Source organism: Alterinioella sp., assembly GCF_058343375.1.
On record NZ_JBTUJH010000074.1, the window covers coordinates 1 to 45,835 of the forward strand.

The window sequence follows — 45,835 nt, forward strand, 5'->3', positions numbered from 1 at the left end:
TTCGCGGGCTATGTGCTGGCGCTGGTATTGCTGGTGCCGCGTTTCGAAAATCACGGGCTATGGGCGGCCATGATGGTGTTTCTGGTGCTGCGCGGGGTCACGCTTGGGGCGCGGTATCCGGCGCTGGAACGGGCTGCCGCCCTATAGCACTTCTCGAAAAACCTGAATCCCTTAACGCTGCCTGAAATCAAAGATTTCAACGCGTCAAGCGATGCATCACATCTTGGCACTTCCGAGAAGTGCATTAAAGCCAGTCGGCCCGGCCTGTGCCCGTGGCATCAGCAACATTGGCAAACCCGTCGCGGTCCAGCAGCGCATCCAGATCGCGCGCGATGGTGGCGGCCAGCGACAGGCCGCCATAGACCAGCCCGGTATAAAGCTGCACGGCAGAGGCCCCGGCCCGGATCTTGGCATAGGCCTGTTCGCCGGTGGCCACGCCGCCAACACCGATCAGCGGCAGGCGGCCCTCGGTCAGGGCCGAGATCTGTGCCAGAACGCGGGTCGATCTGTCGAAAAGCGGCGCGCCCGACAGGCCGCCGGTCTGGTCGCGGTGCGCATTGCGCAACCCGTCGCGGGCATTGGTGGTGTTGGTGGCGATGATGCCCGAAACCCGTGTGTCCAGCGCAACGGCGGTGATATCCTCGATCTCGGCCGCACTCAGATCGGGGGCGATTTTCAGAAAGACCGGAATCGGCCGGCTCAGCGCGTCGCGCGCCGCGATGACGCCCTGCAGCAGCGCGCTCAGCGCTTCCTTGCCCTGCAATTCACGCAGTTTTTCGGTATTGGGCGAGGAGACATTGACGGTGGCAAAATCGACATGATCGCCGGCATGGGCCAGAACGGTGGCAAAATCGGCGGCGCGGTCGGCGCTGTCCTTGTTGGCCCCCAGATTGAGCCCCACCGGGATGATATGCGCCGTCGCCGCCAGCCGCGCCGTGATTGCCGCCATGCCGTCATTGTTGAAGCCGAACCGGTTGATGGCGGCGCGATCCTCGGGCAGGCGAAACAGGCGTGGTTTGGCGTTGCCGGGCTGCGGGCGTGGCGTGGCGGCCCCGGTTTCAATAAAACCGAAACCGGCACGCATCAGCGGCCCGAAGGCGGTGGCGTTCTTGTCGAACCCCGCCGCCAGGCCGATCGGGTTGGGCAGCTCCAGACCGGCCAGATTGCAGGCCAGCCGGGGTGAGGTGACAGGGCCGGGCAGGGGGGCAAGCCCCATCGCCAGCGCCCGCAGGGCCAGGCCATGCGCGCGTTCGGGATCCATCCGGCGCATCAGCGCCATACCCATCTTTTCCAGTGTCATACGATGCCCCGATCGATCTGGCCCGCGATATGTTCGGGAAAGTCATGCCCGGCGGCGGTCAGTGGCAAGGGCCGGTGCCAGACCACATCGGCCAGGCGCAAAGGCGCGTAGAGATGCGGAAAAAGCGCGCCGCCGCGCGAGGCCTCCCATTTCAGGGCATCCCCGAGCGCATCCGCGTCAACCGCCAGCAGCTCCAGCCCGCCCATCCCGGAAAAATGGCGCGCGGCGGTCGCGATGACCTGATCGGCGGTGGAAAAATGCACGAAGCCATCGGCCAGATCGACCGGTGCGCCCAATGTCCGGCCCTCGGCCTGCAGCATGGCCCATTCATCGGCCCGGAAAATCTTGTAGATCAGCATGGCGACGGGATTGGCCTGCCCGCGCCGCAACGTCAAGTGTCACATGCACGTGACTGAATCCCTTTACATGGTGCAACGGCCCCGCCAAGCTGTGGCCATAACAAAACACTGTCAGGGAGAATTCCGATGCTAGCTCGAATCCTGTGTTCGACGGCGATCTTGGCTGCCATGGGCACCGCCGCTGCCGCCGATTCCAATGAAACCACCATTCACCTGCTTCACTTCAACGATTTCCACAGCCGGGTGCAGCCGATCAACCGCTTCGACAGCACCTGTTCGGTCGAAGATGACGCCGCTGGCGAATGCTTTGGCGGCGTTGCCCGTCTGGAAACTGCCATCGAACAGATCCGCGCCGAGGAGGGGGCCGAAAATGTGGCGGTTGTGGCTGCCGGCGATCTGTTTCAGGGCTCGTTGATGTATACGACCTTCAAGGGCGATGTCGAAGCCGAGATGATGAACGCCATCGGTCTGGACCTTCTGGCGCTTGGCAATCACGAGTTTGACGACGGCCCGGAAAACCTGGCCCGGTTCATGGGCCTGGTCGAGTTCCCGGTGATCTCGGGCAATCTGGATCTGACGCAATCGGACCTTCTGCGCGACGTTATCGGCGACAGCTATGTGCAGGAAATCAACGGTGTGCAGGTGGGTTTCGTGTCTTCGGTGACACCTGATACCGCCGAAATTGCGTCGCCCGGGCCGAATGTCATCTTCCAGGATATTGTTGAGGCAATGCAGGCCGATGTCGATGCATTGCTGGCCGATGGCGTCAATGTCATTGTCGCGGTGACCCATATCGGCGCGGGCTTCGATGAAGTTCTGGCGGCGGAAGTGACGGGGCTGGATGCCATTATTGGTGGCCATTCGCATTCCTATTATTCCGCCACCGATCCGGATCGCGACTATGCCTATCCGACCTATGTGTCGAATCCCGATGGCGGGTTGGTGCCGATCGTATCGGCCGGGGCCTATACCAGATATCTGGGCCATCTCGAGTTGACCATCGATGATGATGGCAACGTGCTTTATGCCGGTGGCAACACGATCCTGCTGGATGCCTCGTTCGAGCCGGATGCGCTGTTGAGCGAGCGGATCGCAGAACTGGCCGCCCCGATCGAGGCGGCAATGTCGGTGGTGATTGCCGAAACCACAGCCGCAATTGACGGCGACCGGTCGAATTGCCGGGCGCGGGTCTGCCAGATGGGTGTGCTGGTTGCCGATGCCATGCTGGACCGGGTGCGCGATCAGGGCATCGACATCGCCATTCAGAACGGCGGCGGCCTGCGCGCCTCGATCGACCCGGGCGAGGTGACCTTGGGCGAGGTTCTGACCGTGCTGCCGTTCCAGAACACGCTGGCCACATTCCAGCTCTCCGGGGCCGATGTGATTGCGGCGCTGGAAAACGGGGTGAGCCGGGTCGAGGATGGGGCAGGGCGTTTCCCGCAGGTTGCGGGCATGCGCTTTACCTGGGATCCGGCCGCCGAGCCGGGCAGCCGCATCATATCGGTCGAGATCGAGACCGAGACCGGGTTTGAGCCGATTGATCCCGAAGCCATTTATGGCGTGGTGTCCAACAACTACATGCGCAGCGGCGGCGATGGCTATGCCACCTTCGCGGCGAACGGCATGAACGCCTATGATTTCGGTCCGGGGCTGGAGCAGGTGGTGGCCGATTACCTGGCCGAGAACACCCCCTATGAGCCGCATCTGGAAGATCGGATCATGGAAGCCGAATAAGCCAGGGCGCGACAGCTGAATTTGGGGCCGGGCGGTGGATTGCCCGGCCCCTTTTGCATGCCATGCAGCGGCGTCATGGCGGATCTGGCAAACGGGCAATTGTCGCGGCTGTTAGCGCTGCCATATGGCATGTGTAACCCGCGCACGAAAAGGAAAGACCAATGTCCAACTACCCTGCACATCTGCTTGATGACGCCCGGAAATTCATCGCCTACCGGCGCACGGTCCGCGCGCTCAAGACGCTTGATATCAATACACGGCTGGACCTTGATATCTCTCGGGACCAGATCCCGCAGATCGCGCATAGGGCGGTTTACGGCAGCTGATCGCGGGGGTTTTCTTCTGCGCCGCGAGGGGTAGGCTGGCCCCCATGTGCGGCCGCATGACCATGACCCACCCCAATGATGCGATGGCGCGGCTGTTCGAGGCCGCGCCCGCCAATGATCTGCCCGATGGCCCGCGCTACAATATCTGCCCGACGCAACCCGTGGCCGTGGTGACATCCGATGCGGGCCTGCGCCGGTATCGCCCGATGCGCTGGGGGTTTGTGCCGCATTGGTATAAATCCGCAACTGGCGGCCCGCTATTGATCAACGCCCGGGCCGAGACCATCGCCGAAAAACCCGCCTTCCGGGCAGCGTGTCGCGAACGGCGCTGCCTGGTTCCGGTCACCGGATTTTATGAATGGACCAAAGATGACGCGGGCAATCGGCTGCCCTGGTATATCCGCCCCATTGATGGCGCGCCGCTGGTATTGGCGGGGATCTGGCAGGATTGGACGCAGGGCGACGCGCGCCATACCACATTTGCCATCGTGACCTGCCCCGCGGGCGTTGGCCTGTCGCATATCCACCACCGCGAACCCGTCAGCCTTGCGCCTGAGGACTGGGCCAGATGGCTGGGCGAAGACGGCAAGGGCGCGGCGCGGCTGATGCGGGCGGCCCCGGCGGACAGGTTTGAGGTCTTCCGTGTTGACGGGGCGGTAAATTCCAACCGGGCCGAGGGCGCGGCGTTGATCTTGCCGTTGGCCCAATGATACCCCCGGGCCAATGCGCCAGCTGAGGATGCCTGCCATGCCCGAATCCACCGCCACGGCCATCGGGTTCATTGCCGTCCTGCTCTGGGCGCTGTTGGCCTTTTTCACCGCCGCCAGCGGCACCGTGCCGCCGCTGCAACTGACCGCCATGAGCTTTGCCATCGGCGGGCTGGCCGGTGCGCTTCGCTGGCCGTTTCGTCCGGCCGCAATGCAGGCATTGCGCCAGAGCTGGCAGGTCTGGGCGCTGGGGGTTGGCGGGCTCTTTGGCTACCATTTCCTCTATTTCTCGGCCCTGCGCGCGGCCCCGGCGATCGATGCCAGCCTGATTGCCTATCTGTGGCCGCTTCTGATCGTGCTGATGTCGGCGCTGGCCCCGGGCGAACGGCTGGGCGCGCATCATGTGATCGGGGCCATGCTTGGATTTGCCGGGGCCATCCTGATCGTGACGGGTGGGGCCATGGTGGTGCCCGATGCGGCCTATCTGCCGGGCTATGGGCTGGCCCTGGCGGCGGCGCTGGTCTGGTCGTCCTATTCGGTCCTGTCGCGCCGGTTCAGCGCGGTTTCCACCGATGTGGTGACCGGGTTTTGCCTGGTGACCGCCGTGCTGGCCACGCTGGCACATCTGGCGCTGGAGGTCACCGTCTGGCCGCAGGGCCCGGGCCAGTGGCTGGCGGTTCTGGGCCTGGGGCTGGGGCCGGTCGGGCTGGCGTTCTATGCCTGGGATATCGGCGTGAAACGCGGCGATATCCAGGTTCTGGGCGCGGCCAGCTATGCCGCCCCGCTGCTTTCGACGCTGGTTTTGATCTCGCTAGGCATGGGGGTGTTTTCCTGGGCCATCGGCGTGGCCAGCCTGCTGATCACCGCGGGGGCGGTTCTGGCGGCGAAGGACATGCTGTCTCGCAGATGACACAAGAAAACGGGCCGCCCGGGAGAGATGCGGCCCGGTTCTAGTCCAGGGAGGGAAGTTGTTCAGGCGGCCTGCTCGACTTGAGATGTCTTTATTGTTCCGCCTTAAGAAACAATCGCCGAACATCATGGCAGAATTGCGGCGATTGTTTCCTGCGTAGGATATGGCCCCCCGTTCTCGGCAGGAAACACACTCTTCTTGGTAAAGTGAAAAGGCCCATCAAACCGGGGGAAACACCAACACCAACTCCAAATACCTCACGCTCCATTTAGGGTTGTATCTTGGGGACATTCAGATGATTGTGAAAGAACGAGGTTTCCCCTCGCAAACGCGCTGTCGTAACTGCGGCGTAAGAGCAAAAGTCTGCACAAGAATCGTGCGCCCAATATGAGCAATGTGCGCATTGGGTGATTGGAGGGGAGACCTCGTGACAAGCCTGTTTTACTTGTTCGGGGACTCAAGCCGAACGAAAATACCGGTTGAGTTTTCAAGCAAATCTAAGCTTCTCAAATACTTGGGCGTCACTCCTGCCGAGCTAAAAAGGATTTGGTGGTTTCGTGGCCGTATGTACTCCCATTTCGCCATTTCTAAGAAGTCTGGAAAGCTCCGCTTCATAAGCGCGCCTGACTATCGTCTCAAGATGCTACAAACTAAGATTTCTCGAAGTTTGAACGGTCTCTACACGCCGCGCTACCCTGTACATGGATTCGTGCCAGATCGGTCGGTAAAAACAAATGCTGAAGTCCATTTGCGCCGTCGTTACTTGCTAAACGCAGACCTCAAAAATTTCTTCCCCACGATTTCCGAAAATAGAGTGAAGGGGCTTCTAAATAGTATAGGAATTGATTCCAATGTAGCCTCAATCGTCGCCCGAATTTGTTGCAACAATGGATGCCTCCCTCAAGGTGCGCCATCAAGCCCTGTAATCTCCAATATGATCTGTTTTCGACTTGATAAGTCTTTAATGCGTTTCGCCAAAAAGAATCGGATACTCTATTCACGTTACGCTGACGATATTTCACTCTCGAGCTTTCAACCACCCATTGCTTTGTTTGAAGGTGCGCGCCCTCTATCGGGAAAACTCGGGCCCGATCAGCTAAGCGATGAGATTAAGGTGATATTTCGTGACAACGGGTTTGAACTAAACCCCGAAAAAATTCACTACGCCGACAAGAATTCTCGCAGGATGGTGACAGGCCTCAAGATCAATGAGGGCCTCAATGTGGATCGGAAGTTCATTAGAAACATTCGGGCCGCACTGTATAAAATAGAAAGTGTGGGGGGTGCCGTAGCCCAAGCGGAGCTTTTGTCACGCTATGGAAAAAATTGTGGTATCCAAGCGCACATTCAGGGAAAAATTTCGTGGGTCGGCTTCGTCAAGGGGCAATCTGATCCCGTCTTCAGAGGGTTGGCCGTTCGCTACAACGCGTGCTTTCCAGCTAACCTTATTAAGGTCATTCCTACACAAGCAGAAATCTTAGATCGATCAGTGTGGGTGTTAGAAACCGAAAACGACACTGGAACCGCGTTTTTCCTGAAAGGCGTCGGGTTGGTTACTGCCGCTCACTGCGTGAATGGTGCTTCCAATATTGTGGTTGTCCATCCACAAAAAACATCAAATCGGTTTAAGGTCGACGTTGCTCAAATTTGTTCACATAAAGACTTGGCATTACTCAGCCATTCGATACCTTCGACGGACTACTTCGAGCTTGATGAGTTCAATGGCTCACCAACGACAGGCGACAAAACCATGGCAGCCGGTTTCCCGTCATATGGCCCCGGCGATAGACTGAATATCAGACCGGGTACAATCAGCTCCCTAACAGTCAAGCATGCGGTCAACTTAATCGAAGTTACGCAGCAGCTGAGTCAGGGGATGTCTGGAGGGCCTCTGATGACAGAAGATCATTCTGTGTTGGGTGTCATTCACAAAGGCGGTCCAGCCGAACCTAGACACTTTGCAGTAACCCTCACTGAGTTGAAGAAATGGATTTCGGGACACCCGTAACCAGCAGATTACCGCACCGCTTTGCGCGAGTGTTTTGGATCACCTGTCAGTTTGAATGCTACCCGAATGATACCCACGATAAATTCGGCCACGTTTCTTGCGGCCAAGATTGTCTCTATCGTATTGTTTTCATTTTGTAAAAATGGTGCCCGGGGGCGGCCGTGAAGTGCTGTTTCACGGGAGTTCATGGCAATCCACTTGAACGTAATAATTCCACGATTACAGCAAGTTAGTGTTTCTTCCTGTTTCAGCTTGCGCCATACTGTGGCAAGACAAAAGGTGGACAGAAAGGTGGATTGGTGGCGGCTCTCAACAAGCTATCCGCACAGCGGGTAAAGACCGCGCCTCCGGGCAAGTATAATGACGGTGGCGGGTTGTGGCTGCACAAGCGCCCGGATGGCGGGGGGCAGTGGTTTCTGCGTGTTACCGTGCACGGGCGCAGGCGCGAGATGGGGCTGGGATCGCTCAGCGAAGTATCGCTTCGCGAAGCCCGGGCGCTTGCCGACAAATGGCGGGCGGTGCGGCGCGAAGGGAAAGACCCGATCAAGGAGCGCCAGCATTTGCAACGGGTTGCAGCGAAATCCGAGCACACACTTGCCGCCGTGGCCGAGGCCGCCTTCGAGGCCAAGAAGGCCGAGCTGCGCGGAGACGGCAAGGCCGGGCGCTGGTTTTCGCCGCTGGAACTGCATGTGCTGCCGAAAATCGGCCGTGTGCCGGTGCAGGAGATCGACCAACAGGACATCCGCAACACGCTTGCCCCGATCTGGCACGAAAAGGCCGATACCGCCCGCAAGGCGATGAACCGCCTCAATATCGTGCTGCGCCACGCCGCCGCCATGGGGCTGGATGTGGATATTCAGGCCCCGGAAAAGGCCCGCGCCCTGCTGGGCCGACAGCGCCACCAGACGCGCCACGTTCCGGCGATGGCGTGGCAGGAGGTGCCCGCATTCTATGCCAGCCTTGACGAGGGCAGCATCACCCACCTGGCGCTGCGCCTGCTGATCCTGACCGCCGTGCGCTCCAAGCCGGTGCGTTTTTTGCGCGAGGAACAGATTGAGGGCGACATCTGGACCATCCCGGCCGCCAACATGAAGGGACGGCGCGGCCAGACCTCGGATTTTCGGGTGCCGCTCTCGACCGAAGCGCAGGCGGTGATTGCCGAGGCCCGCAAGTTCGCCCGTGATGGCTTCCTGTTCCCAAATGTGCGCCGGGGCGTGATCTCGGATGCCACCATGTCGCGCCTGATGGAGCGCCGAGGGCTGGAGGCCCGCCCGCACGGCTTCCGCTCCAGCTTTCGCACCTGGTGCGCCGAGGCCACCGATACACCCCGCGAAGTGGCCGAAACCGCGCTGGGCCATACCACCGGCACCAAGGTGGAACGCAGCTACCGCCGCACCGACTTTCTTGAGCAACGCCGCATCCTGATGGAAAGATGGGCGGGGCATGTGTTGGGGGAAATCGGCACCGTTCTGCGTATCAGGGAAGCGTGACAACTTGGAGCAACCGTGACCGACAACCCCGTGAGCCGCCCGCGAAAACCGATCTATCTTGCCGATCTGTTCTTTAACTTCAGAGTTTTCTCGGAGCGTATGTTTTCAGCAGAGGGAACGCTCCGGCGCATCGAAGAGGCAGAAAGACCAACGTCAACTAATGTGCCCTGGACCCCAGACAAGAACCGGGCGAAGCATGCAACGTGCATATGAAAGGCTGCAGCTTCGTAATGGCCTGGCCTTCTATCTCTTTGATCGTTTTCTTCACGACGAGAACAACCGACTTGAAAATGTTCTTGTGGAAGCCGAAGCAGGCCAGTTCCTGACCGTAGGTCCAACCGTATTTACCAAGATCGGCGACCTTGATTTTAGCAGGGTCGATCATTGGCGCGATATCTGGATTGGATGGGAGAAGGAGAAGAAAAACAAGGCCGCAGACACCGATGAAAAGCCCGTGAAGAAATATTATTCTTTTTTTGATGAAAGGGAACTTGCCGAAGCCGCCAACGAAAATGACGTTGTTGAGTGGTTCCATCTAGATATAGCACGACAAAGATTGCTTGAAATCGCGGGCCACTACAGTGCGAGCTATCCCCTTCTGGATACAACACTTTGGACAGTGAAAGACCTGAGCAGCCTTGAAAACGGTTTTGGCGTTCAGGACCAGGAAGAGCTTGAGTGCATCGTCGCTGCACGCGCACAGATGACCCCGTATTCAGAGCTCCCCCTATGGTTTCGCGGAACGAAACCCACAAAAAAACATATGAGGGACATGCTGGGAAACATGCCCAGGCTGAACGACAATTACATTACTGCGTTGGCGCATGAGCTCCACGAGCACTATCGCCGCCTAGGGGACAGCAAGCTCTTTCAGCAAGATGCGGCCATTTTTTTGAAAATCAGGAAGGACACGCGCACCTTCAGGAAAACCTGGAGTGCTTTCCGAGAAATGCTGACGCCTGAGGAGCGAGCGAGGCTGCCAAAACGAGGAGAGAAAAAGAAAGACCGCCAACAAGACCAAAGCTCCGACACCCAACAAAATACAACCTAAGGTAATTGTGCAGGTGTTTATCTTGCCGATATTCAGGGATTTCTAGCTGGTCCATAGTGGCACCGAACGAAGCAACGAGGTGCGCTATGATCCATCCATTCTACCTATCCATCAAAGACCTCCAGCACCTGACGGGGCTGGGCCGAACCACGATTTATCGCCGGGTCAAGGACGGGACGTTTCCCAAACCCGTCAAGATTGGCACACGCACATGTTGGGTCCGCGACGAAGTTTTCACGGCCTTTGAGGCACTGAAATCCCGGAGGCCAACATGAACGCCTTGGCCTCCTGCGTTGCAACCGTTGCAACTGGTTGCACGAAACCCGCACAAGAGCGCCTGGAAACGGCAAGCCTGGACCTGACGCGGCATGAAAGCAGCGAGGCCTATCACCGGGTCATCGCTTCTTGCGAAAACTACCGGGTCATCCTGTGCAAGGACGCCATCCAATGGATCATCCAGCGGCGCGTCAAGCAAGCTGGAAGCCGTTCTGGAGCGCGCTGGAAGGCAGTCAGTTACCATACCGAGCGCCGCTCGCTGATCCGTGTCTGGCACGCCAGGACGCGACTGCCGCAGCCGCTGGAAATCCAGTTGTTGCCGGAACAGATCACCCGCCGCTGACGCCAGAACGAAAGGCATCTCCGATGGCAATTGTAACCCCGATGATGGTGCTCGCCCCCGCCCGGGAAGCCGAGCGCATGGTTCACAAGATGCACAGCATCCGCGCGGACCGCCGGAAATACCTGGCCAGGGCTTTCCGCTCCGGGGATGAAAGAAAGCTCCGCAAGGCGCTGAACAGCTTCTTCACGGATATACAGGTGAAAATGTCGGCCCTGCACAAGGCAGGGGAACGACAGCCGAACATTGAAGGCTGGCGCTATGCCGCCAAATCGTTCGACCCGCGCACCCCCTTCCCCGAACCGGTGAACTGGTGGCCCGAACCGAAAGCCAGGGGCGGCTACCGGATCGTGTGCGACCTGCCGCGCCCGTTGAAAGCCACCCACTACATGATTGCCGATGCGCTTTATGCGCAGATGGGAATACCCCCATTCATCTTTGACTTGCGCGGCCGGGGCCGGAACAAGGCCCTGCTGGGCCTGTTTGAAAAGCTGAATGCCGGGTTCAACAGCTACCGCGTGTTTGACGTGAAAGACTGCTTTCAGAACGTCAATCCCGAGGTCATCCACAAACTGCCACTACCAAGGAGGATCATAGAAAATGCCCTGATAATCGAGAACCTGTCGTTGCAACGGGTTGCAAAACAGAATGCAACTGAGCCGGGAGATATTCTTTCAGATACTCCTGTTACCGAGAACATTGAGAGCGGGCCAGCCGGACTTATGCAGGGTTCCCCGGCCTCCAATGTCATCCTTGCCTGGCTGCTGCGAGAAGCGCCATGCCCGGACAGTGAAGACTGGTTGTTGTTCGTCTACGCGGATGACCTGATCGTGGTGGCCAGGCAGGATGGCATCTTGGACCGGGTAGAACAGATGCTGGTCGATTTTTTCGAGTGTCCCAAGCTTGGCCCGCTTCCTCTCAGGAAAAAAGCCGCCGGAACCGGTGGCGCGTTCGACTATCTTGGCTGCGAGTTTTACCACAACAGCATCAGCGGCGAGTGGGGGCTTGATCTATCGCAAAAGAACTGGGACAAGCTTGCCCGCAATCGCCATGCCGAGGTTTTGAAATACATGCTGGAAAACCCGCACGGGATTTATGTGGACGAAGAAAAATCCATTCGCGGCATGGTCGCCAGCTTTCCCCTGAAAGAGGGGCGCGCAGCGATCCGCGAAAGGGCGCTCATGATCGGGCCGGACTGGGCCGAGGTTGAAAGGGTGCGAAACAATATGCGGCGGCGAGATCGCCCCTAAGCCTTCGCCCGCCTGCGCCGTTTCTTGGCCGGGGTGGCGGCGCGGGTGGAGCGACGATCAAATCCAAGTGCTAGCACGACCAAAAAAGCAATTTGCACCCAATTTGGGTTTAAAAGTCTTGCGGTTCGCGATAAGAAGCAGCTAAACAGTGCCTATTTTGGGATGTCAAGTAAATTGAACCGCGTGAAAGGGGGGGGAGTGTCTGATCTGCAAACAGTTTTGATCCCCAGATCACCGACCCGTCACACCCAAAATGCGGTGTCGCCTTTCCGATACCCCGGTGGCAAGGCATTTCTAACCGAATACTTACATCAGCAAATTGAAAAACTCCCACAAAATGCCCCAATCTGTTTTGTGGAACCCTTCTGTGGAGGTGCAGGAGCCGCGCTCAATCTGTTGGCGGATGATCATGTGCAGTTACTGCACTTGAATGACGCGGATATTCGTATCTTTTCCGCATGGAAGGCGATCCTCTCCGAGGCTGAACGCTTTATTGAGGCCATACGAACAGTCCCGCTTACAATGGCGGAGTGGTATAAACAGAAAGAAATCGTTTCGTCACGCGGTTCCAGCGGATATTCGTTTAAACTTGGGTTTTCGACATTTTTCATGAACCGCACCACCCGTTCGGGGATAATCGAAAAAGCCGGACCCATTGGGGGCTATGACCAAACAGGAAAATGGAAGATTGGTGCAAGGTTCAACCGTGAGAAACTCGCAGGTCAGGTTGAGTGGCTTGCGAACAATCGTGACAAAATTTCCTTGTCCAATCTGGACGCATTGAACTTTATAGCCAAGACCCGAAAAGCGGTTAACCTATCCTCCACCCTGTTCTTTATTGACCCGCCTTATGTTCGCGCCGGTGGCCGCCTATATTTCAACGGCATGACCGAAGCCAAGCATATTGCTTTATCTGATATTCTTGCTTCGGGCGAAATCCCGCATTGGGTTCTGACCTATGATGATGCCCCGTTGATCAGAGAACTTTATCGTGGCTCAAACTTGGCAAAAATTTCAGTGAACTACAGCCTGCAAAACAAGCGAAAAGAAAATGAACTTCTGGTGACGCCTCTCTAAACTGCCTTTTTTAAGGCTTTCTTCCGAAACGTCTTTATCCATTCTTGGACTTGAGGCAAATTATCTGCTTCATCCATTTCGATACCTGAATTTTTCAGGCGCAATCCTTTTGCGGCATATTTTGGTAATCGCGTCCGATCCAAGATAGCGCCGTGTGTTGTGTGCTCATTGATCCATTCGATTACGTCCACTACCCGAAATGGAATAAGGGTCGCATAACCTGTGTTTCCCCGCGGGGGATAGCTAAAATAGTTGGCTTCAAAAACTTTCAAGTGAGTTTCGACAGGCTTCCCCTTCCAGTTATGGCCGCTAGCAACCTGTCCGTAGTATAGAATCGTTGGCGGTGGCCGATCATCGTTGCTCCAAGATATAACGTCGACACCACCGTCCTTTTCCCTCGGTGGTGTATATTGCCCTGGCTTGTCCTTCGTTACGAAGCCGGCCCCGCGGTCTTGCGCCCGTCGTAAAATTTCAAGGACGGTATCTTTATCTTCCCGAGGCCAGCCAACGCTCGCCGCACTGCCTTCCGCAAGGCCTGCCATGGCAAATGTCGAAATGACTTGAAACACACGGTTTCGTAGACAATTAACGATTTTCTTCCCTGGTTTGAATTCTAGCAGGGCGCTACGTGCTAGATGACTTGTGAGCAAACAAACCAGATAAAAACTACTCTCTTCATTTTCCCAATCTGGTTTCAATGCAAGTTCTTCGGCGTCATCTGAAAGCTCAAACGGATAGGACGCACCACAAGCATCCGCTCTTTCCGTTATCTCATTTTCGATCTTCTCGACTAGGGCTTCAATTGCCCTGTTTTCGTCACCAATATTCTCTTCTTGTTCTTCCTCCTGCACATCAAGTGTTCCTTGAAGCACATCCAGCCTCGCAATGCCGAACTGATTAAAAAAGGCAATCAACTCAAGCCAGTCGACCAAGGTCGTCGCTGGCGCATCAATTTCCGGCGGAACTACAGGCTCACCCGCCATTTATTTCTCATTCTCTGGCATGGCTTCAAGATCGGACAAGGCAGCGTTGACCTCACGCAATATCACACCCGCTCTTTTATAGGCCGACTTGGCCACATCCTGTAACTCTGCCTGATTTTCAGGGTCAAATCCATCCAGCGTTTCCTGTGCCTTTTGAAGTTCTGCATTTGCATTCAGTAAGTGTTTTGAGAACCGAACGTCTTTAGGTGTTGCCGTAATGATTGCAGCGCCAAGATCGGCCCTTTCTTCGAGTTCCCTTGTTGCCGCTGGCGAAGCGAGCACATCCCGGAGCGTTTTCAAGTCCGGGTTCTGACTTTTGATTACCGGTTGCGCATCATCACTTTTTGACCCGTAAAGCCATACTAGAAGTTGTCTGAGCTTCGGTAGATTTTCTTTCGGAACTGGTTCACGGGAAGGGTCTTTAGTCCGCACAGGGCGTTCCATTCCAAGGTAATTGGTAAACTCCTCGTAGCTCAACCCAGTATACAGGTGGGAAAAGCTGAACGCCTTTTTTTGCCGGTCACTAATATCATAGGCTTCAGTTTCCTTAGCTTGGCGGAGGACGAACAGGGCTGTAACCATCCGGTGGATGGTCGCATGATTGTCCCCCATCCGGTTCGCTATGTCCGCCAAGGAAAGCGGCTTAGGTTTCTTGGCCTCTTCGTCTAACCATCTGCCTGCGAATTGCGCTTTCGCGTAAGCATCCCAAGCCTGCGGTCCATTGATATGCTTGAAACCTATCAGTTCACGGGCATCCTCTTCCTTCGCAACTCTGTAAACAAGGATGTTGTCCAGTGTATCTCGGACCTTTTGGTCGAAATCTGGCACCGTTAATCTGGCATTTTCTGCATACTCCGGGTTTAATAGTGCTTTGATGGCTGCCAGCCGTCGATTGCCTTCCAAGACAACAAGACGATCATCGCGAAGAACAACGACCAATGGTTCGATATTGATGTATCCGCTTGTCGCGATGGACTGCACCAGTTCTGCTAAGTCAGCAGTGCTGGCCAGCTTTGAGATTATCGCTTGATCTGTATCTTCATCCGGTTTCTTGTCCGGTGTAAATCTCGGGTTATTTATGTCGAAATGAAGGTGCTGTAGCGCCACTTCTTGCGGCTCTTTTACTGGAGCAATCTGATCCCAATCCATTGTTCACTTCACTTTCAGGTTTGCGCTCTATTCCAATAACGCTTTGTTTTAGCGCAGTTTAGCAGCCCTCTGCTCCACGGTCTATGGGCTTTTGCGCTGAACAGCACAAAGGCAATACGACTGAGAATTCCTCCATGGCTTCCGTTACAAGGTTTCCGGCAGCTCCCCCAAGCACCTCTCCAGAAACCCCGCCGGTTCCTCGCCCAGCGCCTTCAGGATCACGAAGGTTTCCACCACGTCCAGCCGTCGCTCGCCCAGCTCATATTTCCCCACGAATGACGCCGGTTTGCCCAAGCTGCGCGCAAGCTCGGCCTGGGACAGGCCCTTGGCCTTCCGCAGCGCCACGAGAGCTGCAAGGAAATTCTGATAGGCCTCTGTTCTGACGGCACCTGCCAAACCGGTATCCCCTCATTGATACCGGCTGTTACCCCTGTTTTAGGTTTACCCCCAAAGTGGGGGTGATATAATGGTGCAACCCGTTGCAAATAACTGGAAAAAGGATGTTCTGAATGCGATTTCTCAAGCTGGTTGCTATTGTGGCTGGTCTGTTTTTCGCCATCGCCCTTACCGTTACGATCAGCCCGCTTGCCGGATTTGCCCTCGCCTTGCCGGTGACGGTGGTGTCCGGCTTTGCCTTGTTCCGGCCCCTGCCCAGGCTGGGGCTTGGCAGCCGTGTTTTCGCAGGGGTCATTTTCGTCTTTGTCGGCCTTGGCAACCTCGCATTTTTCCAGGATGTCGCAGAGCGTGAGACCTATCTGGCCGCCCTGCGGGAAAGCGACCCGGCGGCCTATCTGGACGAGCTTGAAGAGACCGATCCGCGCCGATGGCTGCGCGAGCTCGAAGCCCTCGCCCCCGAACGCTACCGGGCGGAAATCGAACGTCGTGAACGGGAAGCCGCCGAGGCAGAGCGACAGCGCGAAAGGGAAAGGGCTGAACGGGCCGCCGAAAAGGCCCGCCAGGAAGCCGAACGAGCCGCAGAAGCCGAGCGCCTGGCAGCCATTCAGGCGCGGCTGCGCGAAATGTCGGAGCGCGCCCAGCGCCAGCCACCGCCACCACCCGCGCCCAAACGTATCACCGGTGCCCATGTAGGCTGTATTACCAAGGACGCGCTGGAAGAATTCCGCACGGCCGCGCACAACAACGATCTTCGCCAAATCCGAGCCCTGACCAGCACCATCTGCACCTCCATCAAGGGGATGGAATATTCCGTCGTTGACCGGGGCTGGATGACCTCGCGCATACGGGTCTACGGCAACGGCGGCTCGGCCGTGCTCTGGGTCATCAGCGAAGCCCTGAAACCTGCCAAGTAAGGAGAACCCTCATGCGCAAACTGATCCCCCTTGCCCTGCTGGCCGCAATCCTGCCCGGCGTGCTGGCCGCCGGACCGCTGAAAGACGCCAAAGAGGTGCTGGAAATGTGGGCACCCAAATCCGTCACGCTCAACAACGGCACGCTGACCGTTGTTCTGCCCCAGAGAAGGATCACGCAAGACATCTACACCGGCGTTCTGACTGCCGGGCTGTGCCTGGGGCAGGCAGCGGGCAAGGACTTCTCTGCCATCACCAAGCTGGTGGTGCTGAACCAGTTTGCCCGGCAAGGCTATGTCTTCGAGCGCGGCGCACAAGATTGCGACCGGATCAACAAGGCCCCGGCCGGAAGCGACACCCTGCGCCTGATCATCCTCAGCGCCACGCATCTTTACTGAGGGCCGATCATGTCGCCAGCCGTGCTATTGCTGCCGGGCGGATGATCCCGTGAAAAGTAGATGCAGCCGCCCGAAAATCCCGCGTTGCAACTGGTTGCAAATTCCCCCGGCAGAACAGCAGCTCGCAAGGCTGGCGATGATCAAGCAAACTGAACATGTTGAAAGGCAAGCATGAGGAAACCCGCAACCGTTACCGCACTGAATAACCTTGGGCGCGTGCGCCTGTCGCAATCCTTCTTCATGCGCGAATTTCTCTACAGCGAAGTCGCCGCCCTTCACGGCATCCCGAACATCCCCGACAACCCGGACCTTGCCATCGCCGCCGGGCGGGGCTTGTGCGAAAACCTGCTGGAGCCCTTGCAGGCCACCTTCGGCAAGGTCGTCATCCGCTCGGCCTATCGCTCCTGCGCGCTCAACCAGTTCTGCAACGAACAGCAGAAGGCCGGGAAAAAGGGTTACAGCTGCGCTTCGAACGAGGACAGCTATGCAGGCCACATCTGGGACCGGCGCGATGTGCAGGGTTTCATGGGGGCCACCGCCTGCATCGTGATCCCGTGGTTTGCCGACCAGTATGAGCAGGGGCAGGACTGGCGCAGCCTCGCCTGGTGGATACATGACCACTTGCCCTATTCGGCGCTGTTCTTCTTTCCCAAGCTGGCGGCGTTCAACATCACCTGGCACGAAAACCCCGAGCGGCGGATTTCCAGCTACATCAAGCCTCGGGGCATCCTGACAAGGCCGGGGATGGACAACCACGGCGGGGATCACTCCGCCTTCTACGAAGGCTTCCCAACGCTCCGGCAGAGCTGATACCCTCTTTTTCCAGCGTTTCTGTGTATTTTCTTCCGGCACAACCCCTGCCGCAGCGATTTCTTGCAACGGGTTGCAACGCGGGGGCGGCATTCTCGCTTCTCCCCGAACATCAGATCGCGCACTCCGGCGGCTTCCGGGCACAGGGTGAAGCCCCGGGGCCGGTCACCAAACAGACTGACATGGAGCCTCGCCGGGCTGGTTGCAGCATCCTCCCACTCGGCGAATGCGCGGTCGGACAGCTTCTGCACAGCCTGCCTCACGCTGGGCAACCAGAGCCATAGGGTGGACAGAAAGGTGGACGGAAATTTCACTTCTACCGCCAATATACTGATAATAAATGATTTTCTTGAAAGGAATGGTGCCCGGGGGCGGAATCGAACCACCGACACGAGGATTTTCAATCCACTGCTCTACCCCTGAGCTACCCGGGCACGGGATGGGTGGGCGGGCCACCTTGGGTTGGGGCGTTCTAGGGTGTTCGCGCGGGGCTGTCCATAGGTTCTGCGCAAAAAACTGCAGGTCGCATGTGGCGTTTTCATCGCCGGGAAAGAGATCGGTAATCCGGTGTGGAACCGGGCCGGGTCGGCGCTGACCGGCCCGGCCATTTTCAACCTGTCAGCCCGGGTTTTGCGGACGCATGTCGGCGGCGTCGATACCGGCAACCGCGACCGGTTTCTTCATCGCATCCCGGCGGAACGGATCGCCCAGTTCCTGGTTGATCATCACCTCGATCAGCGTCGTCTTGCCGGCCTTCTGGTCCTTCAGTGCCTGGTTCAGCGCGTCGGTCAGTTCCGCCATCGTGCGCGCCACGATACCGTTCAGACCGCAGGCCTTGGCGATGCCGGCATAGCTGACCTGTTCGTCCAGTTCGGTGCCCACGAAATTATCGTCAAACCAGAGCGTCGAGTTGCGTTTTTCGGCCCCCCATTGGTAGTTGCGGAACACGACCTGTGTGATAGCGGGCCATTCATCCCGGCCAATCGCGGTCAGCTCGGTCACGGCGATGCCGAAGGCACCGTCGCCCGAAAACCCCACCACCGGCATATCGGGGCAGGCGATCTTGGCCCCCACGACGGCGGGCAGGCCATAGCCGCAGGGTCCGAACAATCCGGGGGCCAGGTATTTGCGGCCGTCCTCAAAGGACGGATAGGCATTGCCGATGGCGCAGTTATTGCCGATGTCGGAGGAGATGATCGCCTCTTTCGGCAATGCCGCCTGAATGGCGCGCCAGGCCATGCGCGGGCTCATCCAATCGGGTTTGGCCTTGCGGGCGCGCTCATTCCAGTTGGTGCCGGGATCATCCTCTTCGTGATCCATCGAGCTGAGCTGCTGCGCCCAGGCCGATTTGGTCTGGGCGATGGCGGCCCGGCGGGCGTCGCGGCCTGCATCACCCGCGCCCGGTGCCAGTCTCTCAAGAATGCTTTCGGCCACCTGTTTGGCATCGCCCACGATTCCGACAGTGACTTTCTTGGTCAGGCCGATCCGGTCGGGGTTGATATCGACCTGGATGATCCTGGCATCGGCCGGCCAGTATTCCATGCCATATCCCGGCAGGGTCGAAAACGGGTTCAGGCGGGTGCCAAGGCAGAGCACGACATCGGCCTGTTTGATCAGCTCCATCGCGGCCTTTGAGCCGTTATAGCCAAGCGGCCCGGCAAACAGCGGGTGCGACCCCGGGAAGGCATCATTGTGCTGATAGCCGACACAGACCGGCGCATCGAGCCGTTCAGCCAGCGCCATCGAGGCCGGGATCGCGCCGCCCAGAACCACACCGGCCCCGTTCAGGATGACCGGAAACCTGGCCCCCGACAGCAGATCGGCGGCACCCTGCACGGCGCGGGCACCGCCCGCGGGGCGTTCAAATTCGACAATCGCGGGCAGCTCGATATCAATCACCTGGGTCCAGAAATCACGCGGCACGTTGATCTGGGCCGGCGCGCTGGCGCGCTTGGCGTTCAGGATCACGCGGTTGAGCACCTCGGCCATACGCGTTGGGTCGCGCACCTCTTCCTGATAGGCCACGCAATCGGCGAACATGCGCATCTGCTCCATCTCCTGAAACCCGCCCTGGCCGATGGTCTTGTTGGCCGCCTGCGGCGTGACCAGCAAGAGCGGCGTGTGGTTCCAATAGGCGGTTTTCACGGCGGTGACGAAATTGGCGATACCGGGCCCGTTCTGCGCGATCATCATGCTCATCTTGCCGGATGCGCGGGTATAGCCATCGGCCATCATCCCGCCCGAGCCTTCATGGGCGCAATCCCAGAACCGGATGCCGGCCTTTCCGAAAATATCCGAGATCGGCATCATGGCCGATCCGATAATGCCAAAGGCATCCTCGATTCCGTGCAGTTGCAGGGTTTTCACAAAGGCTTCTTCGGTCGTCATCTTCATGGCGCGGATCTCCGGGGTGGATTGTGAATATTCGGGCAGGCCTGTCTGCGCGCAGGCTATCGCCTGGACCGGGGCGGCGGTTAGGGCCAGTTAGGCAGGCTCCATAGGTCCAAATCGTCGGATCTCATCGGCGATCAGGCCGATGCCCTGGGGGATCTTGTCTTCGTGGATGGAACTGTAGGCCAGACGGTAATGGCGTGACGGGCCGTGATCGGCTCCGAAAAACCCGCGCCCCGGTTCGATCACCACACCGCGCGCATCCAGCCCGGCCGCCAGTTCTTCGGTATCGACGCCCTTGGGCGCGATCATCCAGAAGCTGGAACCGCCGCTGCCCGCGTTTTCGGCTATCTGGAGACCCTCGCGGGAGATTGCCTCGGCCATCACGGCACGGCGGCGTTCATAGGCGCGCCGCATTCGGTTGATCTGCGCATCGTAATGGCCGAGCGACAGAAAATAGGCCACGGTGCGCTGGATATGGCCGGGGGGGTGGCGCAGGACCAGGCCGCGCAGGGCGCGGGCCTCCTTGATGAATTCATCGGAGGCCACGATGTAGCCAAGTCGCAGCCCCGGAAACAGCGATTTCGAGAATGATCCGACATGGATGACCAGCCCGCTGCGATCCATGGATTTGAGCGATGGCGACGGGGCCCCCATGAAGGACAGTTCAAACTCGTATTCATCCTCGACAATGACAATGCCACGCTGTTCGGCCAGGCGCAGCAGTTCCTTGCGGCGGCCAAGCGGCATGGTCACGTTGGTCGGGCAGTGATGCGATACGGTGGCAAAGACCACATCGGTATCTTCCGGCAACGCCGCCGGCGGCAGGCCATGGGCATCAACGTCAATGGCCACGGTGCGGCACCGGGTTTGGTTGAGGATCTCGCGCAGGCCCGGATAGGCCGGGTTTTCCATTGCGGCGACACGGCGTTGGGTCAGCAGAATCTGCGCCGTCATCCACAACGCATTCTGCGCGCCAAGCGTAATCAGGATCTGATCCTTGCGCGCGGCAATGCCCCGGCGCGGCAGGATATGGCGCTGGATATATTCCAGCAACCGATCATCATCCTGTTCGTAATAATCTGCTGTCAGCACCGAGAAATCGCGTTGCCCCAAAGCCTGCAAGGCGCATTGGCGCCAGGTTTGATGGGAAAAGAGGCTTGGGTCCGCCTGGCCATAGATGAATGGGTAGGGGTAGTCTTTCCAGTTTTTCGGGCGGATCGGCCAGCCGGGGCTGAAAAAGCGCTGGCCGATGGCGCGCGACCAGTCGATCCCGCTGCGATCGGATTTTGGCGGTGGCTCGAAACTTGACGGAACCGGGGCAGAATTCGAGACGAAATAGCCCGAGCGCCCGCGTGAATTCAGATAATCATCAGACAGTAATTCGGTATAGGCATTGGTCACGGTAATCCGGCTGATGCCCAGATGCAGGGCCAGTTTCCGGCTTGATGGCAGCTTTTCGCCCGACCGGAACCGGCCCGACAGAATACCTTCGGCCACCTGGCGTTGCACCTTTTGTTGCAGGGTGCCTTCGACATCGGGGTCAAGGTAGAAACTGTCCACGGGGATCGGCATGACTGGACTTATCCGGTGCTTTCGGTTGGACTGATGCTCTGCATCGCGCCCGTCACGGAAAATGTCAACGCACTGGCACCATGACTGCGCGGCCTCTGGCCCTATCTGCGGCTGCGTGAAATCGGCACTGTCGCAACCAGAACGCCTGTCCATCCGGGAGAAACAGCCATGAATACATCCGTAAACCCCAATGACCTGACCGCCGTGATCGAAGCCGACCGGGCCCATCTGTGGCACCATCTGATCCATCACAAGCAATTCGAGGCCAATGACCCGCGCATTATCGTCGAGGGCAAGGGCATGCGGGTGTGGGACGCCACCGGCAAGGAGCATCTCGATGCCGTGTCTGGCGGGGTCTGGACCGTCAATGTCGGCTATGGCCGCGAACGCATTGCCAAGGCCGTCTATGACCAGTTGATCAAGCTGAATTATTTCGCCAATTCCGCGGGCTCGATCCCCGGCTCGGTCTTTGCCGGGATGCTGATCGACAAGATGCCGGGCATGAGCCGCGTCTATTATACAAACTCGGGGTCAGAGGCGAATGAGAAGGCCTTCAAGATGGTCCGTCAGATCGCGCATAAGCGCCATGGCGGCAAGAAACACAAGATCCTCTACCGCGACCGCGACTATCACGGATCGACCCTGGCCGCGATGTCGGCCGGCGGTCAGGAAGAACGCAACGCCCAATACGGCCCCTTCGCGCCCGGATTTGTCCAGGTGCCGCATTGCATGGAATACCGCGCCCAGTGGGATCTGTCGGGCGCGGAATATGGCGTGCGCGCGGCCGATGCCATCGAGGAGGTGATCCTGCGCGAAGGGGCCGATACGATCGGCGCGCTCTGCCTGGAGCCGGTCACCGCCGGCGGTGGTGTCATCCCGCCTCCCGAAGGCTATTGGGCCCGGGTGCAGGAGATCTGCACGAAATACGATATCTTGTTGCATATCGACGAAGTGGTTTGCGGCATCGGGCGCACCGGCAGCTGGTTTGGCTATCAGCATTATGGCATCAAGCCCGATTTCGTGACCATGGCCAAGGGTGTTGCCTCGGGCTATGCCGCCATTGCCTGCATGGTGACAACCGAAGATGTGTTCGAGATGTTCAAGGATGATGCCAGTGATCCGATGAATTATTTCCGCGATATCTCGACCTTTGGCGGCTGCACCGCAGGGCCGGCGGCGGCCATCGAGAACATGAAGATCATCGAGGAGGAAAACCTGCTGGAGAACACCAACGCCATGGGGGCGCGGATGATGGACAACCTGGCGGCGCTGTCCGAAAAGCACGCCGTCATTGGCGATGTGCGCGGCAAGGGGTTGTTTATCGGGGCCGAGCTGGTCTCGGACCGGGCCGAGCGCAGGCCGGTGGATGAAAGGAAGGTGCAGGCCGTGGTCGGCGACTGCATGGCGCAAGGGGTGATTATCGGGGCCACCAACCGGTCGGTCCCCGGTTTCAACAACACGCTCTGCTTCAGCCCTGCCCTGATCGCCACCGCCGATGATATCGACGAGATCACGGATGCGGTCGACCGGGCGCTGACAAGGGTCTTTGGCTGATCGGGGTCCGGTGATTTTGCAAGTGACAATGCTGCTTTGATTTTTCGGAGGGGCCCGGAGGGGCATTGTCAGGTCGGGGCGCGGTGGACAGGTTGGCAATGGGGGCCAGCCCCCACACCCCCGGGATATTTGATGCACAAAGAAGGCCGTCAAGGTTAACGGGGGAGGGTCTGTCAACCATGATGCGGCCGGGCGCGGGTGAATGGTCGATGGCGCGGCGCAAGGATCAAAGGGGGCCGGGTCAGGGGGGGGGCCTTTTCGATCGTAGCCAGCCGCAATGATCAATGACGAAATCGACAAAAAGCCGGACCTTCGGGTCCTGCAATTTGCGATGCGGATAGAGACAGCCGAAGGTCGATTCGATTGGCGGTGTCTGTGGCAGAACCTCGACCAGATCGCCGGTATCCAGGTGATGGGCGACGTCAAAGCGCGGCTTGTTCGCGATGCCATGCCCGGCCAGCGCCCAATCGGTCAGGACATCGCCATCATCGGCGTCATATCTGCCCGCCACATCCAGTTTGCGGGGACCGTCCGGGGTATCGAGCACCCAGAAATATTCCGGCGATCTTGGGTAGCGCAGCAGCAGGCAATTCGTGGTGTCCAGCAAGAGGTCATCGGGCGTCGTCGGCGTGCCATGGCGGGCCAGATAGGCCGGGGCCGCGCAAAGCACGCGATCGCAGGTCATGATCTTGCGCAGTTTCATGGTGCTGTCGCCGGGTGAGCCGATGAAAAAGGCCACATCCAGCCCGTCGGCCATGATATCGACCTTGCGGTCGGACAGGCGCATGCGAATTTCAGTTTCGGGATAGGCCGCGACAAAATCGGGCACCAAGGGCGCGATGATCCTGCGCCCGGCCCCAAGCGGCGCGGTGATGCGGATCGTGCCGCGCGGCGCATCGGAAAAATTGGCCACCAGAGCTTCGGCGGTCTCGAGGGTTTCCAGCACCTTCAGAGCCTCGGAATAAAACAGCTTTCCGACATCGGTCGGCGACAGCGATCGTGTGGTGCGGTTGAACAGGCGCACGCCGAGATGGGCCTCAAGCTCTTTGATGCGCTTGCTGGCGAGAGCAGGTGTCAGGCGCAGATCGCGCCCGCCCGAGGTGATGGAGCCAAGATCCACCACGCGGGTAAAGAGCCGCAGGCTTTCGATATAGGGCATCTTCCGGGCCTTTGTTCCATGGCATGGTGGCGGGCGATCATAGTGCAGCGGGATGGAATATTTATCAACGATCTGTTGATAGTCTTTACCGATTGAAGCCATTTTCAGAAGTATGCTGCGCGGCGTATGAAAGGCGCAGCCGACTTTGCCGCCGACACAATCCACTTGCGCATGGTCTTGCAAACCAGAAACCGGCACCATTTTTTGCCGGCCCGAGACGTGCCTGGCCGTCGGGGCAAGATCGGGCCATGGCTCTGGATAGCCGCAAACTCCGTCGGGCGCATATTCCTTCGTTTGCGCCCGATCTCTTCACAGGGCGCTCGCTTTGTTGGGTGCCCTGTGCTTTTCACCAATGGGATGCGTGCAAATGACATCGAACCTGACCCTTCTTCGCGGCCGCACGCTCAGCTTTTCAGCCGAGCCGCAGGGCCCGGATGATACCCAAGCCTATCGCTACGACACCGATGGTGCGATCCTGGTCAGGGATGGCAGGATCCTGGCATCGGGCAGCCATGCCGATGTCAGCGCGCAGGCCATTGGGGCCGAGATCATCGACCACAGGCCGCATCTTCTGATGGCGGGGTTCATCGACCCGCATATCCATTTCCCGCAGGTGCAGGTGATCGCATCCTGGGGGGCGCAACTGCTGGATTGGCTGAACAGCTATACGTTTCCCGAAGAAACCCGGTTCGCCGACCCCGCCCATAGCGCTGCGATGGCGACCCGGTTCCATGACCAGATCATCGCCCATGGCACCACCACGGCGGTGGCCTATTGTTCGGTGCACAGGGCCTCGGCCGAGGCTTTTTTCGAGGAGGCCGCGCGGCGCAACATGTGCATGATCGGCGGCAAGGTGATGATGGATCGCAACGCCCCCGACGGCCTGCGCGACACCGCCCAGAGCAGCTATGATGACAGCAAGGCGCTGATAGCGAAATGGCATGGGGCGGGGCGCGCGCATTATGCGATCACGCCGCGATTTGCCATCACGTCATCGCCTGAACAGCTTGAAATGGCAGGCGCATTGGCAGCCGAGCATCCCGAATGCTACGTGCAGACCCATCTGTCTGAAAATCATGACGAGATTGCCTATACGGCCAGTCTTTTCCCAGCCGCGCGCGATTATCTGGATGTGTATCAATCGCATGGGCTATTGGGCGGCAAGACATTGCTTGGCCATGCCATCCACTTGCAGCCGCGTGAAATTGCGGCGCTGGCGGAAACCGGGGCGCATCCGGTTTTCTGCCCGACCTCGAACCTGTTTCTGGGCAGCGGTCTGTTTGATGATGCCGGGTTGCGCGCGCGCGGAATCAGCAATGCGATTGCCACCGATGTGGGGGCGGGAACCAGCTATTCCATGCTGCAAACCCTGAATGAGGGCTACAAGATCCTGCAGCTTCAGGGCCAGCGCCTGCATCCTCTGCGCGCCTTTCACTGGATCACGCGGGGCAATGCAATGGCCCTGGGCCTGGCCGACAGGATCGGCACCCTTGCCGCCGGAAGCGATGCCGATATCGTGGTTCTCGATGCCAGCGCGACCGCGGCCATGGCGTTGCGGATGGAACGGGCCCGGACCCTGTCAGACGAGCTGTTCATTCTGCAAATGATGGGCGATGACCGGGCCATCGCACAGGTTTATCTGGCAGGCGAGCCGGCAAAATACGCGCCGGGCAGTGCCGGTGCCGTCAGCGACGTATCGGGTGCCGTATCAGGTTAGGCCCGGAACAGGGCCAGAAACTCTGCAAGTTCTGCCGTTTGCGGGCGATAAGGCGTCCGTATTGGGCGCGATGGGCGCGGCCTGTCGGCGCGATAAGACAAGGGAAAGCCATGGAAATTTGAAAAAAGGGGCAGGGCGGCCATGCAGGCGGATTATGTGATCATCGGCTCAGGCTCGGCTGGTGCCACCCTGGCCTACCGGCTGTCGGAAAACGGCAAATATTCGGTCATCGTGCTGGAATATGGCGGCACCGATCTGGGGCCGTTCATCCAGATGCCCTCGGCGCTCAGCTATCCGATGAATATGCGGCAATATGATTGGGGGTTTTCGTCTGATCCCGAACCCAATCTGGGGGGGCGTCGTCTTGCCTGTCCGCGCGGCAAGGTTATCGGCGGGTCATCCTCGATCAATGGCATGGTCTATGTGCGCGGCCATGCCGGTGATTTCGATCATTGGCAGGAAAGCGGTGCTGACGGGTGGGGCTATGGTGATGTGCTGCCCTATTACCAGCGCATGGAAAACTGGCATTCCGGCGGCCATGGCGGCGATCCCGCCTGGCGGGGCCGTAATGGCCCGCTGCATGTGACGCGGGGGCCGCGCAAGAACCCGCTCTTTCACGCCTTTGTCGAGGCCGGGCGGCAGGCCGGGTTCGAGACCACCGACGATTATAACGGCGAAAAGCAGGAAGGTTTCGGCCCGATGGAGGCCACCGTCTGGAAAGGCCGCCGCTGGTCGGCTGCCAATGCCTATCTGCGCCCGGCCCTGAAGCGGCCCAATTGCACGATGATCCGCTGCCTGGCGCGGCGTGTGGTGATCGAGGAGGGCCGCGCCACCGGGGTCGAGATCGACCGGGGCGGCCAGATCGGGGTCGTGCGGGCAAACCGCGAGGTCATTGTCTCGGCCTCCTCGATCAATTCGCCGAAACTGCTGATGCTGTCAGGGATCGGGCCCGCCGCGCATCTGGCGGAACATGGCATTGAAATCATCGCCGACCGGCCCGGTGTCGGGCAGAACCTTCAGGACCATCTGGAGATCTATTTTCAGCAGGCTTGTTTGCAGCCGATCACGCTTTATCGGTATTACAACCTCTGGGGCAAGGCGCTGATCGGGGCGCAGTGGCTGTTTACCAAGCGCGGGCTTGGCGCGTCGAACCAGTTCGAATCGGCGGCCTTCCTGCGCTCGGCCCCCGGCATTCCCTATCCCGATATCCAGTATCATTTCCTGCCGCTGGCCGTGCGCTATGACGGGCAGGTGCCGCCCGATGGCCACGGGTTTCAGGCCCATGTCGGGCCGATGCGATCAAAATCGCGGGGCGCGGTCACGCTGGCCTCCAGCGATCCCGCTGTCGCGCCGCGCATCGCCTTCAATTACATGAGCCACGCCGATGACTGGACCGAGTTTCGCCGCTGCGTGCGGCTGACCCGCGAGATTTTCGGACAGGCCGCATTCGATCCCTATCGCGGGCGTGAGATTCAACCGGGCGCGGCGGTCCAAAGCGATGACCAGATCGACGATTTCATCCGCGAGCACGCCGAAAGCGCCTATCACCCCTGCGGCACCTGCAAGATGGGCGCGGTCGATGATCCGATGGCGGTGGTGGACCCGGAAACCCGCGTCATCGGCGTGGATGGTTTGCGCGTCGCCGACAGCTCGATCTTTCCGCGTATCACCAATGGCAATCTGAACGCGCCCTCGATCATGACCGGCGAAAAGGCGGCAGATCATATTCTGGGACAGGGCATGCTGGCCCCTTCGAACAAGCGCCCCTGGATGCATCCGGATTGGCAGAGCACGGTGAAGGCGGCCGGGTGATCCGGAGGGCGGTCTTGCAATGGTGCGAAACCGGCGGATCAAACCGGGCAAGGAAATGTGCCAGATGGCATCGGGCTGTTGCCCCATATCAGGCCCGATATCAGGCCCGAAAGGCCCCGCATTGCGCCCCGGGCCGGGGTGATCTTGGGGATGCCTGCCATCCTGCCACCCCGATCATGAGGTTGTGCAGATCAGTTGGCACGATACGCGTTTCTCTCCGGGGGACGGTCGAACGCGGCCCTGCGTGACGGCGATGGGTGGTTCAACCCCAATCCATCACCACCTTGCCGGCCTCGCCCGAAATCATCGCCGCAAACCCGGCCTCGAAATCGTCGATCCCGATCCGGTGGGTGATCAGGTCGGTCAGGTCCAGGCCGGACTGGACCAGCGCGATCATCTTGTACCAGGTCTCGAACATCTCGCGCCCATAGATGCCTTTCACATGCAGCATCTTGAAGATGACGCTGTTCCAGTCCACGGCAAATTGGGTGGGCGCGATGCCAAGCAGCGCGATCTTGCCGCCATTGTTCATCCGCGCGATCATCTGGCGCAGCGCATCGGGTGCCCCCGACATCTCCAACCCGACATCAAAGCCCTCACTCATGCCGATATCGGCCATCACATCGCGCAGATTCTGGGATGACACATCGACCACATGCTGCACGCCCATTCGGCGCGCCAGATCCAGCCGGTAGGGCGCGATATCGGTGATCACCACCTTGCGCGCGCCCACCTTTTGCGCCATCAGCGCGCCCATGATGCCGATCGGCCCGGCCCCCGTCACCAGCACATCCTCGCCCACCAGATCAAAGCTGAGGGCGGTGTGGACGGCATTGCCGAGCGGATCGAAAATGGCCGCGATCTCGTCTGAAATATCGTCGGGGATGGGCACGACATTTGCCTCGGGGATGCATAGATATTCCGCGAAAGACCCGGCCCGGTTCACACCCACGCCCTTTGTATTCCGGCACAGATGCCCGCGCCCGGCGCGGCAGTTGCGACAGATTCCGCAGGTGATATGGCCCTCACCTGACACCCGCTGACCGATCTTGTATTTCACCGCCGCCGCACCGCAATCAACGATCTCGCCGCAAAATTCATGGCCCGTGACCATCGGCACCGGCACCGTCCTGGCGCTCCATTCATCCCATTTCCAGATGTGAACATCGGTGCCGCAAATGGCCGATTTCCGGACCTTGATCAGCACATCACCCGGCCCCGGTTCCGGCACCGGCACGCGCTCCATCCACAGGCCCGGCTCTGCCCTGGCCTTGACCAGCGCCTTCATCTCATTGCTCATGTGATCAACCCCATATCCCGGCCCACTGCGATAAATGCGTCAATTGCCGCGTCCAGTTCGGCGCGGCTATGGGCGGCGGACATCTGGGTGCGGATGCGGTCCTGGCCCCTGGGAACCACCGGAAAACTGAAAGGCGCGACATAGACGCCTTTTTCATCCAGCCGCGCGGCCATCTCTTGTGCCAGTTTCGGATCGCGCAGCATGACCGGAATGATCGGGTGTTCGCCCGGCAACAGATCAAACCCCGCCGCCGCCATCCGCTCGCGGAAATGGGCGGCGTTTTCCATTACCTTGTCGCGGGCCTCGGTGCTGGCCTCCAGCATGTCCAGCACCTTGATCGAGGTTGCCGCAATGACCGGGGCCAGCGTGTTGGAGAAAAGATAGGGGCGTGAGCGTTGCCGCAGCCATTCCACCACCTCGCGCCTGGCGCTGGTATAGCCGCCCGAGGCCCCGCCAAGCGCCTTGCCAAGCGTGCCGGTAATGATATCGACCCGGTCCATCACGCCGCAATGTTCCGGCGTGCCACGCCCGGTCTTGCCGATGAAACCGACCGCGTGGCTGTCATCGACCATCACCATCGCATCGTATTTGTCGGCCAGATCGCAGATCGCCTCAAGCCGGGCGATATAGCCATCCATCGAGAACACGCCATCGGTGGCAATCATCCGGAACCGCGCGCCTTGGGCGGCCTGCAATTGCGCCTCCAGATCGGCCATGTCGGAATTGGCGTAGCGGAACCGCTGCGCCTTGCACAGCCGCACGCCGTCAATGATCGAGGCATGGTTCAGCGCATCCGATATGATCGCATCTTCCGGCCCCAGAAGGGTCTCGAACAGGCCGGTATTGGCGTCGAAACACGAGGAATAGAGGATCGTATCCTGCATCCCCAGAAAGCTTGAGATCCGCGCCTCCAGCTCCTTGTGCACCACCTGCGTGCCGCAGATGAACCGCACCGAGGACATGCCATAGCCGTAACGCTCCAGCGCCTTCTGCCCCGCCGCGATCAGATCGGAATTGTTGGAAAGCCCCAGGTAGTTATTGGCACAAAGGTTGATGACCTTGTGCCCATCTGCCAGCGCCACGGTTCCGGCCTGTGGCGTTGCGATGATGCGCTCGGGTTTGAACAGCCCGGCCTGCCGGACATCGTCAATTTCCCGGGCCAGATGGGCAATGAACGCGTCGGACATGGGTGGGTCTCCTCAGGTCAGGGAATCGAGATCATCTGGCCGCCACTCTCTGCCATATTTCGATCCTTGTCAGGCCCGCATCGCGGCTGTGGCCGGTAGTTTTGTCGCGTGACCGATCCCGAATACCGGTTTCCAGTTTTCCGATTGCGCTTTAACCTGCGGGTCGAAACCGGAGGCATCATGACCATCTACAATCTTGGCTCGATCAATATCGACCACAGCTATCATGTGTCGGCGCTGCCGCGCCCCGGTGAAACGGTTGCCGCAACCGCGCTGGTCACCGGGCTTGGCGGCAAGGGGGCCAACCAATCCATCGCCATTGCGCGGGCAGGGGGCAAGGTGGCCCATATCGGGGCGGTCGGGCCGCAGGGCGGCTGGACGGTGAATGCGCTGCAAGCGGCAGGCGTCGATACCGGCGCGGTGCGCGTGGTCGATGCGCCCACGGGCCACGCGATGATCACTGTCGATGAGGCGGCCGAAAACACCATCGTCCTGTTTCCCGGCGCGAACCGGGCCATTGACGAAGATCAGATCGCGGCGGCGTTGCAATCGGCTGGTCCGGGCGATTGGCTGCTGCTGCAAAATGAAACCAATGGCGCCATCGTGGCGGCGCGGGCGGCGTTTGAGAAGGGCCTGCAGGTGGCCTATTGCGCCGCCCCGTTCGATGCCACCGCCGTGGCGGATATTCTGCCCTTTGTCGATCTGCTCTCCGTCAATGAAGGCGAGGCGGCGCAATTGCGTGCCGAACTGCCCGAGGCGGCCCTGGCAAATTGTCATCTGCTGGTCACCTATGGCGCGCGCGGGGCAGCCTATATCGCGCCGGACCGGACAGTGAAAACCGACGCGTTCAAGGTCGATCCGGTCGACACGACCGGTGCCGGCGACACGTTTCTCGGCTATGCGCTGGCCGGTTTGGATGGCGGCCTGGCCATAGAGGTGGCGCTGCGCAGGGCCGCCGCTGCCGCCGCGCTGCAAGTCACCCGGCCGGGTGCTGCCGAGGCGATCCCGCTGGTGCGCGAGGTTGCGGATTTTCTGGCGCGGCAGGGTTGATCAGGCGCTGTCCTCGGCCAGAAACGGGGTCAGGCTTTCGGTAAAGGCGTCGATGAAATCCAGCACGATCGGCGTGCGGGTTCCGGTGGCGGGGCGCAAGATGGTCAAGCGGTGGTGAATCGCCGGCTCAAAGGGCCGGATCACGATACTGCCCGCATATTGCGCCGCATCCAGCGCCGACACGATCGAGGCCCCCATGCCTTCCTGCACCATCATGCAGGCGGCGGTGAACTGGCGCACTTCGACCCAGGAATTGATCTCGGTCCCATGGGCCGAAAAGGCGCGGCTCAGGCGATGAAAAAACCGGCTGTCGCGGCGCGTGTGGATCATTTTTTCATTGGCCAGATCGGCGGGTGTGATCACTGCGCGCTCCGCCAGCGGGTGGCCCATCGGCAGGATGCACACCGATTTGAGCAGAACATCCAGACTGTCGGTTGCGGGGTGACCGGAGAAACCATCGGTGATTCCACAATCATATTGCTCGCCGATGATCCATTCCAGAATGCGTTCGGGGCGATCGGGTTCCAGGGTGACCGTCACACCGGGGCGTTCGGCCAGGAACCGGATCAGAACGCCGGGCAGGTGGCTGGCGGCAAATCCGGGCAGGCAGGCAATGCGGATATGGCCCGCCGTGCGTTCGGTCAGGTCGCGGCGCAGATCCTCAAGATGGTCAAGCCCGTCCAGAATACGCTTGACCTCGACCAGCAGATAGCGCGCCTCGGATGTTGGAATCAACACCCCGTGACGCCGGTCAAAGATCTCGAATCCCACGGATTTTGCAAAATCCGACAAGAGCCTGCTGACGGCGGGCTGCGATACGCCCAGATGTTTCGCGGCCTTGGTGACATTTCCGGCCTCGGCAACTGCCTGAAACGCCTCAAGCTGTCTGAGCTGGAATTTCATCGCAAAGGGGCCTTTCGCCTTGGATGCACGGGATCGCGCATCACCGATGGCATTTATAACACAATGTTATGTTGGTATCGCAAAAATATCACTTGAATTATTCTCCGGAAGGTCGAAAGCTGCGCCCACCAGAAAAACATTTCTGCCAGGGAGACATGAAATGACCTTCACCAAGACGCTTTTGGCGTCCACGGCGCTTATGGGCATGATGGCCGGCGCTGCGGCTGCTCAAACCGAAATCAACTGGTGGCACGCAATGGGCGGGGCCAATGGCGAGCGAATCGACCGCATGGCCGCCGAGTTCAACGCGATGCAGGACGAGTTTGAAATCGTCCCGACCTATAAAGGCAACTATACCGAAACCATGACCGCAGCGATTGCCGCCTTCCGGGCCGGTGAACAGCCGCATCTGGTGCAGGTTTTCGAGGTTGGCACCGCAACGATGATGGCCGCCGAAGGTGCGATCTATCCGATCGAACAACTGATGGCCGATGCCGGTGAGCCCTTCAACGGCGACGATTTCCTGCCCGCCGTGGTGTCCTATTACCAAACGCCCGAGGGCGAGCTTCTGTCGATGCCCTTCAACAGCTCCTCTCCGGTGCTGTGGTATAACGCCGACGCGCTGGCCGCAGCTGGCGCAGAGGTGCCGACAACCTGGGACGAAGTCGAGACCGTTGCACAGGCGCTGATCGATAGCGGCATGTCCTGCGGCATGTCCTTCGGCTGGCAATCCTGGGTGATGGTCGAGAATTTCTCGGCCTGGCACAACTTGCCGATTGGCACGCGTGAAAACGGTTTCACGGGTTTTGACACGGAACTGACCTTCAACACCCCGGAACTTGCCGCGCGTCTGGATGCGATCGCGGCGATGTCCGACAATGGGCGCTTTGTCTATGGCGGGCGTCGGGGCGATTCGCTGCCGCTCTTTACCAATGGCGAATGCGGCATGTGGCTGAACAGCTCCGCCTATTACGGCTCGATGGTCGATCAGGCCGAGTTCGAGTTCGGCCAGGCGATGCTGCCGCTCGATACTTCGATTGCCGATGCGCCGCAGAACTCGATCATCGGGGGCGCGACATTGTGGGCGCTTCGGGGCTTCGAGGATGAGGAATATCGCGGTCTGGCTCAATTCATGACCTATCTGTCCTCGCCTGTGGTGCAGGCCTGGTGGAGCCAGGAAACCGGCTATGTGCCGATCACTACGGCCGCCTACGAGCTTGGCCAGGAGCAAGGGTTCTATGAAGCCAACCCCGGCACCGATACGGCGATCCTGCAATTGAGCCTGAACACGCCGACGCCCAATTCGCGCGGGCTGCGGTTCGGCAACTTCGTGCAGATCCGTGACGTGATCAACGAAGAGCTTGAAGCGCTGTGGGCAGGCGATATCGGGGCGCAGGAAGCTCTGGACAACGCGGTCGAGCGTGGCAATGAACTGTTGCGCCGGTTCGAGCGGTCCGTGAACTGATCGTCCTGTCATAAGGCATGACATTGACCCGGCCGCCAGTTCCGGCGGCCGGGTCATCCCTATCTTTCCCCTTGCCCGCCACCCCCTGAGGTCAGATGCTCAAGCGCGTCCATTTCCCGACTTCGGTGCTGCCTTACTTTCTGTTGGCACCGCAGATCATCATCACGCTGGTCTTTTTCATCTGGCCCGCCACTCAGGCGGTCTATCAATCCTTTCTGATCCAGGATGCCTTTGGCCTGTCGACCGAATTTGTCTGGCTGGAAAACTACATCTATCTGCTGGGCGACGAACAATACCGGAATGCGTTTGGCCGCACGATCTATTTCTCGGTTGTGGTGGCGTTCCTGTCGATGTCCATGGCTCTGGTGCTGGCGGGGTATGCCGACCGCGTTCTTCGCGGGGCGACGGCCTATCGCACGCTGCTGATATGGCCCTATGCCGTGGCACCCGTGCTGGCCGGTGCGCTTTGGGTTTTCATGTTCAACCCCACCATTGGCATCTTTCCCTATCTGCTGGATTTCGTGGGCTATAACTGGAACCATTATCTGAACGGCGGCGAGGCGATGTTTCTGGTCATAATGGCCGCGGCGTGGAAACAGATCGCCTATAACTTCCTGTTTTACCTGGCCGCGATGCAATCCATTCCACGCCCGATCATCGAAGCTGCCGCCATTGACGGTGCGGGCCCGATCCGGCGGTTTGTCACGATCGTCTTTCCGCTGATATCGCCGACCACGTTCTTTCTGCTTGTGGTCAATGCCGTCTATGCCTTCTTCGACACGTTCGGTATCATCCACGCGGTAACCAGCGGCGGGCCGGCGGGGTCTACCACAACGCTGGTCTACAAGGTGTATAGTGACGGGTTCATCGGGCTCGATCTGGGTGGCTCTGCCGCGCAATCAGTCATTCTGATGTTCCTGGTCGTGGGCATGACGGTTGTGCAGTTCCGCTATATCGAGAAGAAGGTAGAATACTGATGGTTGAAAATCGCCGCCTTCTGACAATCTGCACCCATATCATCCTGCTCTTTGGCGTGGCCATAGTGGCCTTCCCGGTCTGGATCACCTTTGTCGGTGCCTCCCACGAGGCCGGGCGGATGCTGCAAACCCCCATCCCGATGTGGCCCGGTGACCAGTTCTGGATCAATTTCGAGCAGACAATGTGGGGGTCCGGCCTGGACGGCACGCAAACTGCCCCGGTCTATATGATGCTGTTCAATTCGCTGGTCATGGCATTGGTGATCGCGGGCGGCAAAATCGCCATCTCGATCTTGTCCGCTTTTGCCATCGTCTATTTCAAATTCCCCTTCCGCATGGCGTTTTTCTGGATGATCTTCATCACGCTGATGCTGCCGGTCGAGGTGCGTATTCTGCCCACCTTCGAGGTGGTCGCCCAATTGGGCATGCTCAACAGCTATTGGGGTCTGACAGTGCCTTTGATCGCATCGGCGACCGCCACGTTCATGTTTCGGCAGGTGTTCCTGACGATCCCCGATGAAATGCTGGAAAGCGCCCGCATCGACGGGGCCGGGCCGATGCGGTTTTTCTGGGATATCCTGATCCCGCTGTCACGCACCAATATCGCGGCCCTGTTCGTGATTCTCTTCATCTTTGGCTGGAACCAGTATCTGTGGCCGCTTCTGATCACGACAGATACCGATATGATGACGATTGTAGTCTCCATCAAGCAGATGCTTGAGGCGGCCGAACAATCCCCGCAATGGAACATCATCATGATGACGGCGCTCTTGGCGATGATACCGCCGATCTTTGTGGTGATTGCAATGCAAAAGCTCTTTGTCAAAGGGCTGACCGAGACCGACAAATAGGACGAAAAGCTCCATGGCGAATATCACACTGAATGCGCTGACCAAAAATTACGGCTCGGACGTAGTGCTGCACCATATCGAGGCCGAGATCACGGATGGCGAATTCGTCGTCATCGTGGGACCGTCAGGCTGTGGCAAATCCACCCTTCTGCGCATGGTTGCGGGGCTGGAAAGCGTGACATCGGGCGATGTCCTGATCGGCGGGAAACGCGTCAATGATCTGGAACCGGCGGATCGCGACATCGCCATGGTGTTCCAGAATTACGCGCTTTATCCGCATATGTCGGTGCGCCAGAACATGGCCTATGGGCTGAAGATCCGGAAGCTTCCCAAATCCGAGATCGACCGGCGGGTCGAAGAAGCGGCCGATATCCTCGAGATCGGGGCCTATCTGGACCGCAGACCACGCCAATTGTCGGGCGGTCAGCGCCAGCGTGTTGCCATGGGGCGCGCCATCGTGCGCGATCCGCAGGTGTTTTTGTTCGACGAGCCGCTGTCAAATCTTGACGCCAAGCTGCGGGTGCAGATGCGGCTGGAAATCAGGAAGCTGCAAAAACGTCTTGGTGTGACCTCGATCTTTGTCACCCATGATCAGGTCGAGGCGATGACCCTCGGCGACCGGCTGATGGTTCTGAACGGCGGCTATGTCGAACAGTTCGGAACACCGATCGAGCTTTATGAACGGCCCGCCTCGATCTTTGTCGCCGGTTTTATCGGCAGCCCGGCAATGAATTTCCTGCCCGCCACGGCGGATGGGCGAACGGTGACGCTGGCGTCTGGCGCGCAGATGGATACGGTCGTGCCCGCCAGCGGCGCGGTCACACTGGGCATCCGGCCCGAACATCTGATGCTCGATGACGAGGGGCCGCTATCGATGACGGTCGATATGCTGGAACATCTTGGCGGCGTGACGCTGTTGCACGGGCCAATGGCGGGTGCCGATCAGCAGATGGTCGTCAGTCTTGAAGGGATCAGCCTGATTGAAATCGGTGACACCGTGCGCTTTTCCGCCCCCGTCGGTGCGGCGCATCTGTTTGATGTCACGACCGGAAAGCGGATCGTAGGGTAGGGGCCGGTGTCAGACCCACTGACCGCTTTGCGAAAGGCACCGGGGATCGTGCGTGTTCATGGCCATCGTGGCGCACGCGGAGTGCTGCCGGAAAACACGCTGATCGGATTTCAGAATACATTCGATATCGGGATAGATGTGGTCGAGCTGGATGTGCTGACCACGGCAGATGATGTGCCGGTGATAACGCATAATCCACGTCTCATGGCCGCATCAACCCGGGACGCGTCAGGCCGCTGGCTGGAGGGGCAGGGCCCCGTAATCCACAATCTGACGCTGGCAGAGCTCAAGGCCCATGATGTGGGCGGCTTGCGCGCCGGCACCGATTACGCCGCCCGATATCCCGATCAGGCCTTTCTCGATGATCAAAGCATCCCGACCCTTGCAGAGCTGGCCGAGCTGGTCAGCCGCCCGCCCTATGACGGTGTCTGGCTGAACATCGAGATCAAAAGCAAACCCTCGCGGCCTGAATTCACGCCACCCTTGCCCGATTATGTGGCCGGCATTCTGGCGGTGCTGAATCGGTTCCGGCTGGCCACCCGCGTGATTTTACAATCCTTCGACTGGCGAATTTTGCAGGAGCTGGCAAAGCAGGCTCCCGATCTGCCGCGCTCGCATCTGAGCTATCTGATCCGGCCCGACCCGCCGATGGATCCCAATATCATTGATGGATCTGACTGGATGGCCGGGGCGGAACTTGGCGATGCGGGCGGTTCGCTGCCGGACCTGATTGCTGATATGGGCGGCGCGGTCTGGAGCCCCTATCACACCGATATCCGCGCCGATGAGGTCGCCCGTGCGCATGCGCGCGGGTTGATCGTCAATGCCTGGACGGTGAACAGCCCGGGTGAAATTCAGGCCGCGATTGATGTGGGCGTCGACGGGTTGATCACTGATTACCCGGCCCGCGCCCAACGTATTCTGCTGGCTCAGGGGCTGACCTGGCGTGGCTGAAATCGATGCCGGATGGGCCTTTGACCGGTATCAGGAGATCCGGCCCGATGCCCCCCGTGCCGTGTTTGGGTCGGCACCGAAACATGCCGCAAATCTCGAGGATCTGGCAGGGATGTTCGACGCCTTCATTCTGGATGCGTTCGGCGTTCTGAACCGGGGCGAAAGCGCCATTGCCGGCGCGGTTGCCCGCATGGCGGGATTGCGCGCGAAGGGGAAGCGGCTGATCGTGTTGACCAATGCGGCAAGCGACACAAGGGCGCAAAGCGTGGCGAAATACGCCCGCATGGGTTTCGATTTCAGCGAAGATGAGGTGATCTCCAGCCGCGATATTGCCTTTACGGGGCTGCCGCAGCTGCCGGACGGCCAGAAATGGGCCGCGATTTCCGCCAAAGGGGACAGGTTCCCCGACGCGCCCGCACCGGTCGTGTCCTTGTTGGACGCGCCGGATAATCATGCGCGGGCGGGCGGGTTCCTGTTTCTGTCAAGCGCCCGGTGGGGGCGGCCCGAAAATGCCCGCCTGATTGCCGCCCTCAAGGACCATCCCCGCCCCCTGATCGTGGCCAACCCCGATCTGGTGGCCCCGCGTGACAGCGGGCTGACGCTGGAGCCCGGTGCCTATGCGCAGGAGATTTCGCGGGCCACCGGTGTCGTCCCAATGTTCTTCGGCAAGCCGCATGGCAATGCGTTCGATGCCGCCCTTGCACGGCTTGCCGGAATAGACCGCGCCCGCATCGCGATGGTCGGCGATACGCTGCATACCGATATTCTGGGCGGTGCCGCGGCGGGGCTGTCGACGGTTCTGATCACCGATCACGGGCTGTTCAAGGGGTGCGATGTGCAGCCCTATATCGCCCGCTCGGGCATCATTCCGGATTGGATCATCCCGACGACCTGACCGGGGCAGGGTCGCCGATATTGACCGGCGCGGCATCTGCCGGTATCGAAGAGGTATCAGAACGCCGGGTCAACGGCGCTGATAACCTGAAAGTTCTGAAATACATGACGCTGATGACGTTTGCTCGTTATGAGCAGGTTTTGAAGTGGATCGCAGTTGCGCTCGGGCTTGGCAGCACGATCAGCATCGTCCAGGGCTGGCAATTTGCGGCCATGGTGCTGAGCCTGCCATTTTGCCTGATCTGGATCTATTGCGGCTGGCTCAGAACCGAGCCGCAGTTGAAATATATCAACATCATATTCGCAACGCTCTATGTCTATGGCATCGCGCGCTATTTGATCGTCAATGGCTGACCGCCGCCGCCCGCCGCATTTCAGCCCGCATAGAGCCGTTGCAGCAGGAAAACCTCGGCATCGGGGGCCACTTTCACATGCCGGTTGCTGGCGATGATCTGGCCGTCGACCGAGACCGAAACACCGCGTTCGATGGCCGGGGCCAGGGCCGGATAGGCCGCCACCAGCGCATCCAGCAACTGGCCCACGGTGTCGCCCTCGACCTCGACCACCTCGTGACCGTCGGCCAGCGCCCGCAGCCCCGACCAGAGATTGACCGCCACCATCAGCCCCGGCCCTTGATCGCGGCCAGAACGCGCGGTGGTGTCAGCGGCAGTTCTGTCATCCGAATACCGATCGCGTCGCGCACCGCATTGGCCACCGCGGGCAATGGCGGCGTGATGCCGGTTTCGCCGACGCCGCGCACGCCGTAAGGGTGGCCGGGGTTTGGCACCTCGACAATAATCGTGTCGATCATCGGCAGGTCGGAGGCCACCGGCACGCGGTAATCCAGGAAGATCGGATTTTGCAGTCGGCCATCCTCGCCATAGACATATTCCTCGTTCAACGCCCATCCGATGCCCTGCACCGCGCCGCCCTGAAACTGACCCTCGACATAGGCCGGATGGATCGCCTTGCCGGCATCCTGCACCACCAGATAGCGCAGGATCGTGCTGCGCCCGGTTTCGGGGTCAACCTCCAGATCGACGATATGGGTGCCAAAGCTGCCGCCGAACCCGTCCGGGCTGCTTTCGTGATGGCCCGATATCGGCCCGCCGGTCGATCCCATTTCGGCGGCAATCTCGGCGATGCTGAGCGGCTCGAACTCGCCGGCATTGGGGCCCGAAGGTTTGGCATAGCCATCCTCCCAGGTCACGGCCTCGGCATCGATGCCCCATTTATCCGCTGCCCGTTTGCAGAGCTTTCCGATCGCCTCATTGGCGGCTGCGATCGTGGCCAGGCCGCTGGCAAAGGTGGCGCGGCTGCCATGGGTGGGCTCATTGATGCCAAGCGTGCCGGTATCGGCGATATTCACGCGGACATTTTCATAGGGCACGCCAAAGGCCTCGGCCGCCATCAGCGCCATCGAAGCCCGGCTGCCGCCAATATCGGGGGTGCCGACCGAGACCTGCACGGTGCCATCTTCGCCCACCGCGACCGAGGCCGAGGTTTCCCCGCCCCAATTCATCCAATAGCCCGAGGCGACGCCGCGCCCCTGATTGGGGCCAAGCGGTGCACAATACTGCGGATGTGCCTTGGCGGCCTGCAGGGTTTCGATCAGGCCCACGGGCGGAAATTTCGGTCCGAAAGTGGCGCGGGTGCCCTCCTTGACCGCGTTTTTCAGGCGGGTGTCGATCGGGTCGAGATTCAATTGCCGGCACAGTTCATCCAGCGTCGATTCCACCGCAAAGGCCCCCATCGGTGCCCCCGGCGCGCGGTAAGCGGCCTGTTTCGGGCGGTTGGCCATCACGTCATATCCAACGTGATGCACGTGTTCGATATCGTAATTGGCAAAGGCCAGCATGGTGGTGACATCAACCGGTGCACCCGGAAAGGCCCCGCCCTGCATGCGGAAAACGCCAGAGGCGGCGGTGATCTTGCCGTCCCTGGTCATGCCCATCTTGATATCCATTGAGGCCGACGCGGTCGGTCCGGTGGCGCGCAGCACCTCGGACCGGCTCATCACGATCTTGACGGGACGGTTTGCCTTGCGGCTCAGCGCCAGCGCCACCGGGTCGATGAAAACCGTGGTCTTGCCGCCAAACCCGCCACCAATCTCGGATGGTGTGACGCGCAGTTGCGTCGCCTCAAGGCCCAGAACGGCGCTGCACATCTGGCGCACGAACCAATGGCCCTGGGTGCAGCACCAAAGCTCTCCCTTGCCGTCGGCCCCCAGTTGGGCGACGCAGGCATGTGGCTCGATATAGCCCTGATGCGTGGCCTCGGTCTTGTAGCTTTGCTCGATCACCAGATCGGCGGCGGCAAAGCCTGCTTCCAGGTCGCCGCGCCCCGATTCCATATAGCGCACGACATTGGGGTGCATGCCTTCGGGCACCGAATAATCGGCGGCCCCTTCGCGGATCACCGGGGCACCCTCAGCCATCGCCTTGTCGACATCGGTGACATGGGGCAGCACCTCATAGGTGACCTCGATCAGCTTCAGCGCATCGCGGGCGATCAATTGGCTGGTCGCGGCGATGGCGGCCACGGCATGGCCATCATAGAGCGCCTTTTCCCCCGCCATGACGTTTTCCTGGATGTTCCAGTCTTCGCCGGTCAGCCCGGTCGGAAAATCGGCCCGCGTCACCACCGCCTTGACGCCCTTCAGCGCCAGCGCCCGGGCAGCGTCGATCTTGAGAATCCTGGCATGGGCATGGGGGCTGCGCAGGATCGCGCCATGCAACATGCCGGGCATCGAGAAATCGGCCCCGAACCGCGCCTTGCCGGTGACCTTGTCCAGCCCGTCGGGGCGGTCCGGCCGGGTGCCGATATATTTGAATTTCCGGGCGTTGCTATCCAGAGCCATTACGAGGCCTCCCGCATTTCCTGCGCCGCATCCATCACGGCGCGAATGATTTTATCATATCCGGTGCAGCGGCACAGATTGCCCGCCAGCCAGTAGCGCGTTTCGGTCTCGGTCGGGTCGGGGTTCTTTTCCAACAGGGCCTTGGCCGCGATCAGAATTCCCGGCGTGCAGATGCCGCATTGCAGCGCCGCATGTTCGATGAATTTGCGTTGCAGCGGGTGCAGCGTGGCACCCGTGGCCATGCCTTCGATGGTAGCGATATCCTTGCCCTCGGCCTCGGCCCCCAGAACCAGACAGGAACACACAAGCCGCCCGTCCATCGTGACGCTGCAGGCCCCGCAATCGCCGGTTCCGCAGCCTTCCTTGGACCCGGTCAACCCGACCCGGTCGCGCAGGCAATCCAGCAGGGTTTCGCGCGGATCGCAGAGATATTCGACCGCGTCGCCATTGATGGTGGTGGTTACGTGGATCTTGCTCATTCGGCCTCTCCCCTGGCGCGGGCATATGCGATTTTTGCGGCCCGTCCGGCCAGCACGCCGGCCACATCGGTGCGAAACTCGATGGTGCCGCGTTTGTCGTCGATGGGCGCGCAGGCGGCGCGCGCGGCCTGGGCCAGCGCCGCCAGGGCCGTGTCATCCAGCGCGGTGCCGATGATGGCCGCGGCGGCTTCCTCGACCAGCCGGATGGTGGGGGCGATGGCACCCAGAACCACGCGCGCCGATGTGATGGTGTCGCCCGCCACCACCAGGTTCACGGCACAGCCGACCACGGCAATATCCATTTCGGTGCGCGGAATGAACCGCAGATAGGCATCGCCGCCATTTTGCCCGCGGGCCGGGATGTTCACCGCCGATATCATCTCGCCCTTGGTCAGCGCGGTCTTGCCGGGGCCGGTGGGGATGTCCTCGACCGCCACATCGCGCGATGATCCGTCCGGCCCGGTTACGGTGACGGTGCAGCCAGCGGCCACCATCGCAGGCACACCATCGGCGGCGGGCGAGCCATTGCACAGGTTGCCAACAAGCGTCGCGCGGCCCTGCACCTGGGTCGAGCCGATCAGGTCCATGCCTTCGACAATGCCCGGCCAGTCGCGGCCAAGGCCCTCGTGCTCGCGCATCTCGGCCCCGGTCACGGCCACGCCGATCCGCCAGCCGCCATCCTTGGTCCGGGTGATGTCCTTCACGCCGGGGATGTGTTTGACATCGATCAGGTCATCGGGCGTCACAAGGTCCGAGCGCAACTGCACCAGAACATCGGTGCCGCCTGCCAGAAACCGGGTTGTTCCGGTGGCACGCGCGGCAATGGTGGTGGCGTCCTCAAAACTGGATGGTGTGTGGTATCGCATCGTTTCACCCCGAATTATTTGCGGCCAGCGCGTTTCAGCCACACCCTAGCGCGGGATATGGAATTGTCGATCCGTCAGCCGTGAATTTTCGCCGCCTGTTTGTGTCATTCTGTGTCATTCAGGTGACCGGGCCGGTCTGAATCGGACAATCGGGCCACGGGTGCCAACTCGCAGCGGCAAAGGTGAGGCGAGGGACCCGTGACAATCGCCGGACGGCCCCTTAGAACCGGTGCGACGCAGGGACCGCAAAGAGGGCTGACCCATGAAAATCGGATATGTCATGTCACCGGGCAAGGGCGATCTGGACATGATCCTGCATGGCTTTGTCCATGCGTTGATGGAGGCGGGCACAAATGTGGCGGGGATTGTTCAGACCAATACCGATTGCGGCCCAGACAAGCCCTGTGACATGGATGTCGAAGTGTTGCCCGCCGGGCCGGTTCTGCGCATTTCCCAGGATCTGGGGCCGGGGTCACGCGGGTGTCGCCTGGATGCGGCGGTGCTGGAGCAGGCGGCGGGGCTGGTCGATGCCAGCCTGCGGGGTGGTGCCGATCTGCTGGTGATCAACAAATTCGGCAAGCAGGAGGCCGATGGCCGCGGCTTCCGCCCGCTGATCGGAGCCGCGCTGAGCGAAGGTATTCCGGTGATTGTCGGGGTGAACGCGCTGAACCTGCCGATATTCGAAGAATTCACCCAAGGTATGGCCACCCCCGTCGCGCCGGACCGGGCCGCGCTGATGGCGTGGTTTCAGGCATAGGGCAACGCGGGGCGCGTCGGCCCGGCAGGGCCGTTTTTCGGAATTTGGCCCGGCAGGGGCGTTTTTCGGAATTTGAGGCCGGACCTGCAAAGGCCCGGCCCCGGTTGCCCTACATCTGGCACTGATCGGAATAGGCATCACCGCGATCTTCCAGCGCGATGCCGATGATTTCATTGGTCAGAACATCGCCCATCATCACCACTTCGCGGACATAGATATCCTGAATCGGGTGGTTGTTCGGGCCGAATTCGAAATCACCGCGCACGGAATCGAAATTCGCCGCCTGCAGCGCCGTGCGGAAGGCGTCGGCATCGTCGGGATGGGCCACCTCCAGCGCTGATATGATCAGATTTGCGGTGTCGAAACCCTGGCTGGCATAGAGCGAGGGCAGGCGGTCATATTCGGCCTGAAACGTCTCGACAAAGGCGATATTGGTCGGGTTGTCGATATCGCGGTTCCATTGCGAGGTGTTGCGCACCCCAAGTGCTGCTTCGCCCACGGCCTGCAGGATGCCCTGATCAAAGCTGAAGGCCGGGCCGATCAGCGGAATATCCACGCCCGCCTCGGCATATTGGCGCATGAAGGCGATGCCCATGCCGCCGGGCAGGAAGAAGAACACGCTATCGGCACCCGAATTGCGGATCTGGCTGATCTCGGCGGCATAATCGCTTTGGCCAAGCTGCGTGTAGACCTCATTGGTCACGCCGCCCTCAAAGAACCGCTGATAGCCCGCCAGCGCATCGCGCCCGGCCGGGTAATTCGGGGCCAGAATGAAGGAGTTCTCATAGCCGGCCGTATTGGCATAGGCCCCTGCCGCTTCATGCAGGTTGTCATTCTGCCAGGCGACGTTGAAATAATTCTCGTTGCATCCCGCACCGGCCAGTTGTGACGGCCCGGCATTGGGTGAGAGGTAGAACAGCCCCTGCGCGGTGGCGGACGGCACCACGGCCATGGCCAGATTCGACCAGATGATGCCGGTCAGAATGTCGACATCATCGGCCTGGATCATCCGGTCGGCCAGTTGCACGGCGCGATCCGGCGCGCGTTCGTCATCCTCGATGATGACCTCGATATCGTCGCGCCCCGATTGCGCCAGCGCCAGCATGAAACCATCGCGCATGTCGATGCCAAGCCCGGCCCCGCCGCCCGATAGCGTGGTAATCATGCCGATGGTGACGCCGTCGGTATCGGCCAGCGCCATCGGTGCCACAGAGGCCATCAGCCCTGCCAATGCAAGTGATCTCAATTTCATATTTCTCTCCCCGTTTCTGTTTGTTCAGAAGGCCTTGAAAGTCAGCGTGGTCAGGGTCCGTTCAATCCCGTCCACATCGCAAAGCCGGTCATTTATGTAGCGCCCGATATCCTCTTCTGCCGGGATGATCAGCTTGACCAGCAAGTCATATTCGCCGCTGGTGGAAAACAGTTCGGCATGGATTTCCTTCAGAACGATCTTGAAGGCCACGTCATAGGTCGTGCCCGGTTTGCAGCGGATCTGCACAAAAACGGTTTGCATGTCGAACCTCCCTGGTTGCGGGCCAACAGAAACCGGATCGGGCCGGGGATCAAGTCGCAACTGTCAGATCACAGGGCCAACCGGGGCCGCCGGGCGGGGTGCGGGGATGCATTTTGCAAGATGTCGGTGCGCGCAGCGGGAATGACGCGCCCGGCTTGGCGATATTTCCCGTCACCGATAGGGTGGACCCCATGACCGCGCCCGCCCATTTCACATTTCTGCTGCTGCCCGGGTTCAATCTGGCAGCGCTTGGTGCGGCCTGCGCGGTGCTGACGGAAGAGGCCGCGCATATCACCTTTGCCACCGCCACGCTGGATGGGCGAATTGTCACCGCCAGTTGCGATGTGCGGGTGCGCCCCGATTTGCGGAGCGATGAGATCGAGGCCGACACGGTTCTGGTCGTCCTGTCGGGCCGCGACCTGCCCGATGACATGCGCGAGGCGGCGCTGGCCGTTCTGCGCCGGGCCAGACGCAAGAATATACCGCTTTGGGCGATTGGCGCAGCTGTGGTTTTACTGGCCGCGGCGGGCCTGCCCGAGGGCGCGCGGGTGGTTGCCCATCCCGATCTGGCGGGCCGTATCCGGGCACGGGCGCGCCGGGTCGAGGTGGCATATGGGCCGTTTTTATGGGGTGAAACGCTGGCCACCGCGCGGGCGGCAGGGGCCGCAGCCTTGTTCCGCCACGCGCTGGCCGAGGCCAGGATCTCGGCCGCGCAAAGCGAGGGGGCCAAACGCTCCGAGGCGGCAAGATCGCAGTTGGAGCCGGTCACCGATCGCTATGACACCACCCAGAAAACCGTGCTGGCGGGGCTTGTGATCATGCGCGAAAACCTGTTTCACCCGGTCTCGATCGGGGCGCTGGCGGTTCAGCTCGGCGTCTCGCACCGACAGCTCGAGCGGCTCTATGAAAAGGAACTTGGTGACAGCCCGGCTCCGATCTATCGCGAAATGCGGATGGAGGCGGCCCGCATCGAGGTGCGCGACGGGCGCCGCCCGATGAAGGCCATCGCGGAAGATTTCGGCATGTC

At 60.1% G+C, this 45,835-nt stretch carries 44 protein-coding genes and 1 tRNA gene; 27 read left to right on the forward strand and 18 right to left on the reverse strand.

The genetic code is table 11. The features are described 5' to 3' along the window. Positions 1-244: 244 nt before the first annotated feature. Positions 245-1,300 (reverse strand): quinone-dependent dihydroorotate dehydrogenase, encoded by a 1,056-nt coding sequence (locus ACW8PS_RS10700; RefSeq protein ID WP_491527388.1) that lies wholly within the window; start codon positions 1,298-1,300, stop codon positions 245-247. Continuing rightward, the gene (locus tag ACW8PS_RS10705; RefSeq protein WP_491527433.1) at positions 1,297-1,659 is read right to left on the reverse strand and encodes a DUF952 domain-containing protein; all 363 of its coding nucleotides are present in this window, start codon (positions 1,657-1,659) and stop codon (positions 1,297-1,299) included. Before ACW8PS_RS10705 ends, ACW8PS_RS10700 begins: the two co-directional genes overlap by 4 nt. Positions 1,660-1,785: 126 nt before the next feature. Here ACW8PS_RS10705 and ACW8PS_RS10710 point away from each other — a divergent pair, with 126 nt between their 5' ends. The 11 genes from ACW8PS_RS10710 (at position 1,786) to ACW8PS_RS10760 (ending at position 12,828) form a co-directional block, all read left to right on the forward strand. Then, complete coding sequence (locus ACW8PS_RS10710) at positions 1,786-3,393, forward strand: bifunctional metallophosphatase/5'-nucleotidase (RefSeq protein WP_491527389.1); 1,608 nt, start codon at positions 1,786-1,788, stop codon at positions 3,391-3,393. Positions 3,394-3,554: 161 nt separating this feature from the next. Then, positions 3,555-3,719: a hypothetical protein gene (locus tag ACW8PS_RS10715; protein WP_491527390.1), complete on the forward strand. Its 165-nt coding sequence runs from the start codon at positions 3,555-3,557 to the stop codon at positions 3,717-3,719. A 44-nt stretch (positions 3,720-3,763) separates the two neighbouring features. Further along, complete coding sequence (locus ACW8PS_RS10720) at positions 3,764-4,429, forward strand: SOS response-associated peptidase (RefSeq protein ID WP_491527391.1); 666 nt, start codon at positions 3,764-3,766, stop codon at positions 4,427-4,429. Between the two features lie 37 nt (positions 4,430-4,466). Further along, positions 4,467-5,336: an aromatic amino acid exporter YddG gene (yddG, locus tag ACW8PS_RS10725; RefSeq protein ID WP_491527392.1), complete on the forward strand. Its 870-nt coding sequence runs from the start codon at positions 4,467-4,469 to the stop codon at positions 5,334-5,336. 427 nt (positions 5,337-5,763) lie between these two features. Continuing rightward, the gene (locus tag ACW8PS_RS10730; protein ID WP_491527393.1) at positions 5,764-7,344 is read left to right on the forward strand and encodes a reverse transcriptase domain-containing protein; all 1,581 of its coding nucleotides are present in this window, start codon (positions 5,764-5,766) and stop codon (positions 7,342-7,344) included. A 299-nt stretch (positions 7,345-7,643) separates the two neighbouring features. Beyond that, the gene (locus tag ACW8PS_RS10735; RefSeq protein WP_491527394.1) at positions 7,644-8,834 is read left to right on the forward strand and encodes a tyrosine-type recombinase/integrase; all 1,191 of its coding nucleotides are present in this window, start codon (positions 7,644-7,646) and stop codon (positions 8,832-8,834) included. Positions 8,835-9,030: 196 nt separating this feature from the next. Next, entirely contained in the window at positions 9,031-9,885 is an 855-nt protein-coding gene (locus ACW8PS_RS10740) for a hypothetical protein (protein ID WP_491527395.1), read from the forward strand. A gap of 86 nt (positions 9,886-9,971) precedes the next feature. Continuing rightward, positions 9,972-10,160 (forward strand): helix-turn-helix transcriptional regulator, encoded by a 189-nt coding sequence (locus ACW8PS_RS10745; RefSeq protein WP_491527396.1) that lies wholly within the window; start codon positions 9,972-9,974, stop codon positions 10,158-10,160. Beyond that, complete coding sequence (locus tag ACW8PS_RS10750; protein ID WP_491527397.1) at positions 10,157-10,504, forward strand: hypothetical protein; 348 nt, start codon at positions 10,157-10,159, stop codon at positions 10,502-10,504. Before ACW8PS_RS10745 ends, ACW8PS_RS10750 begins: the two co-directional genes overlap by 4 nt. 23 nt (positions 10,505-10,527) lie before the next feature. Further along, positions 10,528-11,751, forward strand: a complete 1,224-nt coding sequence (locus tag ACW8PS_RS10755) for an RNA-dependent RNA polymerase family protein (RefSeq protein WP_491527398.1) — start codon at positions 10,528-10,530, stop codon at positions 11,749-11,751. Between the two features lie 198 nt (positions 11,752-11,949). After that, positions 11,950-12,828, forward strand: a complete 879-nt coding sequence (locus ACW8PS_RS10760; RefSeq protein ID WP_491527400.1) for a DNA adenine methylase — start codon at positions 11,950-11,952, stop codon at positions 12,826-12,828. Here the strand turns inward: ACW8PS_RS10760 and ACW8PS_RS10765 are convergent. The 3 genes from ACW8PS_RS10765 to ACW8PS_RS10775 form a co-directional block, all read right to left on the reverse strand. Then, complete coding sequence (locus tag ACW8PS_RS10765) at positions 12,825-13,811, reverse strand: hypothetical protein (RefSeq protein WP_491527401.1); 987 nt, start codon at positions 13,809-13,811, stop codon at positions 12,825-12,827. The two genes, ACW8PS_RS10760 and ACW8PS_RS10765, sit on opposite strands and share 4 nt — an antisense overlap. After that, complete coding sequence (locus ACW8PS_RS10770; protein WP_491527402.1) at positions 13,812-14,960, reverse strand: hypothetical protein; 1,149 nt, start codon at positions 14,958-14,960, stop codon at positions 13,812-13,814. Between the two features lie 144 nt (positions 14,961-15,104). Then, positions 15,105-15,356 (reverse strand): helix-turn-helix domain-containing protein, encoded by a 252-nt coding sequence (locus ACW8PS_RS10775; RefSeq protein WP_491527403.1) that lies wholly within the window; start codon positions 15,354-15,356, stop codon positions 15,105-15,107. A gap of 113 nt (positions 15,357-15,469) precedes the next feature. Here ACW8PS_RS10775 and ACW8PS_RS10780 point away from each other — a divergent pair, with 113 nt between their 5' ends. The 3 genes from ACW8PS_RS10780 (at position 15,470) to ACW8PS_RS10790 (ending at position 17,475) form a co-directional block, all read left to right on the forward strand. Then, positions 15,470-16,270, forward strand: a complete 801-nt coding sequence (locus ACW8PS_RS10780; RefSeq protein ID WP_491527404.1) for a hypothetical protein — start codon at positions 15,470-15,472, stop codon at positions 16,268-16,270. 11 nt (positions 16,271-16,281) lie between these two features. Continuing rightward, positions 16,282-16,665 carry a hypothetical protein gene (locus tag ACW8PS_RS10785; RefSeq protein WP_491527405.1) on the forward strand — a complete coding sequence of 128 codons (384 nt, stop codon included), beginning with the start codon at positions 16,282-16,284 and terminating at the stop codon, positions 16,663-16,665. A 171-nt stretch (positions 16,666-16,836) separates the two neighbouring features. Beyond that, complete coding sequence (locus tag ACW8PS_RS10790; protein WP_491527406.1) at positions 16,837-17,475, forward strand: hypothetical protein; 639 nt, start codon at positions 16,837-16,839, stop codon at positions 17,473-17,475. A gap of 359 nt (positions 17,476-17,834) precedes the next feature. Here ACW8PS_RS10790 and ACW8PS_RS10795 read toward each other — a convergent pair. The 3 genes from ACW8PS_RS10795 to pdxR all read right to left on the reverse strand — a co-directional run bounded on the left by ACW8PS_RS10795 (position 17,835) and on the right by pdxR (position 21,441). Next, positions 17,835-17,909, reverse strand: a tRNA-Phe gene (locus ACW8PS_RS10795). Between the two features lie 184 nt (positions 17,910-18,093). Further along, complete coding sequence (gene xsc / locus ACW8PS_RS10800) at positions 18,094-19,869, reverse strand: sulfoacetaldehyde acetyltransferase (protein ID WP_491527407.1); 1,776 nt, start codon at positions 19,867-19,869, stop codon at positions 18,094-18,096. A gap of 90 nt (positions 19,870-19,959) precedes the next feature. Then, positions 19,960-21,441, reverse strand: a complete 1,482-nt coding sequence (pdxR, locus tag ACW8PS_RS10805; protein WP_491527408.1) for a MocR-like pyridoxine biosynthesis transcription factor PdxR — start codon at positions 21,439-21,441, stop codon at positions 19,960-19,962. Positions 21,442-21,609: 168 nt separating this feature from the next. On the opposite strand from pdxR, the gene ACW8PS_RS10810 reads away from it, so the two are divergent. Next, positions 21,610-22,995 (forward strand): aminotransferase family protein, encoded by a 1,386-nt coding sequence (locus tag ACW8PS_RS10810; RefSeq protein WP_491527409.1) that lies wholly within the window; start codon positions 21,610-21,612, stop codon positions 22,993-22,995. A 241-nt stretch (positions 22,996-23,236) separates the two neighbouring features. Here ACW8PS_RS10810 and ACW8PS_RS10815 read toward each other — a convergent pair whose 3' ends face one another. After that, the gene (locus ACW8PS_RS10815) at positions 23,237-24,154 is read right to left on the reverse strand and encodes a LysR family transcriptional regulator (protein WP_491527410.1); all 918 of its coding nucleotides are present in this window, start codon (positions 24,152-24,154) and stop codon (positions 23,237-23,239) included. A gap of 367 nt (positions 24,155-24,521) precedes the next feature. Between ACW8PS_RS10815 and guaD the strand changes: the two genes are divergently transcribed. Beyond that, on the forward strand, positions 24,522-25,871 hold the full coding sequence (gene guaD / locus ACW8PS_RS10820; RefSeq protein WP_491527411.1) for a guanine deaminase: 1,350 nt from the start codon (positions 24,522-24,524) through the stop codon (positions 25,869-25,871). A gap of 141 nt (positions 25,872-26,012) precedes the next feature. Beyond that, complete coding sequence (betA, locus tag ACW8PS_RS10825) at positions 26,013-27,683, forward strand: choline dehydrogenase (RefSeq protein ID WP_491527413.1); 1,671 nt, start codon at positions 26,013-26,015, stop codon at positions 27,681-27,683. Between the two features lie 262 nt (positions 27,684-27,945). Here betA and tdh read toward each other — a convergent pair whose 3' ends face one another. Together tdh and ACW8PS_RS10835 are read right to left on the reverse strand one after the other, a co-directional pair. Beyond that, on the reverse strand, positions 27,946-28,983 hold the full coding sequence (gene tdh, locus ACW8PS_RS10830) for an L-threonine 3-dehydrogenase (protein ID WP_491527414.1): 1,038 nt from the start codon (positions 28,981-28,983) through the stop codon (positions 27,946-27,948). Then, positions 28,980-30,170: a glycine C-acetyltransferase gene (locus tag ACW8PS_RS10835; RefSeq protein WP_491527415.1), complete on the reverse strand. Its 1,191-nt coding sequence runs from the start codon at positions 30,168-30,170 to the stop codon at positions 28,980-28,982. Before ACW8PS_RS10835 ends, tdh begins: the two co-directional genes overlap by 4 nt. Positions 30,171-30,350: 180 nt before the next feature. On the opposite strand from ACW8PS_RS10835, the gene ACW8PS_RS10840 reads away from it, so the two are divergent. Next, positions 30,351-31,220 carry a ribokinase gene (locus ACW8PS_RS10840; RefSeq protein ID WP_491527416.1) on the forward strand — a complete coding sequence of 290 codons (870 nt, stop codon included), beginning with the start codon at positions 30,351-30,353 and terminating at the stop codon, positions 31,218-31,220. On the opposite strand, the gene ACW8PS_RS10845 is transcribed toward ACW8PS_RS10840, so the two are convergent. Next, positions 31,221-32,123 (reverse strand): LysR substrate-binding domain-containing protein, encoded by a 903-nt coding sequence (locus tag ACW8PS_RS10845; protein ID WP_491527417.1) that lies wholly within the window; start codon positions 32,121-32,123, stop codon positions 31,221-31,223. A 160-nt stretch (positions 32,124-32,283) separates the two neighbouring features. On the opposite strand from ACW8PS_RS10845, the gene ugpB reads away from it, so the two are divergent. The 7 genes from ugpB (at position 32,284) to ACW8PS_RS10880 (ending at position 38,687) form a co-directional block, all read left to right on the forward strand. Continuing rightward, entirely contained in the window at positions 32,284-33,588 is a 1,305-nt protein-coding gene (ugpB, locus tag ACW8PS_RS10850; protein WP_491527418.1) for a sn-glycerol-3-phosphate ABC transporter substrate-binding protein UgpB, read from the forward strand. Between the two features lie 95 nt (positions 33,589-33,683). Continuing rightward, a complete protein-coding gene (ugpA, locus tag ACW8PS_RS10855; RefSeq protein WP_491527419.1) occupies positions 33,684-34,565 on the forward strand; it encodes a sn-glycerol-3-phosphate ABC transporter permease UgpA in 882 nt (293 codons plus the stop codon). Beyond that, complete coding sequence (gene ugpE, locus ACW8PS_RS10860; RefSeq protein WP_491527420.1) at positions 34,565-35,416, forward strand: sn-glycerol-3-phosphate ABC transporter permease UgpE; 852 nt, start codon at positions 34,565-34,567, stop codon at positions 35,414-35,416. The genes ugpA and ugpE overlap by 1 nt, the downstream gene beginning before the upstream one ends. A 13-nt stretch (positions 35,417-35,429) precedes the next feature. Further along, on the forward strand, positions 35,430-36,485 hold the full coding sequence (locus ACW8PS_RS10865; RefSeq protein WP_491527421.1) for a sn-glycerol-3-phosphate import ATP-binding protein UgpC: 1,056 nt from the start codon (positions 35,430-35,432) through the stop codon (positions 36,483-36,485). 6 nt (positions 36,486-36,491) lie between these two features. Next, the gene (locus tag ACW8PS_RS10870; RefSeq protein WP_491527422.1) at positions 36,492-37,439 is read left to right on the forward strand and encodes a glycerophosphodiester phosphodiesterase; all 948 of its coding nucleotides are present in this window, start codon (positions 36,492-36,494) and stop codon (positions 37,437-37,439) included. Beyond that, entirely contained in the window at positions 37,432-38,334 is a 903-nt protein-coding gene (locus ACW8PS_RS10875) for an HAD-IIA family hydrolase (protein ID WP_491527423.1), read from the forward strand. The genes ACW8PS_RS10870 and ACW8PS_RS10875 overlap by 8 nt, the downstream gene beginning before the upstream one ends. Continuing rightward, positions 38,313-38,687 carry a hypothetical protein gene (locus ACW8PS_RS10880; RefSeq protein WP_491527424.1) on the forward strand — a complete coding sequence of 125 codons (375 nt, stop codon included), beginning with the start codon at positions 38,313-38,315 and terminating at the stop codon, positions 38,685-38,687. Before ACW8PS_RS10875 ends, ACW8PS_RS10880 begins: the two co-directional genes overlap by 22 nt. A gap of 20 nt (positions 38,688-38,707) precedes the next feature. On the opposite strand, the gene ACW8PS_RS10885 is transcribed toward ACW8PS_RS10880, so the two are convergent. From ACW8PS_RS10885 to ACW8PS_RS10900, 4 genes are read right to left on the reverse strand one after another with little or no spacing between them, the layout of a single operon-like run. Next, positions 38,708-38,953: a MoaD/ThiS family protein gene (locus ACW8PS_RS10885; RefSeq protein WP_491527425.1), complete on the reverse strand. Its 246-nt coding sequence runs from the start codon at positions 38,951-38,953 to the stop codon at positions 38,708-38,710. Continuing rightward, on the reverse strand, positions 38,953-41,193 hold the full coding sequence (locus ACW8PS_RS10890) for a xanthine dehydrogenase family protein molybdopterin-binding subunit (RefSeq protein WP_491527426.1): 2,241 nt from the start codon (positions 41,191-41,193) through the stop codon (positions 38,953-38,955). The genes ACW8PS_RS10885 and ACW8PS_RS10890 overlap by 1 nt, the downstream gene beginning before the upstream one ends. Beyond that, positions 41,193-41,672: a (2Fe-2S)-binding protein gene (locus ACW8PS_RS10895; RefSeq protein WP_491527427.1), complete on the reverse strand. Its 480-nt coding sequence runs from the start codon at positions 41,670-41,672 to the stop codon at positions 41,193-41,195. Before ACW8PS_RS10895 ends, ACW8PS_RS10890 begins: the two co-directional genes overlap by 1 nt. Continuing rightward, positions 41,669-42,538 carry an FAD binding domain-containing protein gene (locus tag ACW8PS_RS10900; RefSeq protein ID WP_491527428.1) on the reverse strand — a complete coding sequence of 290 codons (870 nt, stop codon included), beginning with the start codon at positions 42,536-42,538 and terminating at the stop codon, positions 41,669-41,671. The genes ACW8PS_RS10895 and ACW8PS_RS10900 overlap by 4 nt, the downstream gene beginning before the upstream one ends. A 262-nt stretch (positions 42,539-42,800) precedes the next feature. On the opposite strand from ACW8PS_RS10900, the gene ACW8PS_RS10905 reads away from it, so the two are divergent. Then, entirely contained in the window at positions 42,801-43,295 is a 495-nt protein-coding gene (locus tag ACW8PS_RS10905) for a DUF2478 domain-containing protein (protein ID WP_491527429.1), read from the forward strand. Between the two features lie 109 nt (positions 43,296-43,404). On the opposite strand, the gene ACW8PS_RS10910 is transcribed toward ACW8PS_RS10905, so the two are convergent. Next, the gene (locus ACW8PS_RS10910) at positions 43,405-44,547 is read right to left on the reverse strand and encodes an ABC transporter substrate-binding protein (protein ID WP_491527430.1); all 1,143 of its coding nucleotides are present in this window, start codon (positions 44,545-44,547) and stop codon (positions 43,405-43,407) included. A 24-nt stretch (positions 44,548-44,571) separates the two neighbouring features. Next, positions 44,572-44,808 (reverse strand): Lrp/AsnC ligand binding domain-containing protein, encoded by a 237-nt coding sequence (locus ACW8PS_RS10915; RefSeq protein WP_491527431.1) that lies wholly within the window; start codon positions 44,806-44,808, stop codon positions 44,572-44,574. Between the two features lie 191 nt (positions 44,809-44,999). Between ACW8PS_RS10915 and ACW8PS_RS10920 the strand changes: the two genes are divergently transcribed. Then, on the forward strand, positions 45,000-45,835 hold an 836-nt coding region (locus ACW8PS_RS10920; RefSeq protein ID WP_491527432.1), incomplete at its 3' end, for a DJ-1/PfpI family protein.

Coding starts and splice junctions, on each gene's coding strand:
- ACW8PS_RS10700 (WP_491527388.1), bottom strand. CDS start 1,300: ATGACACTGGAAAAGATGGGTATGGCGCTGATGCGCCGGATGGATCCC.
- ACW8PS_RS10705 (WP_491527433.1), bottom strand. CDS start 1,659: ATGCTGATCTACAAGATTTTCCGGGCCGATGAATGGGCCATGCTGCAG.
- ACW8PS_RS10710 (WP_491527389.1), top strand. CDS start 1,786: ATGCTAGCTCGAATCCTGTGTTCGACGGCGATCTTGGCTGCCATGGGC.
- ACW8PS_RS10715 (WP_491527390.1), top strand. CDS start 3,555: ATGTCCAACTACCCTGCACATCTGCTTGATGACGCCCGGAAATTCATC.
- ACW8PS_RS10720 (WP_491527391.1), top strand. CDS start 3,764: ATGTGCGGCCGCATGACCATGACCCACCCCAATGATGCGATGGCGCGG.
- yddG (WP_491527392.1), top strand. CDS start 4,467: ATGCCCGAATCCACCGCCACGGCCATCGGGTTCATTGCCGTCCTGCTC.
- ACW8PS_RS10740 (WP_491527395.1), top strand. CDS start 9,031: ATGCAACGTGCATATGAAAGGCTGCAGCTTCGTAATGGCCTGGCCTTC.
- ACW8PS_RS10745 (WP_491527396.1), top strand. CDS start 9,972: ATGATCCATCCATTCTACCTATCCATCAAAGACCTCCAGCACCTGACG.
- ACW8PS_RS10750 (WP_491527397.1), top strand. CDS start 10,157: ATGAACGCCTTGGCCTCCTGCGTTGCAACCGTTGCAACTGGTTGCACG.
- ACW8PS_RS10755 (WP_491527398.1), top strand. CDS start 10,528: ATGGCAATTGTAACCCCGATGATGGTGCTCGCCCCCGCCCGGGAAGCC.
- ACW8PS_RS10765 (WP_491527401.1), bottom strand. CDS start 13,811: ATGGCGGGTGAGCCTGTAGTTCCGCCGGAAATTGATGCGCCAGCGACG.
- ACW8PS_RS10770 (WP_491527402.1), bottom strand. CDS start 14,960: ATGGATTGGGATCAGATTGCTCCAGTAAAAGAGCCGCAAGAAGTGGCG.
- ACW8PS_RS10780 (WP_491527404.1), top strand. CDS start 15,470: ATGCGATTTCTCAAGCTGGTTGCTATTGTGGCTGGTCTGTTTTTCGCC.
- ACW8PS_RS10785 (WP_491527405.1), top strand. CDS start 16,282: ATGCGCAAACTGATCCCCCTTGCCCTGCTGGCCGCAATCCTGCCCGGC.
- ACW8PS_RS10790 (WP_491527406.1), top strand. CDS start 16,837: ATGAGGAAACCCGCAACCGTTACCGCACTGAATAACCTTGGGCGCGTG.
- xsc (WP_491527407.1), bottom strand. CDS start 19,869: ATGAAGATGACGACCGAAGAAGCCTTTGTGAAAACCCTGCAACTGCAC.
- pdxR (WP_491527408.1), bottom strand. CDS start 21,441: ATGCCGATCCCCGTGGACAGTTTCTACCTTGACCCCGATGTCGAAGGC.
- ACW8PS_RS10810 (WP_491527409.1), top strand. CDS start 21,610: ATGAATACATCCGTAAACCCCAATGACCTGACCGCCGTGATCGAAGCC.
- ACW8PS_RS10815 (WP_491527410.1), bottom strand. CDS start 24,154: ATGCCCTATATCGAAAGCCTGCGGCTCTTTACCCGCGTGGTGGATCTT.
- guaD (WP_491527411.1), top strand. CDS start 24,522: ATGACATCGAACCTGACCCTTCTTCGCGGCCGCACGCTCAGCTTTTCA.
- betA (WP_491527413.1), top strand. CDS start 26,013: ATGCAGGCGGATTATGTGATCATCGGCTCAGGCTCGGCTGGTGCCACC.
- tdh (WP_491527414.1), bottom strand. CDS start 28,983: ATGAGCAATGAGATGAAGGCGCTGGTCAAGGCCAGGGCAGAGCCGGGC.
- ACW8PS_RS10835 (WP_491527415.1), bottom strand. CDS start 30,170: ATGTCCGACGCGTTCATTGCCCATCTGGCCCGGGAAATTGACGATGTC.
- ACW8PS_RS10840 (WP_491527416.1), top strand. CDS start 30,351: ATGACCATCTACAATCTTGGCTCGATCAATATCGACCACAGCTATCAT.
- ACW8PS_RS10845 (WP_491527417.1), bottom strand. CDS start 32,123: ATGAAATTCCAGCTCAGACAGCTTGAGGCGTTTCAGGCAGTTGCCGAG.
- ugpB (WP_491527418.1), top strand. CDS start 32,284: ATGACCTTCACCAAGACGCTTTTGGCGTCCACGGCGCTTATGGGCATG.
- ugpA (WP_491527419.1), top strand. CDS start 33,684: ATGCTCAAGCGCGTCCATTTCCCGACTTCGGTGCTGCCTTACTTTCTG.
- ugpE (WP_491527420.1), top strand. CDS start 34,565: ATGGTTGAAAATCGCCGCCTTCTGACAATCTGCACCCATATCATCCTG.
- ACW8PS_RS10865 (WP_491527421.1), top strand. CDS start 35,430: ATGGCGAATATCACACTGAATGCGCTGACCAAAAATTACGGCTCGGAC.
- ACW8PS_RS10885 (WP_491527425.1), bottom strand. CDS start 38,953: ATGGTGGCGGTCAATCTCTGGTCGGGGCTGCGGGCGCTGGCCGACGGT.
- ACW8PS_RS10890 (WP_491527426.1), bottom strand. CDS start 41,193: ATGGCTCTGGATAGCAACGCCCGGAAATTCAAATATATCGGCACCCGG.
- ACW8PS_RS10895 (WP_491527427.1), bottom strand. CDS start 41,672: ATGAGCAAGATCCACGTAACCACCACCATCAATGGCGACGCGGTCGAA.
- ACW8PS_RS10900 (WP_491527428.1), bottom strand. CDS start 42,538: ATGCGATACCACACACCATCCAGTTTTGAGGACGCCACCACCATTGCC.
- ACW8PS_RS10905 (WP_491527429.1), top strand. CDS start 42,801: ATGAAAATCGGATATGTCATGTCACCGGGCAAGGGCGATCTGGACATG.
- ACW8PS_RS10910 (WP_491527430.1), bottom strand. CDS start 44,547: ATGAAATTGAGATCACTTGCATTGGCAGGGCTGATGGCCTCTGTGGCA.
- ACW8PS_RS10915 (WP_491527431.1), bottom strand. CDS start 44,808: ATGCAAACCGTTTTTGTGCAGATCCGCTGCAAACCGGGCACGACCTAT.